Genomic DNA, 55477 nt, shown 5'->3' with positions numbered 1-55477 from the left:
CGTCAACTGGAAGCCCCCCGTCTGCTGGTACGAACCGATGTACACGCCGGACGAATACGAGGACTTCATCAAGTCCTCGTACAAGGGTGCCCAGGAACCGGCCGCGAGCTACGCCAAGAAGCGTGCCGACGAGGATTACCACGAGGGCGACAAGGGCCTGTGGTGGCAGGTGCAGTTCCGCAACGACGACTACGCCGACGCGTGTCCGGTGACCCCCGCCAACTGGGAGATCTGGGTCCCGCCCGCCCAGCCGAAGGCGGATCCCAACCAGCTGACCCCGGAGATCCTCTCCGAACTCGCTTACAACTCGACCAAGTTGCCGAAGCCCCCAGTCGTGCTGAACCCGAGCCCGGACCGCCTCAAGGTGAACCTCGGCACCCGGGTGAAGTTCGAGGGGAACTTCGACCGGGTCTGGACGACCGCCAGCATCGACTACAAGGGCGTGGAGATGGCCGCGACGACCGTCGCGACTCCGGTGGCCCTTCGGGTCGACGCGGGCACCTCGGACGCCGATCCGCAGACCTGCACGTACGACTTGGTGAGGGGCGACAGCGGCTACACGGTCGACAGCAAGGACGCGGCCTGCAACGTCACGTACCTCCGTTCGTCGGGTACCGGCACCTACCCCTTCAAGGCGTCGATCACCTGGAAGGTGACGTGGACGGACTCGGCCGACCCCGACGGACCCGCACGGCAGCCGGGCCTGCCCGACGGCCTGTCCACGTACGAGCAGAACGTGACCGTGAAGGAAATCCAGGCGGTCAACCGCTGATGAGACGCGAGCGGCCCGCCGGGCTTCGGTTCCGGGTCGCCGACCGAAGAGGTACCGCACAGAACTTGTGCTGACCGATCAACGCCTTCTCATCTTGGGAGTGGACGCTGCGGCCGGGCTCGCACCGGCCTACGAACTGTGGCAGATGTCCAGACTCTGCGTGTCCGCGATCGACCAACTGGTCTACCCCCAGGGCGGGTCCGATGTCGGGGTCCGGTTCATCGACGGGTCGTGGACTCGTTGGAAGGTCGGTGACGCCACCAAACTGGCATCCCGTTTTCGCGGGGAACGGAAACCAGTGAGGGAGGACACCCTCACCCCTCAGCAGCAACAACGTGTCGCGGAGTTGGTGGCGAATCCTCCTCTGTCGATCGCCCGTTCGGTCGGCAGGGTCCTACCGGACACCGAGCCACCGACGCTGGAACTGCTTCCCGACGGCATTGTGGCTGTCGAACTGCGTGTCCCCCTGTCCAACGGTACCGATCGGACTCTCACCCGGTACCTCTCTCCGTCCGGTACGGACGTGCTGCCGAAGGACCCCGTGAAGTGACGGAAACGGTCCGGCTGAATGCCACGCGAGACGCCCAGCTCTTCCCGCCGATGACATTCGTCGCCCCAGAGGGCGTCCACGCTCTCCCGGTCGATACGACAGGCGACGAACGGCCTTCCGCCGCTGCGGAGTTGGTGCTGCCGGACCGCACGGAAGATCGAGCCAGCGGGCGTCGTTCATGGGGTCGGAGGAGAGTATTGCGAGGATGCCCTGAGCCGCGATCTCCGGGTTCGTGTGGTCCGAGGCGTATGCGACGACGGTGTTGGCGGGCCGTTCAGCAAGGCATCCGTCTGACCGACGCATGTTGAACCGGGGGCGGGACCACGTCGCCCCTTTCAAGTCGGCATTAGAAAACTGCCCAATGCCTGACTTTCCTGCTCCTCACTCAAGAAACCGCACGGTGGCGAGGATCGCCTGACGCCGAGTCGCCAGGAGGGTGCCCGGAGAGAGGCCAGGCGCCCCTCACACGATCCACCGCAACGACTCCGCGATCGAGTAACAGAGCCTGCCCATAGGACCGGTCATTCCACTGAGCGGCACCGCGAACGCCAGGGCCAGATAGCCGACGCCACCGGGCATCCGGACGTACAGGTCAAGGGTCGTCGGGCCGACGACTCGCACCGTCTCCCCCGCCGGAAGGGTGACGGTCGTGATCTCGACCGCGGCCAGGTTCTGCCGTCGCTTCGCTTCCAGCGAGTCCCGGAGGTCCCTGGGAGTCAGCCCGCTGGGCCGGGGAATCAAGGAGACGATGAGCGAAGCAGGCAGAATGCCGCCGCCTTCCAGCTCCGGCCTCAGGAAGAATTCCAGCGCACCGGTCCTGACCCCGGCCTCAGCGGTGTTCCGCAAGATCGCCCAGGTCTCCTGCTTGATCTCGGCCGGAACGGCCTTACCTGCGGCCTGGTGGTCAACGAACGTCTTCAGTTGCGCCCGCCAGCGTTCCTCGGTGAGGTCGATGCGGAACCAGTCCCGGGGGACCAGCAGCCGGTAGTCCTTGGGGAGTGCCGTGGCATCGGGCTCCGTGGTCATGCAGACATCACCATCGGCTTGCCCGACTCGTTGAACAGACGGACGCTCTTGACGACGCCGGCGAACATGGCGGAGAAGACGTCCCAGGCCTGAGGTGTGGGAGTGCCCATCTCCAGGACCAGGACCGTTCCGTTGTCGAGTGGAATCTGGACCTGGATGAAGGACGTCACCACCGGCTCGTCGGTTCCGGAGGCGGTGAGGCTGCCGGGCAGGCTCCCTTTCCGGGTGCCGATGCAGGACACGGCCGGACCGCAGGGCAACTCGATCTCGCTGACCTGGCCCATGTCGAGGTGACGCATCGTCGAGCCCAGGAACGCGGCGGGGCGACGGCCCGCCCTCTCGTCCAGATCGATCATGCTGACCGTGACAGTCGCCGTGCACCGTGCACCGTCGACCTCCGTCAGAACGAAACCGGAGTACTGGATCCCGGCTTCGGCGAAGGAGTCGTAGTGTGCGGCGACCATGACCGCCCACTCCAGTTGTACCTCGAAGGTGGCCTCCGGCATCACGGCACGTGCCAGTTCGACGAGCTGTTCGGCGGTCTCGTCCAAGGTCTCCGCGTCCATCGGAATCTCGAAGAACCCCTCCGGCATGATCCAGCGAACGTCGATACCCGGGCCGCCGATCGAGCTCCGGACGTTCTCCTCTGCTGTTATGGCGCTCACGACAGTCCTTCTCCCTCGATGGTCTCTGCCCGGTCAGCCTCGGGGCGAAAGGTGGCCGCGAACGGGTAAGGGCCGTAATGCGGGTAGTGAGCGGGAATGTCCGCCCCTTCGCGGCGCGCGAGATGGGCCAGTTCGCGGTATGCCTTGGCCCGGGCCCGCAGGTTCTGGCGTACGGGGTCGCCCCATTGCGCCGCGCCAGCGCGCACGAAGACGGCGAGCAGGGCCATTACGACGGCGACGGCCGCGCCCGAAAAGGCGAGACGCGCCGCCGCCGACTCCCAGAACTGGACCACGCCGCCCCAGTACACCGCGGCGCCGAAGCCGACGATTGCCAGAGGAACCCCGGTTCTGAACCCCGCGTTGAACATCGCGACGTCGTCCTGATGCCGGCGTCGGAGCATCCGGAGAACCGCTCGGTCGTCCAGGAAGTCGAAGCGGAGTTCCTCTCGCAGCCGCTCGGCTTCCGTCCTTGCCCTGGGGACCGCGGAGATCACCTCGGCGGGGACCATGCGTACGGGCTCCGTGCCCCGGCGGCCGACGAATTCCCATTCGCCGAGGTCGGTCGTGTCATCCATCCGACTCGCCCTCCTTTCGCGCGGTGTCAATCGCTGTCACGGCAGCGCGGCTACGCGGCCAGAGCCGCATGGAACGGCGTCGGCGAGGGCTGGGGCGACGGCGAGGGAGTCGGTGCAGGGGCCGGCGTGGACTTGGCGGGCTCCGGCTCCTGATAACCCGTGGTCCCGCCGTTCTCGCCACTGAACATCCGGTGCAGCGCGCTGGCAAGACCGTTGCCCTTGATGACCCCGGTGATCTGCTTGCCGCCTATGGGCACGAACTTCTCCGGGAGGCCGCCGACGTTGAGTCGCTGGCCCAGCTTGAGCCCTTGGGCCAGAACCCTGTTCGTCAATTTCACGCTGACGCCGTTGAGGAAGTTGTGACCGACTCCGGCGAGGGCACCGGAGCCCATCTCGCCCAGAGTGCTGAGCTTGCCGAGAGCCCGGAGTTTGGCGAGTCCTTCGAGTCCGGAGAGCGCCTTGAACCCCTTGAGCGCACCGAGCCCTGGAAGGACACCGAGGAAGTCCGTCCCCAGTTTCAGCCAGTTGACCTTCCCCCCGCGCACCGACATGTCGTAGGCGTGTCCGGCCAGGGCCGCCGCGCTGGAGAGCACCGCGAGCACGGCGAAGACGGGCACCAGAAACTCCAGCGGCGGAATGAATGCGCAGACGACCGCGAGAACGGACAGGATCGCGGAGATGTTGGAGAACATGTCCGCCCAGTCGGCCAGCCAGTCCATGAATCCGCCCGGGTCACGCACGGCGTCATGGTGGACCACGTCCTTGATACGGCGGGCTGCGCGGTCTCCGGCGTCATCGAAGATGTCTCGGGCGTCCTTGACTTCCTTGCGTGCTTGGCCGATACGGTGCAGCGCCTCGTCGCGCTTCCTCTCCCAGCGCTCGTACTCGGGCTTGTCCGCCTCGGGTATCTCACTGACGAGGTACTTGTCCGTGAACTTCTTGACCTCCCGGTCGGCAAGGTCGTGATCGGACTTGGCCTCGTGATAATCCGCCAAGGCCTTGTCGGCCTTCTTCTGGGCTCGGTGCAGCTCACCGGCGAATTCACCTGATTCGCCTTCGGCGACCTTCGTACCCACTGCCTTGGACGCCTCGTCGTACCGCTCGAACGCCTTCTTGAGCCGGTCTCCGGCACCGTCGGCGATCTCGTTGAAGGCACGGCCCGCGTCGCTGTCCCACCCTTCGACCGAGGACAGTGCTTTGATCACTCGAGCCTGCTCGTCGATCGTGTCAGCCATCTGACGCAGCTTCCGCCCGAGAGCGGCGATTTCGTCAGGATCGCCCGGGGTGGGGTCTCCGTCCCACAGCGGCGGCCAGTCACTAGAACGCCTGCTCACTTCTTGCCCTTCCCTGTGTTCTCGGCAATGGCCCTCGCCAGCTCATGGTCGATCTCTTCGTACTTCTGCGCCGCAGCCCCGGTGTAGTCGGCCAGCTTCTTGAGTTCCTTCGACAGTTTCTTCCGCGTCTTCTTCCAAGTGGTACCGAACTCGTCGAAAGCGTCCTTCAGGCCACCGTGCCCCAGTTCGTCCTCATAGCCGTCCGCAGGGTTCCCATGCTGATCAAACTCGTTGTGAAGCTTGCCCAGGGTGCGCGAGCACCCCTTGATCATGTCGAGGTCGTATCTGATTCTGTCAGCCATTGAAAAAATCCCCCATCACGAACATGAGACACTGCCGCGAGACTTCCTTCGGCAAACGACTTGGAAGGTGGGACGGGTTTTGTCCACAAGCACCGACCGCACCATACGGGACCGACTCGGCGTCACACCCGAAGCAGCAGCCTGGTGCACGATCGGCGAGATCCCCCAACCGCCCGCCGAGGTGGACCGGGCAGCAGGATCGGAGGCGTTGCGCCCTGCCTCCATGCCGCCGCTCGGCGTGCTCGGTGTCGTTCTGGGGACTCCCTTGCTGTACGTCGGGAAGTTGCTGGGACTCGTCGGCGCGGCGGATGAGGCCGTGAAGCGCATGCTGTCGACCGACGGGGAGCAGGAACGCCACCGCGCCGTGAAGCTCGACAGGAAGCGGCGGGACGCGGCCATCGTCGAACTCGGCCTGGACGAGACCTTCGACGGCGCCTGGAACGGGGCGGCCGGCCGCTTCCTCCTGCAGTGGTACAGCCGTTCCTCCCACCATCAACGGCTGGTCGCGCTTGCCGGGAACCGTATCCTGCTGGCCGCTCCGCCCAAGCGCGTGTCCATCCGCCGGGACACCCTCATCCAGGTCGTCGCCGAGATTCCGGCCGGGGACGCCGTTCTCACGGACCCGCTCCCCGAGTTCGAGAACAACAGACTGCTCCTGCGGTTCAAGGACGGCTCATGGATCAGGCTGACGACCGAAGAACGGCGCAGCGAACTGCACACGTACCTGGCGCGCCAGCAGCAGCCGGGTGAGTCCACGGCCACCGAGGCCTGACAGCCGGGTGCGACGGAACACAGCACGTGCTCCGTCGCACCGGCGCGACCTGTCACATCCCGAGAAACCGGTCGACTAGCCCTTGGCCTGCTTGGCCAGCTGGTCGTCCAGCTGCTCGTACGCTTCCTTGGCCTTCTTCAGGAAGTCCGACAGACCGTGCAGGCCCTGGATCGTCTTCGTCGCGCCCTTGGTGAAGTCCTTCATGGAGTCGTCGTACGCTCCCGAGGCCTTCTGGGTGGTGAAGCCCTCCTCCACCAGTGCCGAGACACGCTTCTCGATGTTCTTGATCTTGTCCTCGAGCTCGTGCATGTCCTTGATCAGGTCGCCGGCGACCTTCTCCATCTCGGCATAAGTAAGGTCCGTGTCTTTGCCCTTGCCCATGTCGGCATCCCTCCCGTTGTGTTGTGGCCGCCCCAGGGCTCGCCCCCGTGGCTTGCTCCGACGGCTCGGCCGGTCCTGACCCGGCCGTCCCGTGAGCAAAGATCCTACGGGTGGGAGGGACGTTGCCGCAGGGGCCTCGTGCGAGGGAATCGTGAACCGGTGCAATCCCGTTGCGTCCGGGAAAGCCCCTCCGGCTAAGGTCACTCCGAGTGTGCCGGGCCTGCGAGGAGGACGAACGTGCGCCTGAGTCTGACCGTCGTCGACCCGGTCGGTGGTGCCACCGCCGACGTCGTGCTCGACGCCGATCCCGAGTCGACGGTCGGTGACGTGGCCCGGGAACTGGCCCGGCAGGTCGGTCCGGGCTATCCGGACGACGACGAGATCGCCCGGGTCATCCCGATCGGGACGCCGAGGGGTACCTCGGCCGTCCGGTCCGCCGGTCCGCTCGCCTACGTCGACGGCTACGCCCTGGACCCGGCCGCGACCGTCGTCGCCTCGCCGTTGCGCGACGGTGTCGTCGTCAGCCTGCACGACCCGGCCGGGTGCGTGCTCGGCGAGCCCACCGGCATCGTGGAGTTCCGGGTGGCGGGCGGCCCGGCGGCCGGCGCGGTGCACCGGCTGGGAGTCGGCCGGTACGACATCGGCAGCGGCCCGGCCTCCCACCTCCGCGTCGAGGAACCGGAGTTGGCGGCCCGCGCCGCGACCCTCACCATCGCCATCGACGGCACCTGCAAGGTGCGGACGCACGACTCCGGTGCCCGGCTGGACGGCGAGGAGTTCGACGGCGAGGGCGACTGGCCGCTCGGTTCCCAACTCGCGCTCGGCAACAGCCTGTTGGAGATCAACGGGTACGCCCCGCCAAACGCCGCCCTCAAGTGGTCCGACGACGGTGCCGGGCTCGACTACAACCGGCCCCCTCGGCTGCGCCCCGCCGAACGCCAGACGCACTTCTCGCTTCCGAACCCGCCCGGCGACTACGAGGCCCGCCCGCTGCCCTGGCTGATGGCCCTGCTGCCGCTGGTCGGCGCCGTCGTCTCGGTGATGATGTTCGGGCGCTGGTACTACCTGATCATGGCCGTGATGAGCCCGGTCATGCTCTTCGGCAACTACTTCATGGACAAGAAGCACGGGCGCAAGTCCCATGCCAAGCAGCTCAAGGAGTACAAGGAGCACAAGGGGCGGATCGAGGACGACGCGCAGGAGGCCCTGCGGACCGAGCGGAGCGACCGCCGGGCGGCCGTACCCGACCCCGCCGCCGTGCTGACGTACGGCACCGGGCCCCGGACGCGGCTGTGGGAGCGTCGGCGCACCGACGCCGACCATCTGCTGATCCGCTTCGGCACCGGGCGGGTGCCCTCCGAGGTCGAGCTCGACGACCCCGAGCAGGACGAGCACAAGCGCAAGGTCCGCTGGTACATCGAGGACGCCCCGGTCGCCCTGTCGCTGCGGGACCTCGGGGTCATCGGCGTCGCCGGGCCGGGTGACGCGGCGCACGCGCTGGGGCGTTGGGCGGTCGCCCAGACCGCCGTCCTGCACAGCCCGATGGACGTGCAGTTCTACGTCCTCACCGACAACGACGCCGGCACCCGCTGGGACTGGGTGCGCTGGCTGCCGCACTCCCGCCCCGGCGGGGGCCAGGACGTGAACGTCCTGATCGGTACCGACTCCGAGACCGTCGCCGCCCGCGTCGGCGAGCTCACCCAGCTCCTCGACGGCCGGCAGAAGGCCCTCCAGCAGGGCGGGCGCGGCAAGACCGACGGGCCCGCCTTCGCCGATCCGGACATCGTGATCGTGTGGGACGGGTCGCGGCGGCTGCGGTCGATGCCCGGTGTGGTGCGGCTGTTGAAGGAGGGGCCTGGGGTGGGCCTGCGGTCCGTCTGCCTGGACGAGGAGGAACGGTTCCTGCCCGGCGAGTGCCAGGGCGTGGTCGTCGCCGAGCCGGTGGCCGCCGAGAACGCTCCCGCGACGGCCGTGACGCAGCAGGCCGCCGGCGGCTTCCCGTCCTTCCAGGCCTGGCACCCGCAGGCTCAGCAGGCCGCCCAGGGCACCGAACAGGAGGCGCGGGAGCTGGAGTTGAGGCTTCGGGTCGAGCAGAGCGGGGCGCTGCGCAAGCGGGGCGTACGGCCCGACTTCGTCTCCCCCGCCTGGTGCGCCCGGCTCGCCCGTTCCCTCTCCCCGCTGCGTGACATCAGCGGCGAGGCCGAGGACTCGGCGCTGCCCGCCGCCAGCCGGCTGCTGGACGTGCTCCAGCTGGAGCCGCCGAGCCGGGACGCGATCGCGGCGCGCTGGCGGATGGGCGGCCAGTCCACGATGGCGGTCATCGGGGAGTCGTACGACGGCCCGTTCGGCATAGACCTCAGGCGCGACGGGCCGCACGGGCTGATCGCCGGTACCACCGGTTCCGGCAAGTCCGAGCTGCTGCAGACCATCGTGGCCGCGCTGGCGGTGGCGAACACGCCGGAGAACATGACCTTCGTGCTCGTCGACTACAAGGGCGGTTCGGCCTTCAAGGACTGTGTGAAGCTGCCGCACACCGTGGGCATGGTCACCGACCTGGACGCGCACCTCGTGGAGCGGGCGCTGGAGTCGCTGGGCGCCGAGCTCAAGCGCCGTGAGCACATCCTCGCCGCCGCCGACGCCAAGGACATCGAGGACTATCAGGACCTGGTGCGCCGCAACCCGGCGCACCCGCCCGTCCCGCGGCTCCTCATCGTCATCGACGAGTTCGCGTCCATGGTGCGCGACCTGCCGGACTTCGTCACCGGCCTGGTGAACATCGCCCAGCGCGGCCGGTCCCTCGGCATCCACCTGCTGCTGGCCACCCAGCGGCCCTCCGGTGTGGTCTCGCCGGAGATCCGTGCCAACACCAACCTGCGGATCGCGCTGCGGGTGACCGACGCGGGTGAGTCGACCGACGTCATCGACGCGCCGGACGCCGGGCACATCGCCAAGAGCACGCCGGGACGGGCGTACGTGCGGCTCGGGCACGCCTCGTTGATCCCGTTCCAGTCGGGCCGGGTCGGCGGCCGGCGGCCCGGTGCGGCCGACCCCGCGACCCTCGCGCCCTGGGCCGGGGCGCTGTCCTGGCAGGACCTCGGGCGGGTCGCGTTGCGCAAGCCCAGGTCCGAGGCGAAGGAGGACGACGAGATCACGGACCTGAAGGTGCTGGTGGACGCCGTGCGCGAGGCCAACACGGCGCTCGCGATCCCGGCCCAGCACTCGCCGTGGCTGCCGGCCCTCGACGACATGCTGCTGCTGGACGACGTGCCGGAGGTGCGGGCACAGGGCGCGCTGCCCGCCGCCCCCTACGGTGTCGAGGACCTCCCCGGCGACCAGGCGCGACGCGCGGTCGCCGTCGACTTCGCGAGCTTCGGGCACCTGATCGTGGCCGGTGCGCCGCGCACCGGACGCTCCCAGGTGCTGCGGACCATCGCCGGTTCGCTGGCCCGCACCAACTCCTGTGCGGACGTGCACCTGTACGGCATCGACTGCGGCAACGGCGCGCTCAACGCGCTGACCCGGCTGCCGCACTGCGGTGCGGTCGTCGGCCGTAACCAGACGGAGCGCGTCGAGCGGCTCATGTCCCGGCTGTCGGGTGAGTTGAGCCGTCGTCAGGAGCTGCTGGCGGACGGCGGGTTCGCCGACATCGGCGAACAGCGGGCGGCCGTGCCGGAGGCGGAGCGGCTGCCGCACGTCGTGCTGTTCCTGGACCGCTGGGAGGGCTGGCTGCCCACCCTCGGGGAGCTGAACCACGGCGATCTCACCGACCAGATCATGGTGATGATGCGGGAGGGTGCGAGCGTCGGAATCCATCTCGTCCTCACCGGTGACCGGCAGATCCTGGCCGGCCGGATCTCGTCCCTCACCGAGGACAAGTACGGTCTGCGGCTCGCCGACCGCGCCGACTTCTCGATGCTGGACATCAACTCCCGCAAGGTGCCCGAGGAGATCCCGCCCGGCCGGGCCTTCCGCAGCGAGACGGCCGCCGAGACGCAGTTCGCCCTGCTGTCCGAGGACACCACCGGCCAGGGGCAGAACGCGGCGATCGTGGCGATCGGTGAGGCGGCGCGGGCCCGGGACGCCCAGGTGCCCCGCTCGCGGCGGCCGTTCCGGGTGGACGTGCTGCCCGGCCGGATCTCCTTCGAGGACGCCTGGGCGATGCGTGATCCGGCGGCGGCGGCCTCTCCGTTGTGGGCCCTCGTGGGTGTCGGCGGCGACGAACTGACCGCCTTCGGACCGGACCTGGCACAAGGGGTTCCGGCGTTCGTGATCGGCGGCCCCGCCAAGTCGGGCAGATCCACGGCCCTGTTGGGCTTCGCCCGCTCCTACCTGGCCAACGGGGTGCGCATCGTGGTCGCCGCGCCCCGGATGTCCCCGCTCCGGGAACTCGAAGGCCGGGACGGCGTGTTGAAGGTGTTCACCGGACGGGACGTCGACGAGGACGAGCTGACCGAGGCGGTCGCGTCGGCGACGCCGCCCGAGCCGATCGTCGTCCTGGTCGACGACGCCGAGGTGCTGGACGACTGCGACGCCGAGGACGTCTTCAAGCGGATCGTGGAGAGCGGCGTCGAGCAGGGGCTCGCCGTGGTCCTCGCCGGTGACGAGGACGAGATCTGCGACGGCTTCTCCGGCTGGCAGGTCGACGCGAAGAAGGCCCGCCGGGGCATCCTGCTCTCCCCGCAGGAGTCCGGCTCCGGCGAGCTGATCGGCATCCGGACGACCCGCAACATGGTCGGCGGCCCCGTCACCCCGGGCAAGGGCATGCTGCATCTGGGCAGCGGTGAGCACGTCACGGTGACCACCCCGCAGTAGCGGGCGGCCGGGGGCGGGGGCTCAGTCCCCCGCCCGCTCCATCACCGCCACCGGGTTGCCCTCCGCCGAGCTGTCGGACGTGTACGTCAGGTCGCCGTGGCTCGGTGTCAGGTACACCGTGGTGGGGTTCGGGTCGCAGCCGTCGTGGTTGCCCTCGACGCCCTTCGAGGTCGCGACGATCTTCTCGGCGGTGGCCGATCTCAGGGTGAGCACGTCCGTGCAGACCCCGCCCAGCTGGTCGGTCTGGCGCACGCGGCCCAGTTCCTCGCCGGGCCCGGCCTGCCGGACGGTGACCCGGAAGGTGCCGATGGGCAGGCTGCCGTCCAGCGCGGTGCCCGGTCCCTCCCAGGTGCCGAGGTAGGCGGCCGGTATCGGCCCGCCGCGCGTCGGGGACGGCGCGGACGGCGAACCCGACGGGGACGACGACGAGCCCGACGACGGCGTCGAGGACGCCGAGGCCCCCGTGGACGCCGGGGGCTTCGCGGCGGCGCCGGTGTCGCTGTCCGACCCGCCGTCGCCGCCGAGGTACGGCTTCAGAAGGAATCCCGCGCCGACGGTCACCACCGCCAGCGCCCCGGCCACCGCCAGCGCGACCGTGCAGCTGACCCGGCGCCCGCGGCCGCCCTCGCCCGTCGGGACGGCGGTCGCGGAGAGGCTCACCGAGACCTTCCCCGGCGGTACGGCGTCCCGCGGTTCGGGTACGACGGCGGGCGGCACCGCCGGGGGCGGCCCGAACACCCCGGCCGCCACCGGGACAACGGCGGCAGCGGCCCCGCGGACGTCCCCGGGAGCGGCCCCGCGAACAACGTCCCCGGCATCCCCCGGGACAGCCGGATGGCGGTCGGCGTAGGCGCCCGACGGCGTACCGGACCCCGTGGGCCCGGTCTCCCCCGTCACCGCGCCGGCGGTCTCCGCGACCCCCGTGAGTTCCAGGTTCAGCACCTCCACCGCGCCGCGGCTGACCCGCTCCACCAGCGCCGCCGGCAGCCAGCCGCCCGTCATCAGCCGGGCGGCTCCCTCCGGGGCCAGCCGCCGGGCCACCTCGCCGGGGGCCGGTCGTGCCCCTGCCTCCTTGGTCAGGCAGGCCTCGGCGACCTCCCGCAGGTCACCGTCGAGCGAGCCGAGTTCGGGTTCCTCGTGGACGACCTTGTAGAGCAGTGCGGCGGACGAGTCGCCGGGGAAGGGCGGTGCGCCATTCGCCGCGTACGCGAGCACCGCGCCGAAGGAGAAGACGTCCGCCGCACCCGTGACGCCCTTGCCGAGGATCTGCTCGGGCGACATGTAGCCCGGTGAGCCGATGGAGACGCCCGACGAGGTCAGCGAGGCGGTGCCGTCCGTGGCCCGCGCGATGCCGAAGTCGATCAGCAGCGGACCGTCGAGGGTCAGCAGCACGTTGGACGGCTTCACGTCCCGGTGCACCAGCCCCAGTGCGTGCACGGCCGCCAGCGCCTCGGCGAGGCCCGCGCCCAGTGCCCGTACCGTGGGCGCGGGGAGCGGGCCGCCGTCCGTCACGGCGGCCGTGAGCGACAGGCCGGCCACGTAGGCCGTGGCGACCCAGGGCACGGGCGCGTCCGGGTCGGCGTCCAGGACGGGTGCCGTCCAGGCGCCGCCGACCCGCCGGGCGGCCGCCACCTCGCGGCGGAAGCGGGCCCGGAACTCCTCGTCCAGTGCGAAGTGCGGATGGACGATCTTCACCGCGACGGTCCGGCCGCCGGCCGAGCGCCCCAGATAGACACGGCCCATGCCGCCGGAGCCGAGCCGGCCGAGCAGCCGGTACGGCCCGACGGCCGAAGGTTCGTCGCCCGCGAGCGGCTGCATGCCCCCACCCCCCAGTCAGTCCGGGCAGCAGCCTATTGCCTGTCAGTCCTGAAGCAGATCGACCTTCACATCCGCAGCGAAACCGGTCGTCGGGCCGACCCGGCGGGCGAACTCCGCGACGGCCGCGAGCTGCGGTGCGCCGAAGCTGAAGTCGAGGGTGGTGAAGTACTGGGCGAGGGTCGTCTCGTCGAAGGCCTCCCAGCGGGCGGCCTGCTCGGCGACCTTGGAGACCTCTTCCAGGGAGAGGTTGCGGGACTCCAGGAACGCGCCGTGCACCTCGCGGGTGAGGTGCGGCTCGCGCTCCAGGTAGTCCCGGCGCGCCGCCCACACCGCGAAGACGAACGGCAGGCCCGTCCACTCCTTCCACAGCGCGCCGAGGTCGTGCACCTGGAGGCCGTAGCGCGGGGCGTCCAGGAGGTTGGCGCGCAGGGCCGCGTCGCCGATCAGCACCGCCGCGTCCGCCTCCTGCATCATCAGGCTGAGATCGGGCGGGCAGGTGTAGTAGTCGGGCTGGACGCCGTAGCGGTCGGCGAGCAGCAGCTGGGCCAGGCGGACCGAGGTGCGCGAGGTCGACCCGAGGGCGACCCGGCGGCCGTCCAGTTGGTCCAGCGGGACCTGCGAGACGATGACGCAGGACATCACCGGGCCGTCGCAGCCGACGGCGATGTCCGGGAAGGCGACCAGGTCGCCCGCGTTGCGCAGGAACTCCACGAGGGTGATCGGCCCGATGTCGAGGTCGCCGCGCACCAACTGCTCGCTGAGCTTCTCAGGGGTGTCCTTGGTCAGCTCGAAGTCGAGAAGGGTGCCGGTTCTCGCGAGCCCCCAGTAGAGGGGCAGGCAGTTCAGGAACTGGATGTGGCCGACGCGCGGCCGGGTGCGAGAATTGTCCACATCGCGAGGCTAGACCCCATGAGGTACGGTGCTGAGACCGCCCCCTCCGTCGGCACCGAAGCCGCCCCGGGCGTCAACCCACTTTCGAGGCCGTTCAAACGTCCGGGTGACGTGATCTTGGCCTCTGTTGCTTTCGGCTGCCCACATGCTAGGCTCGCCGCAAGTTGCAGTTTGGTTTCCCTTGCAGTACAGAGCCTGCGGAGCATGTAACCGCGGGCTCTCGTCGTTTTCAGACGTATGCAGTTGTGCGGCACTTAGTTTGTTTTCACACTTGCAGGTTCTGGAGCAGGGCGACCCTTTTGAGCCCAAGGAGGGCTTATGGCTACCGGAACCGTTAAGTGGTTCAACGCCGAAAAGGGCTTTGGCTTCATTGCCCAGGAGGGCGGCGGCCCGGACGTCTTCGTTCACTACTCCGCGATCAACGCGAGCGGCTTCCGCTCGCTCGAGGAGAACCAGCAGGTGAGCTTCGACGTCACGCAGGGTCCGAAGGGCCCGCAGGCGGAGAACGTCACCCCCGTCTGATCTCACCGATCCAGACACCCAGAGTCTGATTTCAGACTGAGTGCAGTACCCAAGGAGCCCCGCGCCTTCCGGCGACGGGGCTCCTGCCCTTTTCCCAAGAATCGGACCGGAATCAGACCCGGCGTCCGACCGGTTCCGCGCGGAACCGACGCGCCGGTCACCGCTCCCTGGTGTAGAGGCCGTCGATCTCCGTCGCGAAGTCCTTCATGATCGCGTCCCGGCGGAGCTTCATCGACGGCGTGAGGTGGCCGGCCTCCTCGGTGAAGTCGACGGGGAGCATCGTGAAGCGGCGGATCGACTCGGGGCGGGAGACCAGTTTGTTGGCCTCCTCGACGGCGCGTTGCAGGATCGCCTGCAGTTCCGGGTCGTCCAGGAGGAGTTCCGGCGGGACGGGGTGCTTGCCGTTCATCTGGCGCCAGTGGGTCAGGCCGTCGCGGTCGAGGGTGATCAGCGCGCTGACGTAGGGCAGTCCGTCGCCGACCAGCATCACCTGGGAGATCAGTGGGTGGGAGCGGAGCCAGTTCTCCAGCGGGGCCGGGGCCACCGACTTGCCGCCGGCCGTGATCAGCAGTTCCTTCTTGCGGCCGGTGATGGTGAGGTAGCCCTCGTCGTCCAGTTCGCCGATGTCGCCGGTGGCCAGCCAGCCGTCCCGGGTCGCCGGGACGACTCCGCCGGCCTGCGGGTCCCAGTAGCCGCGCAGCACGTGGTCGCCGGCGAGCAGGATCTCGCCGTCGGCGGCGATACGGACCTTCGTGCCGGGCATCGGCCAGCCGACCGTGCCCAGCCGGGGCTTGAGCGGCGGGGTGACCGTGGAGGCCGCGGTGGTCTCGGTGAGGCCGTAGCCCTCGTAGATCTCGATGCCGGCGCCGGCGTAGAACGCGGCGAGCCGGCGGCCCAGCGGGGAGCCGCCGCAGATGATGTGCCGGACCCGGCCGCCCATGGCGTTGCGGATACGGCGGTAGACCAGCGGGTCGTAGAAGGCGCGGGCGGTCTTCAGGGCACGGCCGGGACCGCTGCCGGTGCCGGTCTGCTTGGCCTCCAGGGCCTCGCCGTACCGTTGGGCGACCCCGGTGGCCCGGTCGAAGACCGATACCCGGCCGCCCGTCTCCGCCTTCGCCCGGGCGGAGTTGAAGACCTTCTCCAGCATGTAGGGAATGGTCAGCAGGCAGGTCGGCCGGAAGGCGGCCAGGTCGGGGAGCAGGTCCTCGGCCTTGAGGCTGGGGGCGTGGCCGAGCCGGACCCGGGCGCGGATGCAGGCGATGGCCACCATCCGGCCGAAGACGTGGGACATGGGCAGGAAGAGGAGGATGGAGACCTCTTCGTCCTTGCGGGCCTTGAAGATGGGGTAGAGGAGCTCGATCGCGTTGTCGACCTCGGCGAAGAAGTTGCCGTGCGAGAGGGCGCAGCCCTTGGGGCGGCCGGTGGTGCCCGAGGTGTAGATGAGGGTGGCGATCGTGTCGGGGCCCAGCATGCCCCGCCGTACGCCCACTTCGGCGTCCTGGATCTGGCCGCCCGCCTCCGCGAGCCGGTCCACGTGCCCCTTCTCCATCACCCACAGGTGCCGCAGGTCGGGCAGCCGGTCCAGTTCGGGGCCGAGCGCGGCGGCCTGGGCGGAGGTCTCGGTGACCAGGGCGACGGCGCCGGAGTCGTGCAGGATCCAGCGGGTCTGGAAGACCGAGGAGGTCGGATAGACCGGGACGGTGACCAGTCCGGCCGCCCAGGCGCCGAAGTCGAGGAGCGTCCACTCGTACGTCGTGCGTGCCATGACGGCTATCCGGTCGCCCGGCATCAGCCCTTCCGCGATCAGGCCCTTGGCGACCGCCTGCACCTGCGCGGCGAACTGGGCGGCCGTCACCTGCTCCCAACGGCCGTCGGCCAGGGCGGGCTTGCGGCTGAGCACGACCGTGCCGGGTTCGGTCTCCGCGTTCTCGAACGGCAGGTCGGCCAGCGAGCCGTGCCGCACCGGCGGCGCGAACGGCGGTACGGAGGCCTCCCGCACCACTCCGTCCAGCCGCTGGACGAGGGGTTCGACCAGGATCGGCTTCCCGTCGTAGTCCGTGGCCTGGATCGCGGCGCCTGGGAACACGGGGGCGGCGCTCTGGAAAGACGAAGTGGACACGGGGCGGCTCCTCGGGCGTGCAGCGGTGAACTGCTTGCTGCATCACGTACGTGCCTCGTGCGGCGAGGCGTTCACCGGGGCCGGGCCTCGAAGACGGGTTACCGGCGGTTAGGTCTGGAGATCGTACGGGGCCGCTGTGGCGGGGGTGTGGGGTTTCCGGGATGGTCCGGAGCCGGGCCTGTGCAATCCCGGCGGTTACGTGAGGGTCTCTCACGTTAGGCCCCACTTCCGGACCTTGCCGACCGCGACGTAGACTTACCTTCGGTAACCTTACTCCAGAGTCAGCGTTTTTGACCGATCCGGGGGACGTACATGAGGCACCGCGGTCGCAGTCCGCGCCGACAGCTCCCGCCGTGGCGGGCCCGGTGACCGTCCTCGGCGGCCCGCCCGCCCTCGGGCCGTCGCTCGCGCGGGGCGCTCTGCGGTCGCCCTTCAAGAGGCCGGCCGCCGACGCCGCCTGCCCCCGCACCCGGCTGGTGCTCCCGGCCGTCCGCGCCGACGCGGGCGGGCTCACCGCCTACGAGCGCGTCTGCGGCTTCGCCACCGGCGACGACGGACTGCCCGTCACCTACCCGCACGTCCTCGGGTTCCCGCTGGCCATGCGGCTCATGAGCGCACGGGACTTCCCGCTGCCGCTGCTGGGGCTGGTCCACACCCACGTCGAGATCTCCCGGTACGCGCGGATGCCGGCCGGGCAGGCGTACGGACTCTCCGTCCACATCGCCGGCCTGCGTGCGCACCGGCGGGGCACCGAGGCGGACGTCGTCACCGAGGCGCGGTGCGGCGAGACCGTCGTATGGGAGTCGCGAAGCAGGTATCTGGCACGGCACCGGACCACGGGGGCGGCGGAGGTCCCCCGGGAGGAACGGGCGCCGTTGCCCGCCGTCGCCGAATGGCGGATCGCCGCCGACGTCGGGCGCCGGTACGGGGCCGCCTCCGGCGACCGCAACCCCATCCACCTGTACCCGATGACCGCGCGGCTCTTCGGGTTCCCCCGTACCGTCGCGCACGGCATGTGGACCGCGGCCCGGTGTCTCGCCGCCCACGGGGTGCCGGAACGCGCGCGCGTGGAAGCGGAGTTCAGGGCACCGGTACTGCTGCCGGCGACGGTCGCCTACGCGGCGGAGGGCGGACGGTTCGAGCTGCGGGTCGGACAGCGGGTGCACGTCGAGGGACGGGTGCTGCCGCTCGGCCGCTGAGGCGGGCGCCGGGCCGGCATCCGCGCGCGGGTGCGAACGGTCCCCCCGCGGATCCTTCAGAAGCCCCTGCCCGGCGGCCCGTCAGGGATTTACGCCGGGCGGCGTCCACGGCCGGCCGTTCATCAGGTTGCCGAGGCCGGCCCACGCGAAGTTCATCAGGGTCGTCGCCGCCTCCCGCGCGGTGACGCCGGGGGTGACGTTCGCCCAGGCGGCGAGGGACTCGGCGGCGCCGACCAGGGCCTCGGCCACCCCCGCCACCTCCCGCTCGGGCAGGTCGGGATCACGGCGCGCCTCACGGGTGGCGACCACGATCAGGTGGGTCACGAACTCCACGATCTCGGCGCGCATCGCGGCGACCTCGGAGGCGAACCGCTCGCCGTGGGTACGTGCCTGCAGGTGCAGCACCGACCAGCCGTCGGGGTGTTCGGCGGTGTGCGTGAAGAACGCCTGGAGCCCGTCCCAGAGCTGGCGGTCGGCGGGCAGGTCCCGGCGGACGCCGTCGCGGACCGCCTGGGTGAGCGCCTTCGCCTCACGGCGGATGCACGCCGTGAACAGGTCGTCCTTGGAGTTGAGGTAGAGATACACCAACGGCTTGGAGACACCCGCGAGTTCGGCGATCTCGTCCATCGACGCGGCCATGTACCCGCGCTGCCCGAAGGTCCGCACGGCGGCGTCCAGCATCTGCTGCTCCCGGACCGCCCGCGGCATGCGCTTGGTCTTCACGGCACCCATGGGGAAAGCGTACGGGGGCCCGGCCGCGAGGGAGTCGCCCGGGGAAGGGTCAGGAAGAGGTCCGGGCCTGTTCCCGCGCCCGTGCCGCCTCGTCGACGACCTCGTCCTCCTGGCTGCGGTTGGCCTCGATGTTGGCCTTCATCCGGTCGACCCGCCGGGAGACCTGGACCGAGGCGCGGTCCCGCTCCTTGCGCAGCACCACGTAGCTGATCGGCGCGGACAGGACCAGGGAGAGCAGCAGCACCCACAGGAGGTTGGAGTCGCCGAAGCCACGCGGGAACACGCCGGCGTACACCAGTCCCCAGACGACCAGGAGGCAGCCCGCGAAGATACCGAGGCGCATCAGCGTGTAGCGGAGCATCTCAATCCAGTCTTCCGATGACGAAAAGGGGCACCGTCCAGTGAAGCACGGGCCGGGACCGATCTTGCAGCGGGGTCAGCCGAGCGGCAGGAGCATCGTGATGTCGTCCCGGTCGTCGCCGGGGGCCACGCGGATCGCGCCGGGGACCCGGCCGACCTCCCGATAACCGCAGGAGCCGTAGAACCGCTCCAGGCCGTGACCGCCGCGGCAGGTGAGCCGTATCGCGGATATGCCGTCGAAGCCGCGGGCCGCGTCGGCGGCGGCCGCGAGGAGGTCCCGGCCGTAGCCCTGCCCCTGGTGCTTGGGGTGCACCATCACCGTGTACAGCCACACCCAGTGCTTCATGAGGCGATGGGTGTTGAAGGAGAAGAAGGCGGTGGCGGCGACGTTGCCGGCCTCGTCGTGGCCGACGAGGAGCCGGTTGCGGCCCTCGGCCATCGCGACGAGGTGCCTGACCAGCTCCGGGCGGATGTCCTCGGGGGTGACCGGGGCGACGAACCCGACCGCGCCGCCGGCGTTGGACACGTCCGTCCACAGGTTGAGGACGCCGTCCCTGAGGTCGGGGGTGACCGCGGGATCCAGGGTGAAGGTAAGGGGCATGAGTTGAGGCTACCTATTACGCAAAGGGGAGTGGGACGACCATTCGCCATGCGGACCGGGGTACGTCGTCGACTACGGGCGCATCGTGGCCTGTCGCGCAGTTCCCCGCGCCCCCAAAAGAAGGCCGGCTGCAGTACGCGCCCTTCAGGGGCGCGGGGAACTGCGCGATCGGCCCCCGCGCACCCGCACCCGAGAACGCACCCCCCGCCCCACTCACACCCGCATCGGCTGCGGGGACTCCCGCCGCGCCGGGTCCGGGCCGTCGTACTCGCGGATGATCTCGTACCGCGTGTTCCGCTCCACCGGCCGGAAGCCCGCGTCGCGGATGAGGTCCAGCAGGTCGTCGCGGGTCAGCTTGTTGGGCGTGCCGTAGTTGTCCGCGTCGTGGGTGATCTTGTACTCGACGACCGAGCCGTCCATGTCGTCGGCCCCGTGCTGGAGCGCCAGCTGCGCCGTCTGGACGCCGTGCATGACCCAGAAGACCTTGACGTGGGGCACGTTGTCGAAGAGGAGCCGGGAGACCGCGAAGGTCTTCAGGGCCTCCGCGCCGGTCGCCATCTGGGTCCGCGCCTGGAGCCGGTTGCGTACCTTGCCGTCCTTCATGTCGACGAAGTCGTGCTGGTAGCGCAGCGGGATGAAGACCTGGAAGCCGTTCGTCTCGTCCTGCAGCTCACGCAGCCGCAGGACGTGGTCGACGCGGTGGCGGGGCTCCTCGATGTGGCCGTACAGCATGGTGCACGGGGTCTTCAGACCCTTCTCGTGCGCCAGGCGGTGGATCCGCGACCAGTCCTCCCAGTGGGTGCGGTGGTCCACGATGTGCTGGCGGACCTCCCAGTCGAAGATCTCGGCGCCGCCGCCGGTCAGGGACTCCAGACCGGCGTCGATCAGCTCGTCGAGGATCTCGGAGGCCGACAGGCCGGAGATCGTCTCGAAGTGGTGGATCTCGGTGGCCGTGAACGCCTTGAGGGAGACGTCCGGCAGGGCCGCCTTCAGCTCCCGCAGCGAGCGCGGGTAGTAGCGCCACGGCAGGTTCGGGTGCAGCCCGTTGACGATGTGCAGCTCGGTGAGGTTCTCGCCCTCCATCGCCTTGGCGAGCTTCACCGCCTCCTCGATGCGCATCGTGTACGCGTCCTTCTCGCCCGGCTTGCGCTGGAACGAGCAGTACGCGCAGGACGCGGTGCACACGTTGGTCATGTTGAGATGACGGTTGACGTTGAAGTGGACGACGTCGCCGTTCTTGCGCGTCCGCACCTCGTGGGCGAGACCGCCCAGCCAGGCCAGGTCGTCCGACTCGTACAGCGCGATGCCGTCCTCACGGGTCAGCCGCTCACCGGCCCTGACCTTCTCCTCCAGCTCACGCTTGAGCCCGACGTCCATGCCCCAACCTTTCTACGACAGCCTGACCGAGAGTACGCCTAGACCTCCTCGGGCAGTTCTCCCACCCGGTTCTCCCACTTCGTGGACAGCACGATGGTGGTACGGGTCCGGGAGACGCCCTTGGTCCCGGACAGCCGCCGGATGGTCTTCTCCAGGCCGTCGACGTTGGTGGAGCGCACCTTGAGCATGAAGGAGTCGTCGCCGGCGATGAACCAGCAGTCCTCGATCTCCGGCAGGTCCCGCAGCCGCTGCGCCACGTCCTCGTGGTCGGCCGCGTCGGACAGGGAGATGCCGATCAGTGCGATGACGCCGAGGCCGAGCGAGGCCGCGTTCACGGTGGCGCGGTAGCCGGTGATGACACCGGCCGCCTCCAGCCGGTTGATGCGGTCGGTGACGCTGGGTCCCGACAGGCCGACGAGGCGCCCCAGCTCCGCGTACGAGGCCCGGCCGTTCTCCCTCAGTGCCTGGATGAGCTGCCTGTCCACGGCATCCATGCGATCGAAGCCTTCCGCTGAGAGTTCCCGAAGTAGATGAGAGGTGGTGCAGGGGTACCGCTACTTGCTCGCGCCGCCGAGGTCACCCTCCCAGCGGCGGTACAGCCGGTGCCCCACACCGGCCGCGTCCAGCACCCGCCCGGCGACGAAGTCCACCAGGTCCTGGATGTGCGTCGCGCCCGCGTAGAACGCCGGGGAGGTCGGTACGACGACGGCCCCCAGGTCGTCCAGGGTGACGAGGTGACGCAGGGTCTGGCCGTTCAGCGGGGTCTCGCGCACGGCGACGACGAGCGGGCGGCGCTCCTTGAGGTTGACGCTGGCCGCCCGCTGGAGCAGGTCCTTGGAGAGCCCGAGGGCGACCCCGGCGACGGCCGCGGTGGACGCGGGCACGATCAGCATGCCCTTGGTCCGGTACGACCCCGAGGACGGGCCGGCGGCCAGGTCACCGGCGTTCCAGTACCGCACCCGCGCCAGGTCCGTGCCGAAGGTGTCCGGCTTGCCGTCGGCTCCCCGGGCCAGCCATTCCCGCAGGTCCTCCTGCCAGTGCGCGTCCCGGAAGGAGATTCCGGTCTCGTCCAGCAGGGTGAGCCGCGAGGCCCGGCTGACCACCAGGTCGACGCTCTCGCCCGCGTCCAGCAGCGCTCGCAGCACCGCGGCCGCATAGGGCGTTCCGGACGCCCCGGACACCCCCACGATCCAAGGCACGCGCTGCGTTTGTCCTGCGTTCACACCTTGAGCGTACCGGCGCGCCCGACCGAGTTCAGGACGGGGCCGCGGTGGCCGACGGCACTCAGACCGTCAGCCCCCGGACCAGCAGGTCCAGCAGGGCGCACACGAACAGGGCGATGCCGATGAATCCGTTGACGCTGAAGAAGGCGCGGTTGAGGCGGGAGAGGTCGTGGGGGCGGACGATGGAGTGCTCGTAGGCGAAGGCTCCGGCGACGATCACCAGGCCCAGCCAGAAGAAGCCGCCCGCGTGCGTCGCCACGGCGTACCAGACGAACAGGGCCGTGGTGACCGTGTGGCAGGCGCGGGCGCCCCAGATCGCGGCCGGGATACCGAAGCGGGCGGGGACCGACATGACGCCGATCTCACGGTCGGTGGTCACGTCCTGGCAGGCGTAGATGAGGTCGAAGCCGCCGATCCAGATGCCCACGGCGAGGCCGAGGATCACCGCGTCCCAGGACCACTCGCCGGTGATCGCCAGCCAGCCGCCGATCGGGCCCATGGCCTGGGCGAGGCCGAGGATGGCCTGTGGGAAGTTCGTGAACCGCTTGCCGTAGGGGTAGACCACCATCGGGATCACCGCGACGGGGGCGAGGGCCAGGCAGAGCGGGTTGAGCAGGGCCGCGGCACCGAGGAAGACGACCACCGCGATCAGCGCGCCGGTCCAGGCGTGCTTCACGCTCATCGCGCCGGTGACCAGCTCGCGGTGGGCCGTGCGCGGGTTCCGGGCGTCGATCTCGCGGTCGATGATCCGGTTCACGGCCATCGCGAAGGTGCGCAGGCCGACCATGCAGATCGTGACCAGGAGCAGCCGGCCCCAGTGGATGTTCCTGTCCCACTCGTACATCGCGGTCAGCGCGGCGATGTAGGCGAAGGGCAGGGCGAAGACCGAGTGCTCGATCATCACCAGCCGCAGGAAGGCTTTCGTGCGTCCCGGCCGCGGGAGCGCTGCGGAAGCGGAGCTCACAGTCCGTACTCCTTCCAGCGGCGGTCGACCGTCGCCGCCGTCTCGGGGTCGGACAGGACCATGTCCGGCCAGCCCCCGTCCCTGGTGTACCCCTCCTCGGGCCACTTCTTCGTCGCGTCGATGCCCGCCTTGCCGCCCCAGAACTGCTGGTAGGAGGCGTGGTCGAGGTGGTCGACGGGGCCTTCCACGACCGTGAGGTCACGGGCGTAGTCGGTGTTGCCGAGGGCCCGCCAGGCGACCTCGTGCAGGTCGTGCACGTCGCAGTCGGAGTCGACGACCACGATGAGCTTGGTGAGGGACATCATGTGCGCCCCCCAGACCGCGTGCATGACCTTCTGCGCGTGCTTCGGGTACTTCTTGTCGATCGAGACGATCGCACAGTTGTGGAAACCGCCGGCCTCGGGGAGGTGGTAGTCCACGATGTCCGGGACGATGATCTTCAGGAGCGGGAGGAAGAAGCGCTCGGTGGCACGGCCGAGGGGTCCGTCCTCCGTCGGGGGGCGGCCGACGACGATCGACTGGAGGAGCGGACGCTTCCGCATCGTCACGCAGTCGATCTTCAGCGCGGGGAACGGCTCCTGCGGGGTGTAGAAGCCGGTGTGGTCGCCGAAGGGGCCCTCGGGCAGCATCTCGCCCGGCTCCAGCCAGCCCTCCAGGACCACCTCGGCGTTGGCCGGGACCTGGAGCGGGACGGTCTTGCAGTCGACCATCTCGATCCGCTTGCCCGCGATGAACCCGGCGAACATGTACTCGTCGATGTCACCGGGGAGCGGGGCGGTGGAGGCGTAGGTCACGGCCGGCGGGCAGCCGAAGGCGATCGCGACGGGCAGCCGCTCGCCCTTGCGCGCCGCCACCTGGTAGTGGTTGCGGCTGTCCTTGTGGATCTGCCAGTGCATGCCGATGGTGTTCCGGTCGTGCCGCTGGAGGCGGTACAGACCGAGGTTGCGGATGCCGGTCTCGGGGTCCTTGGTGTGGGTCAGGCCCAGGTTGAAGAAGGAGCCGCCGTCCTGCGGCCAGGTGAACAGGGCCGGCAGCATGCCGAGGTCGACGTCGTCGCCGTGCAGGACGACCTCCTGGACCGGCGCGTTGTCGGACTTCACCTTCTTCGGCGGGACGTGCGCCATGGCGCCGAGCTTCCCGAACGCCTCGCGCACGCCGACGAAGCCGTGCGGGAGTTCCGGGCGCAGCAGCCCGCCGATCCTCTCGGAGATCTCGGCGTACGACTTGAGTCCGAGGGCCTTGAGCAGGCGCCGGTCGGTGCCGAAGACGTTCATGGCCAGCGGCATGGCGGAGCCGCGCACGTTCTCGAAGAGCAGCGCCGGTCCGCCCGCCTTCTGGACCCGGTCGACGATCTCCCCGACCTCCAGGTACGGGTCGACCTCGGCCTTGACACGCTTGAGGTCTCCCTCGCGCTCCAGTGCCCGGAGCAGGGAGCGAAGATCGTCGTAAGCCATGCCTCCCAGTATCGGCCACCCGGAGCCGGGGCCCGGTCACCGCCCCCTGCGATACCCCTTGGGATACTCGTCGGCCGTGACAGTCCGCCGCCGGATCAGCCGGTCACCGCTGCTCGTGCTGCCGCTCGTCCTGCCGCTGGTGCTCGCCGCCTGCGCACCCCGCCAGGACACCGGCGGCTCACCGGTCTCCGCGCTGACCCGCGTCGCGGCCGCCGACCGCCAGGCGGCCCCCGACCTGTCGGGCGACGGTCTGGACGGCAGGGCCCTACGGCTCGCCGACTACCGGGACCGGGTCGTCGTCCTGAACGTGTGGGCGTCCTGGTGTGGGCCCTGCCGGGCCGAGGCGCCCGAACTGTCCAAGTCCCAGAAGGAGTTGGGCACCAAGGGGGTCCAGGTGCTCGGGGTGGACACGGACGCCGAGCGGGGCAGCGGACGGTCCTTCGAGCGGGCGCACGGCCTGGTCTACCCGAGCCTGCACGACCCCGGCTCCCGCAAGCTGCTCCGGCTGCCCCGGGGCTACGCGCCACGGGCGCTGCCGTACACGCTCTTCATCGACCGGGCCGGGCGGATCGCCGCGAAGTACCTGAGCCCGCTCACGGCCGCGGACGTGCGCACGATCGTCGGGCCGCTGCTGGCCGAGAAGGCCTGATCAGCCGTCCCCCTCCGAACGGCACCCGGCGCCCGCCGGCAGCGGCGCCACCAGGTGGCTGAGGTCCAGCAGCACGGCGTCCGGGCGGGACACCGAGCGCGCGATCGAGACCTCCACGGCGGGACTGCGACCGTAGGTGACCAGGTGCCCGCGCTCCCCCGCCCGCTCCCGCCACACCCAGTCCACGCCGTCCACGCTCACGCACGCGTCCGTCGTGGGGGCGGGCGGGGTGACGCCGCAGCGCAGTTCGACCGCGCCGCGGCCCCAGACCGCCAGGCCCTCGAAGGTGACCGGGTCACGCGTGGCTCCGCCCAGACGGCCGGGATAGCGGTCGGCGATCCCCGCGCACGCCGGGTCCCGCGCCAGCGGCCCCTGCGCCAGGCCGAACACCGGCGAGCGCAGTTCGTACGCCACCAGCGCGGCCGCGGCCGCCAGACCTGCCGCGGCGACTCCGGCCGCCGCCCGTCCCCTGCGGGACCACCCAGGCGTCCTCACGGCTCCCCCTCCGTATCGAGGGACCCATCATGCCCGCGGTCCCGTCCCCGCGTGACGGCCACCCGCTACCCTGGCCGCCATGCTCAGGTATCTGCCTTTTCTGCTGGTCCTCGCGCTGTGGATCTACGCCTTCGTGGACTGCCTGAACACCCCCGAGGACGAGGTCCGCGCGCTGCCGAAACTGGTGTGGGTGCTGATCATCCTGCTCTTCGGCGAGGTGCTGGTCGGTCCGGTGGCCTGGCTGGCCGCGGGCAGGTCCCGGCAGCCGCGGGAGCGGTGGGTCGCACCGGACGACAACCCGGAGTTCCTGAAGTCACTGAAACCGGACGACCGGACCGACTGACCGCCCGCCGCTACAACAGCGCCTTGACCTGCGTCGCCGTCAAAGCCCTCTGGAACACCTGGACCTGTCTGATCGAGCCGGGGAACCAGTCGGCGGGAACCCCGTTCGCGGTGGCGCGGCCGATCACCAGGGGGCCCTGGGCGTCGACGGGGTTGGCGTCGGCGACTCCGCCCTCCTGGACGCCGTCGACGTACAGAAGGAGCCGGTCGCGGCCGCCCTCGTAGACACCGACCAGGTGGGTCCAGACGTCCGGCCTCGGGGTGGAGAACGACAGGGCGCGCAGGTCGGGGCGGGCGAACGCCCACCGCTTCTCGGCACCCGCGTACTGGAGGTAGAAACCGCTGACGGCGCCGGCGTCCTGGCTGACGGCGGTGGCGAAGACCGGTGGCAGACCGCTCAGCGCCACCCACGCCGAGACGGTGAAGCCCCGGCCCCTGCCGGTGCGCAGCACCGGCCCCGCGGTCACTATCTGGCTGGTGCCGCCGTCGAACAGCGGGGCCCCGTCCTTGCCGCGCCCCCAGCCGACCCCGGTGGCCGTCCCGTCGTACCGGCCGGTGTCGTCGGCGGCGACCGTCCCCGAGATCTCGTCCAGCGGCCAGGCGTCGAGCGGCGCGGGGACGGAGACGGGGACGCCACCGCCGGAGCGCGGTGGGGACTTGCCGGCGCCGCCCCGGTCGACGAGGCGCGCGACCGGCAGGGCCGCGAGCGCGGCGACCGCGAGGGCTCCCCCGGAGAGGAGCAGGGTACGACGGCTCGCGCCGGGATCCCGCCCGTACGGCACCGGGTCGAGCCGGGTGAACGACCGGGTCGTGACAGGCCGCGGGACCACACGCGTGACGTCGTCGGCCCCGGGCGGGGCGGCGGGAGCGGACTCGGGTTCGGCGGCGAGGGCGGTGACGTCGGCCGTCAGTCCGATCCGGGCCAGGATCTCGCGCGGAGTGGGCCGTGCGGCCGGGTCCTTCGCCAGGCAGGCGGCGATGAGAGAGGCGAGGTCCGGGTCGGTGACGGCGGTGATGTCGGGTCCGTCGTGCACGACCCGGTACAGCAGGGAAGGAGTGGGCCCCTCACCGAAGGGGTTGCCGCCGGTGGCCGCGAACGTCAGGACCGCACCGAGCGAGAACACGTCGCTCGCGCCGGTCACCTCACCGCCCTCGACCTGCTCCGGCGACATGAAACCGGGCGAGCCGACCATGAGCCCGGCCCCGGTGATGGTGTCGGACTCCACGCTGCGGGCGATGCCGAAGTCGATGACCCGCGGCCCGTCCTCGGCCAGCAGCACGTTCGACGGCTTGAGGTCACGGTGCACGAGCTGGGCGGCGTGGACGGAGGTGAGCGCCTCGGCGAGTCCGGCGGCGAGGCGGAGCACGTCGGCGGCGGGCAGCGGCCCCTGTCCCGCGACCGCGTCCTGCAGGGAGGGACCGGGGATGTAGCTGGTGACCAGCCAGGGCAGCGGGGCGTCCGGGTCGGCGTCCACGACGGGAGCGGTGAAGGCGCCGCTGACCTTGCGGGCGGCCTCCACCTCACGCCGGAACCGCGACCTGAACTCGGGTTTTCCCGCGACCAGTTCGGCGTGGACCACTTTCACGGCGACGGCCCGGCCGCCCGGCGAGCGGCCGAGGAAGACCCGGCCCATGCCGCCCTCACCGAGCCGCCGCAGCAGTTGGTACTCCCCGACGGAACGCGGATCGCCGGGCTCCAGAGCTGCCACGATTACTCCCGCCCCGCCGACTCCCGAAGACTCGGTCAGCATAGGACCGTCGGTACGGGCGACTGGCCAATTCCGGTCCCCCCAGGGCACGTTGCCCGCGGGTCTGCCCTCGCGGACAGGGCGCTACACGGAGGCGACGAAGGCGTCCCAGGCGGCCCGGCCGAGGATCAGGACCGGTCCTTCGGGATTCTTGCTGTCACGGACGGGGACGACGGAGGTGAACTCGGGGGCGAGTTCGAGGCAGTTGCCGCCGTCCCCGTCGCTGTAGCTGCTCTTGATCCAAGTCGCCGCGCTCAGCCGGTTCCGGTTCATCGTCGCCGTACTCCTCCATCAACTTGGTGATCAAGGCCGCGGATTCGCGAGCCGACAGCGTGTCCGCCCTCAACACATCATAGATTCGGCTCATCGCGGCGTACGCATCCGGATCATTGTTGAAGTAGCCCTGACTCAGCGATTCCGTGTAGATCCAGGGTTCGCCGTCTGGCGTGCTGATCAGCGACACCGGGCGGTCGGGACGGGTGAGGTCGAAGCGGTTGGCCGGAGCCATCTGGACGCGGATGTTGGGCCGTTGCCCCACGCTCAAAAGGTGCGCACACTGCTCCCGCATCACAGTCGGGCTGCCAACCCAGTGGCGCAGACAGCTCTCGTCCAGTACCGCGATGTAGGTGGGACCGCCATCTGCGAGAAAGCGCTGCTGCCTGCTCAGGCGGGCCCTGACCCGATTCTCGAGCACATCCCCGGTGGCTCCCCTCCTGGAAACCAGCGCTCGCGCGTAGTCCGCGGTCTGCAGCAGGCCCGGCACGACCATGGACTGGTACTCGTACAGCGCGACCGCCTGCGCCTCCATCTCCACCCTGCGCGCGAACCAATCCGGATGCTCCACCCGCGGGTACCAGTCCACCCGCCCCCACAACCGCATCAGCACCCCACCCGTGTCCAGCACCTCGTCGCACTTCTTCGCGAACGAGTCCGACGGCACCCGGGTGCCCGCCTCCACCCGTGCCACCAGGGACCGGTCGCACGGGATCTGCCGGGCCAGCACCTCCTGGGTGAGGAGCGCCTCCTCGCGGTAGTGCCGTAACAGCTCGCCGAAGAACTCCGCGTTGGTGGTCACCGTGACCGGCCCCCCTCTGTGACAGGTGCCGGTGGCACGCACCCGGCATTGATACCGACCGTGCCCGTCCGCGACGCTCTGTACACCCAGAGTTACGAAGTGGTGTCGGAGCGCACATGACTGAGCACATCGAAAACGGGATCGGCGCGGGATCGGTCGTCTACGACACCCGCACGGACAGGGTCGGCGAGTACCGGGGAGAGTCGGGCCCGCACGTCCTGCTGCGGCCCCTAGGCGGCGGCCGGGAGTGGGAGGCCCGCCCGGAGTCGGTGCGGCCCGCGACGGCCGAGGAGCGGCTCGGCGCGGAGGTGCGGGCGGCCAACCACCGGTCCCGCGCGCTGAGTCAGCCGGTCGCGGACTCCCCTGCACCGGAACCGGTCGCCGGCTGCGCGGCCTGCGCCGAGTTCGCCGGGAGACGGCGGCAGGCGGCGGCACGGCCGGACGCGAGCGCGGTCACCGACGCCGACGTGCTGCTCCGGCGGCACCTGCGCCGGGACCACCGGGGCACCCGCCCCCGGCGCTTCTTCCGCTTCGCGCCCTACCTGATCGCGCAGGACGACACCGCCGAACCGGAGTACGCGGCGTACTGCGTCTCCGGGGACGAGGCGGACTGCGGGGCGGGGTCCGGGCCGTGCGGGTCGCCGGAGGCGGTGGAGGAGTGGCAGCGCCGGCACACCCGGGACACCCGGCACCTGCGCTACCGGCGCAGCTTCACGGACTACGCGGTGCTGGAGCCGCAGGGCGGGCGGCCCTGACGCGGGTCAGCAGGGCGAGTCGTCGGGCAGGTGCTGCCGGGCCCACTCGCCGAGCTCCTTCAGCGAGGGTCCCAGCGCGGCGCCCGACGCGGTGAGGCGGTAGGAGACCCGCAGCGGCGGGCCCTCGTCGACCTCGCGGACGACCAGTCCAGCGGCGCCGAGTTCGGTGAGCCGGTCGGAGAGCATGCGTTCGCTGATGCCGGGGATGGCGCGGCGCAGGTTGGCGAAGTGCGTCGGCTGGCCCATGAGGACGGACAGGATCGGGCCGTTCCAGCGCTTGCCCAGCACCTGGAAGACGCGCGTGATGCCGCCGTCCACGGCTTTGCACTGCTCCGGGTCGTGCGTCTGGTCCACCGCCATGCCTTCAGGGTACAGGCTCATGACAGAGGGGGGTGAAAAAAAGTAAGCACCTGTGTTATCTATAGCTGAGTACGAATTCTCAGCCCGCGTCCCGCACCGGGCTCGCTATCCCCGTGTCTGGAGACACCCATGGCCACCCTTCTGCACATCGACTCGTCCCTCCTCCCCGGCGGAGCGTCCGCCTCCCGCGCCGTCACGGAGGCCTTCCGCGCGGCATGGCAGGAGCAGCACCCCGACGGCACGGTGATCTACCGCGACCTGGCGGCGGACCCGGTGCCGCACATCACCGCGGCCGGCCACACCGCCGGGTTCGCCGACCCCGCCTCCCACACCCCCGAGCAGGCCGCGGCCTTCGCGGAGCGGGTGCGGCTGATCGAGGAGCTGGAGCAGGCGGACGCGATCCTCATAGGCGCCCCGATGTACAACTTCACGATCCCGTCGACGCTCAAGGCGTGGCTGGACAACGTGATCCTGATGGGCCGCACCGGGGGCGACGACCCGTCCGCCAAGGGCACCCCGGTCACCGTCGTGGCCAGCCGCGGCGGTTCGTACGCGCCGGGCACCCCGCGGGAGCCGTTCGAGTACGTGCAGAACTACCTGTCCGCGGTCCTCTCCGGCGGCCTCGGCCTCGAAGTCGACTTCATCGTCCCGGAACTGACGATGGCTCCGCACGTGCCGGCCATGGCCGAGCTCGTGCCGCTGTACGAGGCCTCCCGTGACCGCTCCCTCCAGGACGCGGCCGACAGGGCCAAGGACATCGCGGGCCGTCTCGCCGCGTAGCCGGCCCGGCTGAGCGGATTGCGCCGATCGGCCCAGCCGCGCGTGCGGTTCCGGTGGCGGGCGGTTGTGATGGACGCGTTGTCACCCCCCTACCAGGAGGCCTTCATGCGCATCCGCGCTCTCGCCGTCACCGGCGCCATCGCCGCCACCCTCGCTCTGGGCACCACCGCCGCCTACGCCGACAACGGCGCCGACGCCACCGGTACCGCGTCCAACAGCCCGGGCGTGCTGTCGGGCAACGTCATCGAGGTGCCGGTCGACGTCCCGGTCAACGTGTGCGGCGACAGCATCGACGTGATCGGCCTGCTCAACCCGGCCGCCGGCAACGCCTGCACCAACGGCTGACCCGACCGGACCACCACGCGCGGAGCCCGCCGGAGGACATTCGTCCTGCGGCGGGCTCCGCGGTCGTGTGCGGCCCGGCGGACCGGGAGGCCCTAGTCCTCCCCGGAGGCGATGAACTTCTCGTACTTGTCGGCGCTCATCAGCCCGTCGAGCTGCTTCTTGTCGGAGACCTGGACCTTGATGATCCACGTGTCGTGCGGCTCCATGTTGAGCAGTTCGGGTTCGGACTCCAGGTCCCCGTTCACCTCGGTCACCTTGCCGCCGACCGGCATGAAGAGGTCGCTCACCGACTTCACGGACTCGACGTTGCCGAACTCCTGCCCCTCTTCGACCGTCCGGCCGACGGTCGGCACTTCCACGAACACGATGTCACCGAGCTGCTTCTGGGCGTACTCGGTGATCCCGATCTCGGCGGTCGCGCCGTTCATCCGGATCCATTCGTGGTCCTTCGTGTACTTGCAGTCGGTCGGGTACATGGCGCGACTCCTTCGAGGTCGGTAGGCGCAGTCAGCCTGCCACCTCCGTCGCTCTGCGTAACGAACCGGATACGCCTTCCGGGCTAGTCGTCGTCCCGCAGCCGCCGCCAGACGCGCGTGCGGTGCAGGACGTAGACGGCGGCTGCCAGGGCCACGATCTGGAGACCGACGGCCAGGAGCCAGAACTCGTCACGGGTCTCCAGCTTGTCCGTCAGGAAGGTGAAGTTCATGCCGAAGAACCCGGTCAGGAACGACAGCGGCAGGAAGATCACGGACACGATGGCCAGCCGGTTGATCACACCGTTCTGCTCGCCCGCGATCAGGGACGAGTAACTGGCCAGGGCGCGGCGCGCGGCATCCTGGAGGGACTCGACGTCCGTGCGGACCAGCCGGGCCGCGCGGACGAACTCCTGGGCCAGCCGCTGCCGTTCGGCCGGGAAGTCGCTGCTCGTCATCCGGCGGGAGACCACGTCGTCGACCGCCTGGAGGTAGGGCAGCAGTGTGTGGTGCAGCAGCGCGGCCCGGCGGCGCAGCTGGGACAGCTGGTAGATCTGCTCGGGGCGCCGGTTCTCGAACATGTCGTCCTCCAGCTCCTCCACCTGGAGCAGCGCCCGTACCGTGGCCCGGCGGAAGGTGGCCAGCGCCTCCTGGAGCAGCAGGAACAGCGTGGCCACGGCGTCTCGCGGCCGTTCCCGGCACAGCTGCGTCGTGAAACCCGACACCAGGACGTCCTGGCCCCAGTGCGCGGCCACCACGAAACGCTCGCCGGCCAGCACGTGCACGTGGGCGATCAGGTCGTCCACGACCACGGGGACGACGAAGCCGGCGAGGTCCCCGAGGAACTCGGCCCGCGACACCTCGTCCGCCCTGCCGAACCACGCCAGGTCGTCATCGTCCAGACCGAGCCGGCGGGCCGCCGGCTCGTCCGCCGGATCCGCCTCGTCGAGCAACCGGACCCCGAGCAGCAGGAACGGGTCCTCGGCGATGAGCCGCCGCGCCTCGGCCAGGGACACCCCCGTCCGGCCGCCGTCCGGCACCGACACCCTCGTCACGATCATCGCCCTCACCGCCCTCGGCCACCGTCCCAGCCTCCGCACGGCCCGCGCCCCGCGCACGCCGGGACGCCCGTCTGCCGGGCCGGACGGCCACCTACGGGTGAGGGCGCGGCCCGTTGCCCCGCCGCCGCGGGCACAGGAGAGTGAGGGCATGGATCAGCAGCAGGCACGCACCTGGCTCGACACCGCCGTCGCCGAGGCCCGCGCCGGGCTCGCCGAGGGCGGCATCCCGATCGGGGCCGCGCTCTACGGCGCCGACGGCGCGCTGCTCGGCCGCGGGCACAACCGGCGGGTGCAGGACGGCGACCCGTCCCTGCACGCCGAGACCGTCGCCTTCCGCGCGGCGGGACGGCAGCGGTCGTACCGGGGCACCACCATGGTGACGACCCTGTCGCCGTGCTGGTACTGCTCGGGCCTGGTCCGCCAGTTCGGGATCTCCCGGGTGGTGATCGGCGAGGCGGTCACCTTCCACGGCGGCCACGACTGGCTCGCCGGACACGGCGTGGAGATCGTCCTGCTGGACGACCCCGAGTGCGTGGGCCTGATGAGCGCCTTCACCACGACCCACCCGGCCCTGTGGAACGAGGACATCGGTGATGAGTGACACGACCGGCACCGGCCCCCGTATCCCCACCATCGACTTGCGGCCCTGGCTCGACGGCGAGGCGGAGACCCGGCGCGGGATCGCCCGGACGGTCGACGAGGCCCTGCAGACCGCCGGCTTCCTGCTCGTGACCGGGCACGGCGTCGACGGCGAACTCCGCGACGACCTGCGGAAGGCCGCGCGGGCCTTCTTCACGCTGCCGGAGGAGGCGAAGGCTGCCTACGCGGCGAAGGTCGGCGGACGCGGCTGGCTGGGACCGGGGGCCGAGGCCAACGGCTACTCGGAGGGCACCGCGACCCCGCCCGACCTGAAGGAGTCGCTGACCTTCGCGACCCATGAGCCCTTCGAGGACCCGGCGACCAACGCGGAGTGGTACGCGCCGAACGTGTGGCCGGTCGAGGTTCCGCAGCTGCGGGCTCTCTGCGCGGTGTACCTGGCAAGAATGGGCGAGCTGGAGAAGACGCTGCTCGAGCTGCTGGGGTACGCGCTCGGAGTGGAACGGAACTTCTTCGCCCGGCACATGAGCCACCCGACGTACGGCTTCAACATCAACTGGTATCCGGGGACCGCGGTCGTCGGCGATCCGGAACCGGGACAGTTCCGGATCGGGCCGCACACCGACTTCGGGACCGTGACCGTTCTGGACCGGCAGGCGGGCCGGGGCGGGCTCCAGGTGTACACCGACGAGGGCGGCTGGGAGGACGCGCCTTACGACCCTGCCGCGTTCACCATCAACATCGGTGACCTGATGGCCCGTTGGACCGGCGACCGGTGGCGGTCCGGGCGGCACCGGGTACTGCCGCCGCCGGCGGACGCGCCGGACGAGGAACTGCTGTCACTCGTCTACTTCGGCGAGTGCACCCCTGGCACGGTCGTCGAGTCGGTCCCGGCACCGCTCGGCCGGGTCGCGTACCCACCGGTCGACTCGCACGCGTACCTGCGGGAGAAACTGAACTCCATCACCGTCGACTGACACCACCCGGACGAACGTGTCGCAGATCACAGCTCGATTCGGTTTGCGTTCATGACCGGATCGGTCTGCGGTCATGCACTCCTCCCTCAGCGGTTGACTCCTGAGTAACCGGCTCCCAGCAGGCGCTTTGACGTCGCCTCAGACGGTCATCAGATAAGCGGAGTTGAGGTTCCGATTGCCCGGGACCGTTCGCGCCGGTTTTTGTGCACTGTCTGTTCGAGAAGCGTCACAGCAAGCCACAGGGAACTCGGTAGTGTGGTCGCACTCCCCTCTCGGAGGCAGGCCAGCAGGCAGATCCAGCCTGCTGTCGTGTCACCGAGGGAAAGGAGAAACGATCCATGGCCAACGCCGAGGAGACCGAGTCGGAGGAGCCGGGAGAACCTCCCGATCACCCGTCCCGCCCCGAGGAGCCGGATCACCCTGACGGAACACGCCTGCGCTGGGAACACGTGCAGCTGATCGTCGACGCCGTGGGCGTCGCGATCGGGTTGATCGGAATCTGGCGCGGCTGCGGCGGATGAGGTAGCCCCCTCACCCGCCGCTCACCACAGGGTCGGCCAACAGGGTCCGCGCCCCTGGACCGGTGCCAGAAAACATCGCCAGGGCGCGGGCCCTCCTACTTCCAGACCCCTACAGACGCACTCACGCATGGAACACCGCGAGAGTTCGACGGGGATCCCACGTCACGTGCTCCGCGTTTCTCGATACTGCCGTGCGGCGCGGCGCTTGGAGAACCCTCTCGGACCCTAGACGGTACCAGCAGACCACTCTGCCTGCGGTGTGATCGGTGTGCTGAACACCCCGGCCGGGTGTGCAACCACCGGGAACAGCGCCGAAACGGTACCGCTCCGCGCGCGTGTCCGGCATTGCGTGCGCGGGAAGGCGTTCTCATGGCCCGTGGCACGGCACCCTTCAGCTCCGCGGCTCTGCGCGACGCGCGACGGCGACGACGGGTCGACGGCCGACTGCTGAGCGCGGCCGAACTCGCCCGTCGCGTCGGCACCTCGAAGTCCCGGATCCTCGCCTACGAGAAAGGCACCTCGGTGCCCGAACCGCAGCGGATCGAGCAGCTCGCCCGCGTCTTCGGCATCCCGCCGCGTCGGCTCTGCCCGCCGGCGTCCGACACGGCGAACGGTATTCGCCGGCTCCGGGTCGCGGCGGGCCTCACCAGCGCGGAAGCGGCCGAACAGCTCGGCATCAGCCGGAACACCTACCGAGACCTGGAACTGCACGCCAAACTCCCGGCCCGTCAGCACGGCACCCTTCCGCAACGGCTTGCGGAGGTGTTCGCGGTCAGCACCCGCGCCGTCCACCGCTCCCTGGACTCGCATCCACAGACGACGGAGCGGCGCGAGGAGATCGCCAGGCTGCTGGCCGCCCTGTTCCTCCGCGCCCACGAGACCGGCAGGCCCGCCACCGTCGGCGCCGACGAACCCGACCTGCAATCCCTGGCCGCGCTGCTGAGACGGTCCACGGGAATCACCTGCCGCCTGGTCGACCACGAACTGGGACGGCTGCGCGACGACCTCCGGGAACGCGCCGCGGAAGAGGCGACGGCCGCCTACGGGCAGCACGAGGACGACATCCGCCGCGCCCGGGACCGGATAGTGACGCTGACCGAACGGATAGACCGCGCGGCGGTCCAGGCCGCCGGCTCATGGACCCGGTTCCTGGCGGAGGCGATGACCGGCCGGCAGTGGCGCCTGGTGGTGCGGCTGCTGAACGCGGAGCCGGTACCGGACGGGCGGCTGCTCGAATTCGGCGACCTGGAGGCCTGGCAGGGGCTGGCCGCGCGCGGGCTGATCACGCGCGAGCGCATCCCGGAAGGCGGCGCCGGAGGTTTCGTGCTCACCCCCACGGGGCTGGCCCGGGCGTTGCACGAGGCCCGGCTGTACACCTGCCTGTACCCCAGGGTGTCGGCACCCTCCCGTACGGCACGGGTGATCGCCCGGAGGAAGTTCCTCGACGCCCGCAGACGATGGACACCGGCCGCGCCCGTTCACAACAGGCCCACGACAGGTCCGCTTTCGTAATCATACGGACACCGCCTGCTATGGCCCGGAGCAACTCCCCCTTTCTACACTTGCGTTGAGGGGGGACTGCCTTGCACAGACGGTTGCACGGGCGTGGGGCGCTGTTCGACGCGGAGCCGGCCGGGCTCATACCGAGGATCGTCGGGTTACGGCCGTACCAGCACCGTACCCATCCCCTCGAACACCCCGGCGAGCTGCCGTTCCTGGTGCTGACCGGCGCCCGTGGGCTCGGCAAGAGCGCGGTGCTCGGCGAGTTGCGGGACGCCTACCAGGGGCACACCCCGGTCGCGCTCGCCGACTGCGCGGAGGCCCAGTTCGCGGCGCCGCCCACCGAACGGCCCGCCGAGTCCTGGTCGCCGCTCGGGCAGCTCCTGCTGGTCGTCGCCGAACAGCTCGCGGAACCGGTGACCGGCGCCGGGCGGATCACCTTCCCGCGTCTCATGTCCGGACTGGTCGCGGTGGCCGCCGGCGGCTGGAGCGACGCCGACTCGGAGCGGATCCGGCGCGAGGTGGAGCGGATCCTGCTGCTGAACGAGAGCGGCTCCTGGATCAGCGGGCTGGCGGGACGCTGGGCCGGGAAGGTGGCCGCGAAGGTGGTGGCGGCCGCGACCGGCACCGGACCGCTGGTCTCCGGAGCCATCGAGGCCACCCTGGAGTCGGTCGCCGAGGGGTTCGCCAGCCGCCGGCACCAGAAGGCGTCGGTCTGGTACCGCACGTACCCCAACGCGGGCGGCCACGCGCAGCGCGGACTGATCCTGCTGTCCGGGCACTTCCGGGCCGGCGGCACCTCGCGGGAGCACGCCGAGCGCTATCTCGTACGGGCCCTGCTCGCCGACCTGACGGAGGCGTACGCGGGCGTGCTGCCCCGCATGCAGCGGCTCGGCCGTCCGCTGGTGCTGGTCGACAACGCGCAGACCGGGCCGGGTCCCGGCCTGCTCGACGCCGTGCTGAAGGACCGCGCCGACGGGGTCGCCGACCAGGTGGCGTTCGTCGCCGGACTGCGCGGCGACGGCCGGGAGCTGCTGCGCAACGGCGTACGGCGGGAGCTGGCCGGGGTGGCGCGGCACACCGAGTGGGCGCCGGACGCGGCCGCGCCGTCCTCCCGGGCCCTGCTGGTGGCGTTGCCGCTGCTCTCCCCCGACGACACCCTGCACCTCGTCGCCGCCCCGGCCGTGCCCCAGCTCCCGCACGCCGTCCACCGGCTGACCGGGGGCAACCCGCTGGGCACCACCGTGCTCGCGGAGGCCGCGGCCCAGCACCCGGACCGGGCCGGCACCCTCGCCGACCTGCTGACGGCCGGGGTACGGCTGACCGAGGACGGCCCCGCGGCCCCCGCGTACGCCCAGCTCCTGGCCCGGCTGGTGCCCGGGGACCGGCTGGACGAACTGACCGTCCTGGCCGCCGCCCACGACTACGGGTCGGCGTGCGCCCTGGCCGAGGCACTGCTCCCGGACGACTTCGGGCCGTCGGGCGTACGGGCGTTGCAGGACCTGCTGGCCCAGGAGGGCATGCCGGTCAGGTACGGGCAGTTCGTCGGCGACCGCTTCGTCCGCACCCTGCTGCTGCTCCGGCTGCACCTGCGCGACGGCGACCACGGCGACTGGCGCACCGTCCACGAGACCCTGACCGGCTTCTACACCGGTGACTGGCCGGCCGGCTTCCGGCTGCACCTGCGGCTGGCGCTCGGCGAGACCGACCAGGCCGTCGCCCACCTCCGCGACACCTTCCAGACCGTGGAGACCCCCGTCTGGCTGCGCACCCTGCGTTTCCTCGCCTCCGCGCCCTACTTCCACGCCCACGACACCGAGGGCCGCGACTCCGCCGGAGACGGCGACCGGCGGGCGGCGGTGGCGCTGGGCCGCACCGACGCGCGCCACCCGGTGCCCGAGGGCACGGACCCCGTACTGCACCTGCGGGTAAGGCGGTTGCTGCACGCGCTGTGGTACCTCACCGACCCGCTCGTGGTGCCCGACCCGAGGGTGGGCGACCGGCTGCGCTTCGAACTGGAGCAGCTGTCCGACCTGCGCCCTGCCGACAACGCCCTGCTGTGGCAGGCCTCCCGGGCCTGGCCGGCGGCGGCCCTGGCCGGAAGGCCGCCCGAGGCGGACGACGAGGGCGACGACGAGCGGAACGGGGTGGTCTGATGGCACGGCGGCACGTGGGCACGTGGTTGCGCGAGGGCGTCTGGGAGATCCCGCTGCGCCGCTACCTCGCCCTGCTGGTCACGGCCGCGCTGATCGCCGGTGCGGTGATCGGGATACGGACGGCCGTGCACGAGGACCGGTCCTGCGCACCGGGAGTGGCCCGGCCCGAGGGCAGCGACGAGTGCGTGGGCGTGGCGACGACGGCCTTCGACTTCGGGCATCCGCAACTGCGCGCCACGGTGGACGCGATCGCCCGGGAGAACACCCGCCTCGCGCCCGGGCGTTACGTGACGGTGGCGGTGATGCTGCCGTACACCGCGACGGCGGCGGCGAGCCTCGCCGACATCCAGCACGAGCTGCAGGGCGCCTACCTGGCCCAGTACCAGGCCAACCACGACTCCAACGGGCAGTCGCCGGCGATCCGGCTGGCGCTGGCCAACCCCGGTGCGACCAGCCGGTACTGGAAGGAGATGGTGGACCGGCTGGCCGCCATGACCGGCGGTCCGGACCGGCTGCGGGCGGTGGCCGGGGTCGGGCAGAGCACCGACGACAACAAGAAGGCCGTCAAGGAGCTGACCCGGCTGGGGATCCCGGTGGTCGGTTCCTCGATCACCGCCGACGACCTCGCCAACGGACAGGGCGGCAAGGACCCCTACCCGGGGCTGGCCCGGGTCTCCCCGACCAACACCGACGAGGCCCGCGCGCTGGCCTCCTTCGCCGAGGTCGGCGCGGGCCGGGCGCTGCTGGTCTACGACAAGCCGGGCGACCCGTACACGCGGACGCTCCAGACGTCGTTCGCGGCGCTGATCAAGGGCTCGCCCTACGAACCGCAGCCGTTCACGCCGCCGGCCGACCGCAGCCAGGAGGGGACGACCGCGAACACGTTCCGGCAGATCACCAACCTGGTCTGCGACACCTCGCGGTCGACCGACACGATCCTGTTCGCCGGCCGGCACACGCAGCTGCGCCAGTTCGTCAACGCGCTCGGCGGACGGGGCTGCCAGGACCGGAGGTTCACGGTGCTGACCGGGGACGAGGGGTCGTACCTCACCGGTGAGAAACACCTGGACCGGGACGCCCTGCGGCACCGGCTGTCGGTCCGGTACACCGCCCTCGCCCATCCGGACGCGTGGCTCGGGAAGACCCCGCGGACCGGGGGTTCCGCGGCGGCGACCGGGACGCTGACGCGGCTGCTGAAGAGCGCCGGGAGGTCACCGGTGGGGCCCGTCGGACCGGTGGCCCTGGAGGACGGGCAGCTGATCATCGCCTACGACGCGATGCGGCTCGCGGTGCACGGGATCCGCGAGGCGGTGCCGCAGGGAAGGTCGGTGCCCACGCTCGCCGACGTGGGGCTGCAGTGGCCGCAGGTGAAGGGGTCGCTGCGGGTGGACGGGGCGAGCGGCTGGATCTGCCTGGACGCGCACGGTAATCCGTACGACAAGGCGGTGCCGATCGTGGAACTGCGGCCGGAGGGCGGGTCCCGGTTCGTGACGATCGCCTGGCCGGAAGGGAAGCCGCCCAACAAGGAGTGTCTGCCGCCTTCTTAGGCGGGTGCGGCTGGGTGGGGGCTGGTCGCGCCCGCGCGGCGGAGCCGCACATCGGCTGGGGCCCCGCGCCCCTGAGGACCCGGGCGCCGCGCGCCCTGGTCCTCATGCCGCCAACAGCTCGGCCAGACGTTCGAAACGAGTTGTCCACTGCTGCTCCGACACCGTCCCGCCCGCGGGCTCGTGGGTGAAGCGCAGGACCGTGGCGGACTCGCCGTCGTGTTCCAGGTGGAACCGGATCCGGCCGCCGGGGGCCACCGTGTACTCGGCGATCCGGTCGACGTCCCAGGCCGTGACCGTGCCCGTGCCCAGCTCGCCGAGGGTCACCGTGCCGCCGAGCCGCGGTTGCAGGACGTCGACCGGGGTCAGCCAGGCGGCCAGCCCCTCCGCGGTGGAGAGGCTCGGCCACACCTGGCCCATCGGCCCCGGCAGTCGGATCAGCAGCTGGAGGACGGCCATGTCACCAGTGTCGCTCCTCGGCGGTTCACACGCCCGCGTACGAGTGCTTGCCGGTGACGAAGATGTTGACGCCGTAGTAGTTGAACAGCCAGCAGCCGAAGGCGAGCATCGCCAGGTAGGCGGCCTTGCGGCCCTTCCATCCGGCGGTGGCGCGGGCGTGCAGGTAGCAGGCGTAGGCGACCCAGGTGATGAAGGACCAGGTCTCCTTCGGGTCCCAGTTCCAGTACCGGCCCCAGGCGCTGCCCGCCCAGATCGCGCCGGCGATGATCGTGAACGTCCACAGCGGGAAGACCGCCGCGTTGACCCGGTAGGCGAACTTGTCCAGCGAGGCCGACGCCGGCAGCCGCTCCAGGACCGAGGCGGCGAAACGGCCGGGGGTGCCGCCCGTCTCCAGCTTGTTCTCGTAGGAGTCCTTGAAGAGGTAGAGGATCGTGGCGACCGCGCCGACGTAGAAGACCGCGCCGCAGAAGATGGCGGTGGAGACGTGGATGTACAGCCAGTACGAGTGCAGGGCCGGGACCAGCGGCTCGCTCGCCGTGTAGAGGACCGTGACCGCGAGACCGAGGTCGAGCAGGACCGTGGTGATCAGGAACAGGCCCAGCCAGCGGACGTTCTTCTTCAGGGCCAGCAGCGCCAGGTAGACGGCGACGGCGACCGTGGAGAACGTGATGTTGAACTCGTACATGTTGCCCCACGGCGCCCGCTGCACGGAGGCCGCCCGGGCGATCACGCCGGCCAGCTCCACGAGGAAGGCGAGGACCGTGAGGGAGATCGCGATCCGGCCGTAGAGGTCGCCCTGCTCGTCGCCGCCGTGGGCGCCGGGACCGTCCGGCACGTCGCGCGAGCCCGCCGCGGACCGCACGACGATCTTCGGGCGTTCGAGCACGGCGGTGCCGCCGGCCTTCCTGACCGTGACCGCCGGCGCCTTCTTCGCCGCGCCCTCGGAGGTGAGCGCGTTGGCGGTCCTGGCGACACGGCTGCGGCTGCCCAGCAGCCACTCGAAGATGTAGGCGAAGAAGGCCAGCGTGTAGACGGCCATCGAGGAGTAGACGAGCGTGTTGCTCATACTCGCGAGATGCTCGTTGGTCGCGGCGAGCGTGGTCGGGTCGAGCGCGGTTGCGGCGGCGGAAGTCATCGCTTCTCAGCCCCTTCGGCAGGTACGGGGGATGCTGCTGACTGGTCGTCTTCGTCGGGGTCGGGGGCCCCCGGCGCCTGGTCGTAGAGGATTCCCGCGAGGTCGCCCAGTTCCTCGGGCACCTTCGCGGACTCGCTGCGGCCGAGCCCCGCCATCTCGACCACCGTCACACCGTCGGCGCCCGGCACGGCCCGCACCCAGACGCGGCGGCGCTGGATGAACAGCGAGGCGGCGAGGCCGAAGATCGCGGCGAGCGCGCCGCCCAGCGCCCAGCCGCTGCCGGGTTCCTGGACGATCTCGAAGCCGGCCCATTCCTCGACGCCCTTCTCGAACGTCACGGAACCGGCGCCGTCCGGCAGCCGCATGGTCTGCCCGGGCTTCAGGTTGTCCCGGAACTGCGCCCCCTTGGAGTCCTTGAACTCCTTCATGTGGGACTTGTCCAGCTGGTACACGCTCTGCGGGATGCCCGCGTTGACACCGAGATCGCCGTGGTAGGGCGCCAGGTTCAGCACCGGGTTGTCGAGCGCCGGGAAGGTGGACAGGACCGAGGAGCCGCCGCCGTAGGTCGGCAGGAAGAACAGCTGGATGCCGAGCTGCTCGCTGACCCCCTGGGCGCTCTTGTAGCCGTCCATCACCTTCACCACGCCCTGGGAGCTGATGTTCGCGTCCAGCGGGAGCAGCGGGACCGCGTCGTGGTAGACGACCTCGCCCTTGCTGTCGCGGACGGTGATGACCGGGGCGTAGCCGTGGCTGACGAGGTAGACCTTGGCGTCGTCGATGTGCAGCGGCTCGTTCACCTTGATGGTGGTCCGCCGGGGCTTGCCGTAGGCGCCCTCGCTGTAGTCGACGTCCGCGGTGAAGGTGACCGGGGTGCCCTTGCTCGGTCCGCTGGTCTGGTAGTTCGCGTGGAAGTTCTTCAGGTCGAAGCTGAACGGCACCAGGTCGTCGGTGCCGAACAGCGAGCCGGACTTGAAGTCGTCGTACTGGAGGATCGAGTTGGCGAAACCGTCGCCCTCGACGACCAGCTTGGTGCCGTCCGACTTGTACATCTGGCCGGAGGCGAAAGCGATCAGCATCACGATCAGCGCGACGTGGAAGACCAGGTTGCCGAACTCGCGGACGTAGCCCTTCTCGGCGGCGACCGCGTCCCGCACGAGGTGCGACCGGAAGTGCCGCTTCCTGAGCAGCTTCAGCGCCGCCTCACGGACCTCCTCGGGCTCGGCCGTGGTCCGCCAGGTCGTGTACGCCGGGAGCCGGTCGAGCCGCTTCGGCGCGCCCGGCGGACGGCCGCGCAGCTGGCCCACGAACTGCCAGGCGCGCGGGATGATGCAGCCGACCAGGGAGACGAACAGCAGGATGTAGATCGCCGAGAACCACACCGAGCTGTAGACGTGGAACAGGCCGAGCTTGTCGTAGAGGGGCGACAGCGTCGTGTGGGCCTTGCGGAAGTCGTCGACCTTGGAGATGTCGGCGCCGGACTGCGGGATCAGCGAGCCCGGGATCGCACCCAGCGACAGCAGCAGGAGCAGCAGCAGCGCGACCCGCATGGAGGTCAGCTGCCGCCAGAACCAGCGGGCCCAGCCGACCGGCCCGAGGCCGGGGGCGACGGGTGGCTCGACCGGGGCGGTGGAGAGCTGGGAGCCCGCCTCGCCGAGGTCCGGCTCGGTGTTCCCGGTTTCGGTCTTGCTCATCGATCAGATCCCCACAGAGAAGCCGTCGGACCAGCCCTGCATCTCCTGCACGAGGCTGTCCCAGGCCCCGGTCAGCAGCAGCACACCGGTCACGATCATCATCGTGCCGCCGATGCGCATCACCCAGACATAGTGGCGCTTGACCCAGCCGAAGGCGCCGAGCGCCTTGCGGAAGGCGACCGCGGTGAGCACGAAGGGCACGCCCAGGCCCAGGCAGTAGGCGACGGTAAGTATGGCGCCCCGGCCGGCGCTGCCCTGCTGGGAGGAGAGGACGATCACCGAGGAGAGCGTCGGGCCGATGCACGGGGTCCAGCCGATCCCGAAGAGCGCGCCGAGTACGGGTGCCCCTATCAGACCGGCCACCGGCCGCTTGTGGAAGCGGAACTCGCGCTGGGTGAACCAGGGCATCAGGCCCATGAAGAACACGCCCATGGCGATCATCAGGACGCCGAGCACCTTGCCGAGGGTGCCGGAGTGCTCCAGGAGCGTCGAGCCGAAGTAGCCGAAGAGCGCGCCGCCGGACACGAACACGGCGGTGAAGCCGAGCACGAACAGCGCGGCGCCGGTGGCCATCCGGCCGCGCCGGGCGTCGGCCAGATCGGTGCCGGCGACCCCGGTGACGTACGAGAGGTAGCCGGGGACGAGGGGCAGCACGCACGGGGAGAAGAAGGAGACCAGTCCGCCGAGCAGGGCGATCGGCAGGGCGAGCACCAGGGCGCCGTTGAGGACGGTCGTGTTGTTGGGGCCGGCCGCGAGGGTGACGAGTGCGCTCACGTCACTTCTCCGCGACGACCGGCTTGATCATCTTCAGCAGGTTCTCCTCGCTGAGCGCCGCCAGCGAGCGCGCCGCGACGTTGCCCTGCCGGTCGAGGACCAGGGTGGAGGGGATCGCCTGCGGGTTGAGCGTGCCCTTCTTGAAGCGGAGCATCAGCTTGCCCGTCGGGTCGTACAGACTCGGGTAGCCGATGCCGTTCTGCTTCTCGAAGGCGACCGCGGAACCGGTGCTGGTGTCGCGGGTGTTGATGCCGACGAACTGGACGCCCTGGTCCGCGTACCGCTTGGAGACGGCGGCGAAGTAGGGCGCCTCGGCGCGGCACGGGCTGCACCAGGAGCCCCAGACGTTGAGGACCACGACCTTGCCCTTGTAGTCCGCCACGTCCAGCGTGCCGCCGTCGATGGTCCTGCCCGACAGGTCGGGGGCCGCCGCGCGGTGGCCCTTCGCGGCCGTGTCGATGCCGTCCTTGCCGGTGACGAAGTTGGTGTTGCCGCCTCCGCCGGAGGTTCCGCCGTTGCCGCACGCGGACAGGGTCAGGGCCGCCGCGGCGGCCATGGCGCCGAGCAGGACGGCGCGGCTACGGGTACTCATGTGAAAAGTTTCGCATGCCCGTTCTGGGGATCTTGCGCACCCCCCTCGGTCCGGGACGCGTCCCTTCTCAGGCCGCCGTCCCCTGCTTCAGGAGTCCCTTCCAGCCGCCCGCCGGCCGCTGGCCCACGTCCAGCGTGCGCAGCTTCGCGAGGACCTCGGGCTTCTGGACGTCCATCCAGTCCACGAACTGGCGGAAGGAGACCATGCGCACGTCGGCGCCCTTCTCCTTCTCACGGGCGATGTGCTTGAAGGCCTCCTCGACGGAGTCCATGTAGATGCCGCCGTTCCACTGCTCGAAGTGGTTGCCTATGAAGAACGGCGCCCGGTTTGTCGTGTACGCCCGCTCGAATCCCGCTATGTACGACTGCGCGGACTGGCGCCGCCAGTTCGGGTAGTTGTAGGCCGGGGCCTTCGTCGAGTTCACCGACTGGTTGGCGAGCATGTTGTAGTCCATGGACAGCACCTCGAAGGAGTGTCCGGGGAAAGGTATCTGCTGCAACGGCAGGTCCCAGATGCCCAGCTTCTTCTCCGGCCAGACCTGGCGGCCGCCGGGCGAGGAGGCGTCGTAACGCCAGCCGAGCTCGCGGGCGGTGGGCAGCAGGTTGTTCTGGCCGAGCAGGCACGGCGTGCGGCCGCCGACCAGTTCCTTGTCGTAGTCGAAGGGCAGGGACGGCAGGTCGGTCCAGCCGCTGTTGGTCCGCCACTCCTTCACGAACGCCTTGGCCTGGTCTATCTCGCTGCGCCACTGCTTGGGGGTCCAGTTGCCGACCGTGCCGTAGCCGCCGCAGAAGTGCCCGTTGAAGTGGGTGCCTATCTCGTGCCCTTCGAGCCAGGCGCGGTGGACGTTGGTGAGCGTCGCCTTGATGTGCTCGTCGGTGAGGTAGCCGATGTCGGAGGCGCCGCGCGGGTTGTTCGGCGGGTTGTACAGCCGCTTCTTGGACTCGGGGAGGAGATAGAGCCCCGAGAGGAAGAAGGTCATCGAGGCGCCGTGCTCCTTGGCCAGGTCCAGGAAGCGCGGGAAGAGGCCGTTGCCGACCTCGCCGGCCCCGTCCCAGGAGAAGATCACGAACTGCGGCGGGGTCTGGCCGGGCTCCAGCGGCTCGGGGGCGGCGGGCTGGTGGGGCTGCTTGCCGGTGTTCGAGGTGGAGCCGTCGCCGATGGGGCGGGCGGTGGGCCTGGGCTTGGGCGTCCGCGAGGGGGTACCGCCGGAACCGCCGGCGTGGGTCGCCCCGTCCGACGATGTGTGAGTCCCACAGCCGGCGAGGCCGAGTCCGGCCGCGGCGCCCGCGCCGACGCCGAGTAGTCCCCTTCGGGTGAAGGTCCGCATGGTTCCCCGATTCGTCACGTCCTCTGGATGTCACCCATTCAGAGGCCGGGACGAACCGGGAGGTTCCATGCGGAACCACATATTTTCAGATTAATTTAAGGAAACCGGTTTCGGAGCCGCGGAGTTCACGCGTTCGCGCCCGAAGGCCCTCACGCGCCGCGGGCCTTCCCGCCCGCCGGCCGTCACGCCCCGAAGGCCTTGCCCTTCCCCTTCACCGGCTTGGCGCCTGCGCGCAGGTGGACCGGGACGAGGTCGATGGCCGGTTCGCTGTAGCCGACGGAGACGATCCTGTCACCCTGGTATGTGAAAGTCGTCAGGGAGGCGAGGGTGCACTGCCGCTTGCGCGGGTCGTGCCAGAGCCGGCGCCTCTCGACGTAGGACCGCAGGATCCAGATCGGCAGCTGGTGACTGACCAGCACCGCCTCGTGACCGCGCGCCCGGTCCCTGGCCGCGTCCAGCGCCCCCCGCATCCGGACGACCTGGTCGACGTAGGGCTCGCCCCAGGACGGCCGGAACGGGTTGACGAGGTACTTCCAGTTGGCGGGCTTCTTCAGCGCACCGTCGCCGACCCCGAAGGTCTTGCCCTGGAAGATGTTCTCCGCCTCGATGAGCCGCTCGTCGGTGGCGAGGTCCAGCCCGTGCGCCTTGGCGATCGGGGTGGCGGTCTCCTGCGCCCGCTCCAGCGGCGAGGCGACGACGTACGTCACGTCCCGCGAGGCGAGGTGCTCGGCGACCCGGTCGGCCATCTGCCGGCCGAGCTCGGAGAGGTGGTAGCCGGGGAGTCTGCCGTAGAGCACCCCGTCGGGGTTGTCGACCTCGCCGTGCCGCATCACGTGGACGACGGTGATGTCCTGCTGCTCGCTCATGCTGCCGTGGCCTCCGCGGCCGCTCGGGCCGCCGCCGGGAGGGCGTCGGCGATCTTCTGGATGGCCCGCTCGTCGTGGGCCGTGGAGACGAACCAGGACTCGAAGGACGACGGCGGCAGGTAGACGCCGTCGGAGAGGAGGGAGTGGAAGAACGCGGTGAACCGGAACGACTCCTGGGCCCGCGCGTCCTCGTAGTTGCGCACCGGCCGGTTGGTGAAGAAGACCGAGAACATGTTGGAAGCCGTCTGCACCTGGTGCGCGACACCCTCCTTGTTCAGCGCCTCGGAGACCAGCGCCTGGATCTGCGCGGACACGGCGTCGACCTTCTCGTACGCCGCGTCGTCGAGCAGCCGCAGCTGGGCCAGCCCGGCGGCGGTGGCGACCGGGTTACCGGAGAGGGTGCCGGCCTGGTAGACGGGACCGGCCGGGGCGAGGTGCGCCATGACGTCCTCCCGTCCGCCGAAGGCGGCGGCCGGGAAGCCGCCCCCCATCACCTTCCCGAAGGTCATCAGGTCGGGCACCACCCCGTCGATCCCGAACCAACCGGCCCGGCTGGTCCGGAACCCGGTCATGACCTCGTCGGAGATGTAGAGGGCGCCGTTCTTGTGGCAGGTGTCCCTGACCCCCTGGTTGAACCCGGGCGCCGGCGGCACCACGCCCATGTTGCCCGGCGAGGCCTCGGTGATCACACAGGCGATCTCCCCGGGGTGCCGGTGGAAGGCCTCCTGCACGGCCTCAAGGTCGTTGTACGGCAGCACGATGGTGTCGCCGGCCTGGGCGCCGGTGACACCGGGGGTGTCGGGCAGCGCGAAGGTGGCGACCCCGCTGCCGGCCGCCGCGAGCAGCGAGTCGACGTGACCGTGGTAACACCCGGCGAACTTGATCACCTTGGTGCGCCGGGTGAATCCGCGGGCCAGCCGGATGGCGGACATGGTGGCCTCGGTGCCGCTGCTGACGAGCCGCACCTGCTCCAGGGGGTCGATCCGGGCGACCATCTCCTCGGCGAGGGCGACCTCGCCCTCGCCGGGGGTGCCGAAGGAGGTGCCGCGGGAGACAGCGTCCTGGACGGCGGCGATGACCTCCGGGTGGGAGTGCCCGAGGATCATCGGGCCCCAGGAACAGACCAGGTCGACGTACTCCCGGCCGTCGGCGTCGGTGAGGTAGGCCCCCTTGCCGGAGACCATGAAGCGGGGGGTGCCGCCGACGGCACGGAAGGCGCGCACCGGGGAGTTCACGCCGCCTGGCGTGACCGCGGAGGCGCGGTCGAAGAGCGCCTGTGAGGCGGGCGCGTCGTAGGGATAGGGCGTTTCGCTCTGGGCACTCATGGTGTGCGGCTTCTCCGGCTTCTCGGACTCCGGTTGCTGGGTGACCTCCTCAGGGTAGGCGGAGCAGCCTGCTCTGCTCGCAGCGACGGTGGCCACAGCGGTCTTCCACCGGGCCGCCGGGCTCTTCCCGCCCCGTCGGACGGCGGGCCCCGCGCGGCGCCCGGGGCATCTGCGAGACTGTGACCCGATACACCCAGCTCATCCGGTACATAGCCGGCCGGAGGCTGTAAAGATCCTGCGGACTGATGTTTCGACGCACGTTTCGGCGGGCGGCCGTGGGGGAGGTCACTGACACGATGATCGGGTTGCGCGGCGGGGGCCACGCGTCCTAGAAAAGCAGTCGGGTGGAGATATGCATCGCGGTGGCGGACTGGGCGAGGGGACTGACGACCTGGGTCCTCGACGTGCCCGGCGGGGAAGGCACCGACGCGAGGCGGAGGAAGCGGCCGAGGCAGCGCGCCAGGAACAGGGCGCGCCGAGTGAGTCCGAACGACGTGACCGACGTATCGATCAGTGGGACCAGAGGGGCCAGCGGATCGATCGCCGGATCGACCGTCTTCAGACCGGGAGCAGGAATGGTGGTCGGGTGGGGGTGACGTACAAATACTTCGGCGCTCCGGACGGCGCTACCGCGGCCCGGGTCCCGATCTCGATGCGCCCCGAGGAACTCGGCGGCGACGAGCTCGGTATGAACGGCATGTTCACCAAGATCAAGCCGGAGACCATGGCCGCGATGGTGCTGACGGGCATCGAAGGCGTGCCGCTGAACAAGGTGCCACCCCTGGAGCTGGTCGTCCTGCACCCGGACTACGCGGTGGTCAGGCTGCCCATGACGGTGGTGGACCCGCTGCGCGGCATAGGCGAGGAGGCGGTCGGCGCCGCGGCCTTCATCTGGTCGACGGTCCCGGACCGGGGCGGCCCGAGGGACGCGTTCAACGTCTACCAGCTGCTGCACGAGTGGCAGGACTTCTCGCACCGGCTGCACGAGGCGGGGCATCAGCCTTATTGCCTGGTGTGGCCCTGAGCCGGGGTTTCGCTGGTAGCGGGCGGGGTCTTCGGGCCTCGCCCTTTTTTGACGCCGGGGAGGCCCCGGGCGTTTGACGCCAGGGAGGCCCCGGAGGGTCCAGGGCCTCTCGCGTCCCGGCGACGTGGGCCGGCGGGGTCGCCGGTCTGCCGAAGCCGGCGCCGCCGGGGATCCGGCCGGCCCGCCCCGCCGCTCAGGCGTTGGGGCGCTTGCCGTGGTTGGCCTTCTTCTTCTTGCGGGCGCGCTTCTTGTTCCCTCGCTTGGCCATGGCGCATACCTCCCCGGTACGGGATTTTCCAGGCCTCGCCAGTCTAGGTTCGACCGGAGACGCCCGCATCGGAGGCGCGGCGCGCGGGCGGGACCGCGGGACCGCCCGCCCCGGCGGCTCTCAGCGGATGCGGGCCACGCCCGCGTAGATGCCGCTGCCCTCGGGGGTCGCGACCGGGGCGGTGGGGAACCACTCCGTCGCCGTGACCAGGCCCGGGGAGACAAGGTCCATGTCGTCGAAGAACCGTTCCACCTCCGGACGGGTGCGGAAGGCGAGACGGATGCCGCCCCTGGCGTACTCGGCGACGACCTGCTCGACCAGGTCCGGGTACAGGTCGGACGCGGCGTGCGAGAGGATCAGGTGGCTGCCCGACGGCAGCGTCTCGGCCAGGGCCCGGACTATGTCGTGGGCGCCCTGCTCGTCGCTGATGAAGTGCATCAGGGCGATGAGCGACAGCGCGACCGGGCGGTCGAAGTCCAGGATGTGCCGGGCGTGCCGGACGATCGCCTCCGGGTCGCGCACGTCCGCCTGGATGTAGTCGGTCGCCCCCTCGGGACGGCTGATCAGCAGCGCCTCCGCGTGCCGCAGGACGATCGGGTCGTTGTCGGTGTAGACGACCTTCGCCGAAGGCACCACGTTCTGCACGATCTGGTGGAGGTTCGGCTCGGTGGGTATCCCGGTGCCGATGTCCAGGAACTGGTCGACGCCCTGGGTAGCCAGCCACGCGGCGGCGCGGTGCATGAACTGGCGGTTCTGCCGGGCCGCGTCCCTCGCCTCGGGCGGCAGCTTCTCACCGACGGCCTCGTCGACCGGGTAGTTGTCCTTGCCGCCGAGCAGCCAGTCGTACACCCGCGCGGGGTGCGCCCTGCTGGTGTCGATCGACCCGGACGGCTGAGGATTGGTCGTCATGGCAACTCCATCGCGCCGGTGAGAGGTACAGAGCGAGTTCGCGGTGATCGTACTCGTCGTCTCATCTGCCGTGGACAGTGGGCGACTTGAGCACAACTGGAGGTTCCGATGCGCAAGGTGACCTATTCGATGGGCGTTTCGCTCGACGGCTACATCGTCGGTCCGGACGGCGGCTTCGACTGGACGGACCCCGACCCGGAGGTCTTCCGCTACTGGATCGACGAGATCCGGGAGGTCGGCGTCCACCTGCTGGGCCGGCGGCTGTACGAGACGATGCTGTACTGGGAGACCGCCGACCAGGACCCCTCGCTCGGCGAAGCGGACCGCGAGTGGACCGCGCTGTGGAAGCCGCTCCCCAAGGTGGTGTTCTCCACCACGCTGACGGAGGTGCGGGGCAACGCCCGTCTGGCGTCCGGCACTCCGGCGCAGGAGATCGCGCGGCTGCGGGCCGAGCCGGGGACGGGTGAGATCGCCATCGGTGGTGCGGCGCTCGCCGTCGAGGTGGCCGCGTCGGGTCTGATCGACGAGTACCGGACCATCGTCCATCCGGTGCTGGTCGGCGGTGGCGTTCCGTACTTCCCCCGGCAGGAGCGCCGGGTGGATCTCGAACTCGTCGAGACCCGTACGTTCGCGTCGGGAGTCGTCCTCCTCCGTCACGTGGCGCGCCGGCCCGCGGGGACGTCCGCCCCCGCGCAGTGATCTCCGCGCTCACATCCAGGTGTCGAGCCACATCCTGGCCTGCCAGCCGGAGTACGGGATGGTCTGGCCGGTGTAGATCGGGAAGAAGTAGACGAAGTTCCAGACGATGAGCAGGACCAGGACACCCGCCGCCACCGCGCCGGTCTGCCGCCGTCGCTCCGTCGCGCCCGGCGGACCCAGCACGGCTCCGATCAGCATCGCCACGGCCAGGCACAGGTAGGGCACGAAGACGACCGCGTAGAAGAAGAAGATCGTACGGTCCTGGTACAGGAACCAGGGCAGGTAGCCGCCGCCGACCGCGCACAGGACGGCACCGGCCCGCCAGTCGCGGCGCAGCGCCCAGCGGTAGAGGAGGTAGACCAGGGCGAAGCACGCGGCCCACCACAGGACCGGGGTGCCCAGGGCGAGGACCGTCCGGGTACAGGGGGACGCCGAGTGGCAGCCGTCCTCGCCGGGCTGCGGCGAGGTGTAGGAGAACAGCACCGGGCGGCCGAGGACCAGCCAACTCCACGGGTTCGACTGGTACTTGTGGGGCGCGTGCAGCCCCACGTTGAACTGGTACACGAGGTACTCGTAGTGCCACAGGCTGCGCAGCGGGGCCGGGATCCACGACCAGGTCCCGCCGCGGCCGTCCGCCCAGTGGCGCCCCCAGCCGTCGTCGGACAGGAACCAGCCGGTCCACGTCACCAGGTAGGTCGCGACGGCGACCGGCGCGAGGGAGAGCACGGAGGGGACGAGGTCCCTGCGCAGCACCGCCCGGCAGGGGTGACGGGCACCGGCCACCCGGCGCGCGCCCACGTCCCACAGCACGGTCAGGGCCATGAAGAAGACCAGGAAGTAGAGGCCGTTCCACTTGGTCGACGCCGCCAGGCCCAGGAGGAGGCCGGCCGCGAGCCGCCAGGGCCGCAGTCCCGTTCCCGCCCGGTCGCCCGTGTCGGCGTCCGGCCGTGTCCGGCCGTCCGCGCCGGTGGGCAGCGCCGCCGCGAGCCGGGCCCGCGCCCGGTCCCGGTCGACCAGCAGGCACCCGAAGGCCGCGAGCGCGAAGAACATCACGACGAGGTCCAGCAGCGCCGTGCGGCTCATCACGACGTGCAGCCCGTCCACCGCCAGCAGCAGTCCGGCCAGGCAGCCCAGGAAGGTCGACCGGAACAGGCGGCGTCCGATCCGGCACAGCATCAGGACCGACACCGTGCCGAGCAGCGCGGTCGCGAACCGCCAGCCGAACGGCGTCAGGCCGAACAGCTGCTCGCCCACGGCGATCACCCACTTGCCGGTCGGGGGGTGCGCGACGAAGGAGCCGGTGTCGGAGAGGGAGACCACCTGGGGGTGGGCGAGGATCCGCGGGTCCGCGATCTTGCGGTCGGGCCAGGTGCCCTCGTAGCCGAGGCGCAGCAGTGACCAGGCGTCCTTGGCGTAGTAGGTCTCGTCGAAGACGACCTCGTCCGGCCGGCCGAGCCGCCAGAACCGGATCGCCCCCGCCAGCACGGCGACCAGTACCGGCCCCAGCCACTCCATCGCCCTCGCGACCCGGTACGCGGCCGCCGGCGGGAGACCGGCGAGCGCCCACAGGCGGGTGGACGGCTCCGGGAACGGCGGGACGAGTCGCTCCCGGACGTCGGCGGCGCCGGGAGCCGGCTCGGTGGTCCGCCGGAGCGGGGGACGCACCCTGCCCCCGGTCCCGTCCGTCCCGTCTGTTCCGTCTGTTCCGTCTGTTCCGTCTGTTCCGTCTGTTCCGTCTGTTCCGTCTGTTCCATCGAGCAACTGGGCCACGTCAGTTGGACGTGTTTTCACTCGCCGGGGTTGCAGTTCCGGGCGCCCTGCTGCGTCACACTCAGCGCTCGCCGTGCTGGCGGCGGATCCGGTCGGCCACCTCGTTCTTCTCCGTCTCCCACCAGGGGCGCATCCGCCCGTCGGACGGAACGGACGGAACGGACGGACCCGACGGACCGGACTGGGCGAGCCCCGCGACGGGTACGGCGGAGACGGGGGCCGCGGCGGCCTGCTGCCGGTCCAGGTGACGGTCCAGCTCCGCCGTCTGCACCCGCTCCGCCCGCGCCCACTGGAAGAGGATCACCAGCAGGAACGGCAGCGCGACCAGCTCGGCGATGCCCAGCATCGCGCCGCCGCCGATCTGCTGGTCCTGCCGGACATCCGGCGACCAGGACGGATGGTGGTGCAGGTACCAGGCGCCGGCGATCAGCGTGCCGTGCGTCATGACGACCACCCCCGGGACCGCGTCGATCACACCGTCCAGGAAGACCAGAGCGGCCCGGACCGGGTGGGTGCACCAGGCGGGGAGGGCCTCCTCCCCGGTCAGCACCGGTACGACGAACAGGCAGCCCGCCGCCAGCAGGTGCAGGTACATCAGCTCGTGCAGCCAGCCCACGCGCAGCGCGGTGCCGAAGTAGGGGGTGAAGTAGACGGTCAGTTCGGTGCCGAGCACCAGTGCCGTGCTGACCAGGGGGAAGGTCAGGAGACGGACCACCCGGCCGGTCATGGCGCGGCGCAGCCGGGCCGCCCCGGCCCCCGGAAGGGCGCGCGCCGCGAGACGGAGCGGGTCGCCGAGCGCCAGGCCCAGCGGCGCGACGAGGTCCAGCAGGATGTTCTGGACGGCGGCCGGCCAGAACAGCGCGTGGTCGTAGACGGCGAGGGCGGACATCGTGGCCACCACCAGCGCGCCCAGACCCAGGCCAGCGAAGGCGGCGGTACGGACCGGCGACCAGGACCCACCCCGGGCGCGCACCCGCAGCACACCCCAGCCGTACAGCCCGGCCAGCACCAGGACCAGCAGCAGCGCCGGCACGTCGAGCTGCCACGACGTCAGCAACCGACCGGCGGTCAGCTCGGCCATCCCGCTCACGCTCCTCGGGTCCTCGGTTCGGGGACGAAACGGGTCAGGTCAGACCCACTGCGCGACGGTATACCCGAGCCGTCCGCCGTCCGCACCGGGGTCGCCCGGGGTCACGACCCCCAGGGAACCGTGAGGAAGCCCTCCGCGCGGGCGCTGGCCAGACCGATGCGGGGGATGTCGCTGCTGCGGGCGAAGAGCAGGTAGCGCGGTTCCCATATGGGGCGGTACTTCGCGTTCGCGCGGTACAGCGACTCGATCTGCCACCAGCGTGAGAAGAAGGTGAGAGTGGCGTGCCACAGGCGCAGGACCGGGCCGGCGCCGAGGCGGGAGCCGCGTTCGAAGACCGAGCGGAACATCGCGAAGTTCAGCGAGACCCGGTCCACCTTCAGGTCGGAGGCCCGCAGGAGGAGTTCCACCACCATGAACTCCATCAGGCCGTTCTCCGCGTCGCGGTCGCGGCGCATCAGGTCCAGGGACAGGCCCTGCTCACCCCAGGGCACGAAGCTGAGCAGAGCGCGGGGCACGTCGTCGGCGTCCCGGCACTCCAGCATCACGCAGCGGCCGTCCGCCGGGTCGCCGAGGCGGCCGAGCGCCATCGAGAAGCCGCGTTCCGTGGTGCCGTCGCGCCAGTGGTCGGCCCGGTCGATCAGCAGGGCCATCTCGTCCGCCGGGATGTCCTCGTGGCGGCGGACCCGCACCGTGTAGCCGGCCCGCCGGACGCGGTTGTGGGCCTGGCGGACCACCCGCATCGCGCGGCCCTCGAGGGTGAAGTCGGCGATGTCGACGATCGCCTCGTCGCCCAGTTCCAGGGCGTCCAGGCCGTGGCGGGCGTAGACGGTGCCGGCCTCCTCGCTCGCGCCCATGACGGCGGGCGTCCACGCGTGCTGCCGCGCCTCCGTCAGCCACGCGTCGATCGCGCCGGGCCACGCCTCCGGGTCGCCGATGGGGTCGCCGGAGGCCAGGCTGACGCCGCCGACGACGCGGTAGGTGACCGCCGCCTTGCCGGTGGGCGAGAAGATCGCCATCTTGTCGCGGCGCAGGGAGAAGTAGCCGAGGGAGTCGCGGGCGCCGTGCCGGTCCAGCAGCCCCCGCAGTCTCGACTCGTCCTCCGCGCTCAGCAGGCGGCGCCCGCGCGGCGAGCGGAAACCGGCGTACAGGACCAGGCAGAAGGCGGCGGCCAGGAGGACGTTGATCACGATGTCGGTCCAGCGGGAGGCGTGGACCGCGGTGACCTGGTCGGCGAGCGGTCCGACGCTGATGCCCCGCAGGAGCGTGTAGGCCATCTCGTCGGCGAGGGTGGCGCCGGGGAGCTTGTTCGTGACGTGGACCAGGAGCGTGCCGAGGGCGCCGGTGACCGCGACGCCGCCCACCCCCACCGCGAGTGCCAGCCTCGGGTTCGACGGGTCGCCGATCGCGTCGAACTCCCGGCGGCTGATCAGCAGCGCGGCCACGAAGAGGCCGGTGAGGGCGGCGGAGACCCAGTTGAAGGCGTGGGCGCGGTACTCGTGCTGGGTCAGGGCGAGGACGTAGAGGGCGAAGAGGGGGGTGGACAGGACGACGTTGACCACCCACGCGGCGCGTTTGCGGCGGCGCATCACCAGCACGAAGAAGATGGCGAGGGCGGCCGAGACCAGGCCGGCCGTGGCCAGGTACGGCGTGAAGAACTCACCGGAGTGGTGGGCGTGCTGCCGGTGCAGGTGCAGGGTGAGGCGGCCGTTGTTGTGCTCGTC

Annotated in this window: 55 protein-coding genes and 1 pseudogene (2 of these 56 cut by a window edge); 19 read left to right on the top strand and 37 right to left on the bottom strand. The window is 70.7% G+C overall.

Annotated features, from left to right (window positions below; genetic code table 11):
* Together ACFY3I_RS27265 and ACFY3I_RS27260 are read left to right on the top strand one after the other, a co-directional pair.
* Positions 1–772, top strand: the 3' portion of a protein-coding gene (locus ACFY3I_RS27265; RefSeq protein ID WP_390863482.1) for a hypothetical protein. 215 nt of this gene lie to the left of the window's left edge; 772 of the gene's 987 nt are visible here — the last part of the coding sequence; the start codon falls outside the window, past its left edge; it ends in the stop codon at positions 770–772.
* Positions 773–872: 100 nt separating this feature from the next.
* Positions 873–1322, top strand: a complete 450-nt coding sequence (locus tag ACFY3I_RS27260; protein WP_390863481.1) for a hypothetical protein — start codon at positions 873–875, stop codon at positions 1320–1322.
* Between the two features lie 462 nt (positions 1323–1784).
* Here the strand turns inward: ACFY3I_RS27260 and ACFY3I_RS27255 are convergent, their stop codons facing one another.
* From ACFY3I_RS27255 to ACFY3I_RS27235, 5 genes are read right to left on the bottom strand one after another with little or no spacing between them, the layout of a single operon-like run.
* Entirely contained in the window at positions 1785–2348 is a 564-nt protein-coding gene (locus tag ACFY3I_RS27255) for a hypothetical protein (protein WP_390863479.1), read from the bottom strand.
* Positions 2345–3013: a hypothetical protein gene (locus ACFY3I_RS27250; protein ID WP_390863477.1), complete on the bottom strand. Its 669-nt coding sequence runs from the start codon at positions 3011–3013 to the stop codon at positions 2345–2347. The genes ACFY3I_RS27255 and ACFY3I_RS27250 overlap by 4 nt, the downstream gene beginning before the upstream one ends.
* On the bottom strand, positions 3010–3588 hold the full coding sequence (locus tag ACFY3I_RS27245; RefSeq protein ID WP_390863476.1) for a hypothetical protein: 579 nt from the start codon (positions 3586–3588) through the stop codon (positions 3010–3012). Before ACFY3I_RS27245 ends, ACFY3I_RS27250 begins: the two co-directional genes overlap by 4 nt.
* A 50-nt stretch (positions 3589–3638) precedes the next feature.
* Positions 3639–4922: a putative T7SS-secreted protein gene (locus ACFY3I_RS27240; protein ID WP_390863474.1), complete on the bottom strand. Its 1284-nt coding sequence runs from the start codon at positions 4920–4922 to the stop codon at positions 3639–3641.
* Positions 4919–5224: a hypothetical protein gene (locus ACFY3I_RS27235; RefSeq protein ID WP_390863472.1), complete on the bottom strand. Its 306-nt coding sequence runs from the start codon at positions 5222–5224 to the stop codon at positions 4919–4921. Before ACFY3I_RS27235 ends, ACFY3I_RS27240 begins: the two co-directional genes overlap by 4 nt.
* A 79-nt stretch (positions 5225–5303) precedes the next feature.
* Between ACFY3I_RS27235 and ACFY3I_RS27230 the strand changes: the two genes are divergently transcribed.
* Entirely contained in the window at positions 5304–5996 is a 693-nt protein-coding gene (locus tag ACFY3I_RS27230) for a hypothetical protein (RefSeq protein ID WP_390863470.1), read from the top strand.
* A 75-nt stretch (positions 5997–6071) separates the two neighbouring features.
* Here ACFY3I_RS27230 and ACFY3I_RS27225 read toward each other — a convergent pair whose 3' ends face one another.
* Positions 6072–6377 carry a WXG100 family type VII secretion target gene (locus tag ACFY3I_RS27225; protein WP_351317920.1) on the bottom strand — a complete coding sequence of 102 codons (306 nt, stop codon included), beginning with the start codon at positions 6375–6377 and terminating at the stop codon, positions 6072–6074.
* A gap of 237 nt (positions 6378–6614) precedes the next feature.
* On the opposite strand from ACFY3I_RS27225, the gene ACFY3I_RS27220 reads away from it, so the two are divergent.
* On the top strand, positions 6615–11189 hold the full coding sequence (locus ACFY3I_RS27220) for an FtsK/SpoIIIE domain-containing protein (RefSeq protein WP_390863468.1): 4575 nt from the start codon (positions 6615–6617) through the stop codon (positions 11187–11189).
* 21 nt (positions 11190–11210) lie between these two features.
* Here the strand turns inward: ACFY3I_RS27220 and ACFY3I_RS27215 are convergent, their stop codons facing one another.
* Positions 11211–13007, bottom strand: coding sequence for a serine/threonine-protein kinase (locus ACFY3I_RS27215; protein WP_390863466.1), 1797 nt, complete (start codon positions 13005–13007; stop codon positions 11211–11213).
* Between the two features lie 42 nt (positions 13008–13049).
* Positions 13050–13898: a menaquinone biosynthetic enzyme MqnA/MqnD family protein gene (locus ACFY3I_RS27210; protein ID WP_390863464.1), complete on the bottom strand. Its 849-nt coding sequence runs from the start codon at positions 13896–13898 to the stop codon at positions 13050–13052.
* A 318-nt stretch (positions 13899–14216) separates the two neighbouring features.
* Between ACFY3I_RS27210 and ACFY3I_RS27205 the strand changes: the two genes are divergently transcribed.
* Entirely contained in the window at positions 14217–14420 is a 204-nt protein-coding gene (locus ACFY3I_RS27205; RefSeq protein ID WP_003992177.1) for a cold-shock protein, read from the top strand.
* A 157-nt stretch (positions 14421–14577) separates the two neighbouring features.
* Here the strand turns inward: ACFY3I_RS27205 and ACFY3I_RS27200 are convergent, their stop codons facing one another.
* Positions 14578–16488 (bottom strand): AMP-dependent synthetase/ligase, encoded by a 1911-nt coding sequence (locus ACFY3I_RS27200; RefSeq protein ID WP_390863836.1) that lies wholly within the window; start codon positions 16486–16488, stop codon positions 14578–14580.
* Between the two features lie 404 nt (positions 16489–16892).
* Here ACFY3I_RS27200 and ACFY3I_RS27195 point away from each other — a divergent pair, with 404 nt between their 5' ends.
* A complete protein-coding gene (locus ACFY3I_RS27195; RefSeq protein WP_390863462.1) occupies positions 16893–17738 on the top strand; it encodes a MaoC family dehydratase in 846 nt (281 codons plus the stop codon).
* Between the two features lie 81 nt (positions 17739–17819).
* On the opposite strand, the gene ACFY3I_RS27190 is transcribed toward ACFY3I_RS27195, so the two are convergent.
* The 8 genes from ACFY3I_RS27190 to ACFY3I_RS27155 all read right to left on the bottom strand — a co-directional run bounded on the left by ACFY3I_RS27190 (position 17820) and on the right by ACFY3I_RS27155 (position 24449).
* Positions 17820–18470 carry a TetR/AcrR family transcriptional regulator gene (locus tag ACFY3I_RS27190; RefSeq protein WP_390863460.1) on the bottom strand — a complete coding sequence of 217 codons (651 nt, stop codon included), beginning with the start codon at positions 18468–18470 and terminating at the stop codon, positions 17820–17822.
* 49 nt (positions 18471–18519) lie between these two features.
* Complete coding sequence (locus ACFY3I_RS27185) at positions 18520–18831, bottom strand: DUF4229 domain-containing protein (protein WP_365289048.1); 312 nt, start codon at positions 18829–18831, stop codon at positions 18520–18522.
* A 75-nt stretch (positions 18832–18906) separates the two neighbouring features.
* Complete coding sequence (locus tag ACFY3I_RS27180) at positions 18907–19431, bottom strand: GNAT family N-acetyltransferase (protein ID WP_390863458.1); 525 nt, start codon at positions 19429–19431, stop codon at positions 18907–18909.
* 213 nt (positions 19432–19644) lie between these two features.
* Positions 19645–20808, bottom strand: coding sequence for an aminofutalosine synthase MqnE (gene mqnE, locus ACFY3I_RS27175; protein WP_366886538.1), 1164 nt, complete (start codon positions 20806–20808; stop codon positions 19645–19647).
* Between the two features lie 38 nt (positions 20809–20846).
* Complete coding sequence (locus ACFY3I_RS27170; RefSeq protein WP_351694208.1) at positions 20847–21302, bottom strand: Lrp/AsnC family transcriptional regulator; 456 nt, start codon at positions 21300–21302, stop codon at positions 20847–20849.
* A 60-nt stretch (positions 21303–21362) separates the two neighbouring features.
* Positions 21363–22007: a UbiX family flavin prenyltransferase gene (locus tag ACFY3I_RS27165; protein WP_365289142.1), complete on the bottom strand. Its 645-nt coding sequence runs from the start codon at positions 22005–22007 to the stop codon at positions 21363–21365.
* An 85-nt stretch (positions 22008–22092) separates the two neighbouring features.
* Positions 22093–22995 carry a menaquinone biosynthesis prenyltransferase MqnP gene (gene mqnP, locus ACFY3I_RS27160; protein ID WP_390863455.1) on the bottom strand — a complete coding sequence of 301 codons (903 nt, stop codon included), beginning with the start codon at positions 22993–22995 and terminating at the stop codon, positions 22093–22095.
* Entirely contained in the window at positions 22992–24449 is a 1458-nt protein-coding gene (locus ACFY3I_RS27155) for a menaquinone biosynthesis decarboxylase (protein WP_365289043.1), read from the bottom strand. The genes mqnP and ACFY3I_RS27155 overlap by 4 nt, the downstream gene beginning before the upstream one ends.
* 76 nt (positions 24450–24525) lie before the next feature.
* Between ACFY3I_RS27155 and ACFY3I_RS27150 the strand changes: the two genes are divergently transcribed.
* Positions 24526–25098: a TlpA family protein disulfide reductase gene (locus ACFY3I_RS27150; RefSeq protein WP_390863453.1), complete on the top strand. Its 573-nt coding sequence runs from the start codon at positions 24526–24528 to the stop codon at positions 25096–25098.
* On the opposite strand, the gene ACFY3I_RS27145 is transcribed toward ACFY3I_RS27150, so the two are convergent.
* A complete protein-coding gene (locus ACFY3I_RS27145; RefSeq protein ID WP_390863451.1) occupies positions 25099–25593 on the bottom strand; it encodes a DUF3515 family protein in 495 nt (164 codons plus the stop codon). It abuts the gene before it with no gap.
* Positions 25594–25672: 79 nt separating this feature from the next.
* On the opposite strand from ACFY3I_RS27145, the gene ACFY3I_RS27140 reads away from it, so the two are divergent.
* Positions 25673–25936 carry a PLD nuclease N-terminal domain-containing protein gene (locus ACFY3I_RS27140; protein WP_365289040.1) on the top strand — a complete coding sequence of 88 codons (264 nt, stop codon included), beginning with the start codon at positions 25673–25675 and terminating at the stop codon, positions 25934–25936.
* 10 nt (positions 25937–25946) lie between these two features.
* Here ACFY3I_RS27140 and ACFY3I_RS27135 read toward each other — a convergent pair whose 3' ends face one another.
* The 3 genes and pseudogenes from ACFY3I_RS27135 to ACFY3I_RS27125 all read right to left on the bottom strand — a co-directional run bounded on the left by ACFY3I_RS27135 (position 25947) and on the right by ACFY3I_RS27125 (position 28758).
* Positions 25947–27644, bottom strand: a complete 1698-nt coding sequence (locus ACFY3I_RS27135; RefSeq protein WP_390863449.1) for a protein kinase — start codon at positions 27642–27644, stop codon at positions 25947–25949.
* A 123-nt stretch (positions 27645–27767) separates the two neighbouring features.
* Positions 27768–27872 (bottom strand): annotated as a pseudogene (locus ACFY3I_RS27130) (DUF397 domain-containing protein); the annotation flags it as partial.
* On the bottom strand, positions 27841–28758 hold the full coding sequence (locus ACFY3I_RS27125) for a Scr1 family TA system antitoxin-like transcriptional regulator (protein ID WP_390863448.1): 918 nt from the start codon (positions 28756–28758) through the stop codon (positions 27841–27843). The pseudogene ACFY3I_RS27130 and the gene ACFY3I_RS27125, both read right to left, overlap by 32 nt.
* Positions 28759–28874: 116 nt before the next feature.
* Between ACFY3I_RS27125 and ACFY3I_RS27120 the strand changes: the two genes are divergently transcribed.
* On the top strand, positions 28875–29513 hold the full coding sequence (locus ACFY3I_RS27120) for a hypothetical protein (protein WP_390863446.1): 639 nt from the start codon (positions 28875–28877) through the stop codon (positions 29511–29513).
* A gap of 6 nt (positions 29514–29519) precedes the next feature.
* Here the strand turns inward: ACFY3I_RS27120 and ACFY3I_RS27115 are convergent, their stop codons facing one another.
* Positions 29520–29873 carry a winged helix-turn-helix transcriptional regulator gene (locus ACFY3I_RS27115; protein WP_390863444.1) on the bottom strand — a complete coding sequence of 118 codons (354 nt, stop codon included), beginning with the start codon at positions 29871–29873 and terminating at the stop codon, positions 29520–29522.
* A 129-nt stretch (positions 29874–30002) separates the two neighbouring features.
* Here ACFY3I_RS27115 and ACFY3I_RS27110 point away from each other — a divergent pair, with 129 nt between their 5' ends.
* Together ACFY3I_RS27110 and ACFY3I_RS27105 are read left to right on the top strand one after the other, a co-directional pair.
* Positions 30003–30653, top strand: a complete 651-nt coding sequence (locus tag ACFY3I_RS27110) for an FMN-dependent NADH-azoreductase (protein WP_390863442.1) — start codon at positions 30003–30005, stop codon at positions 30651–30653.
* A gap of 105 nt (positions 30654–30758) precedes the next feature.
* Complete coding sequence (locus tag ACFY3I_RS27105) at positions 30759–30998, top strand: chaplin (RefSeq protein ID WP_390863440.1); 240 nt, start codon at positions 30759–30761, stop codon at positions 30996–30998.
* Positions 30999–31090: 92 nt separating this feature from the next.
* On the opposite strand, the gene gcvH is transcribed toward ACFY3I_RS27105, so the two are convergent.
* Positions 31091–31474: a glycine cleavage system protein GcvH gene (gene gcvH, locus ACFY3I_RS27100; RefSeq protein WP_390863438.1), complete on the bottom strand. Its 384-nt coding sequence runs from the start codon at positions 31472–31474 to the stop codon at positions 31091–31093.
* 83 nt (positions 31475–31557) lie between these two features.
* Entirely contained in the window at positions 31558–32532 is a 975-nt protein-coding gene (locus ACFY3I_RS27095) for a CorA family divalent cation transporter (protein WP_390863436.1), read from the bottom strand.
* A 148-nt stretch (positions 32533–32680) separates the two neighbouring features.
* On the opposite strand from ACFY3I_RS27095, the gene ACFY3I_RS27090 reads away from it, so the two are divergent.
* The 6 genes from ACFY3I_RS27090 to ACFY3I_RS27065 all read left to right on the top strand — a co-directional run bounded on the left by ACFY3I_RS27090 (position 32681) and on the right by ACFY3I_RS27065 (position 39830).
* Positions 32681–33133 carry a nucleoside deaminase gene (locus tag ACFY3I_RS27090; RefSeq protein ID WP_390863435.1) on the top strand — a complete coding sequence of 151 codons (453 nt, stop codon included), beginning with the start codon at positions 32681–32683 and terminating at the stop codon, positions 33131–33133.
* Positions 33126–34106 (top strand): isopenicillin N synthase family dioxygenase, encoded by a 981-nt coding sequence (locus ACFY3I_RS27085; protein ID WP_390863433.1) that lies wholly within the window; start codon positions 33126–33128, stop codon positions 34104–34106. Before ACFY3I_RS27090 ends, ACFY3I_RS27085 begins: the two co-directional genes overlap by 8 nt.
* Before the next feature lie 338 nt (positions 34107–34444).
* Positions 34445–34627: a hypothetical protein gene (locus ACFY3I_RS27080; RefSeq protein WP_365289028.1), complete on the top strand. Its 183-nt coding sequence runs from the start codon at positions 34445–34447 to the stop codon at positions 34625–34627.
* Between the two features lie 369 nt (positions 34628–34996).
* A complete protein-coding gene (locus ACFY3I_RS27075) occupies positions 34997–36139 on the top strand; it encodes a helix-turn-helix domain-containing protein (RefSeq protein WP_390863431.1) in 1143 nt (380 codons plus the stop codon).
* Positions 36140–36210: 71 nt separating this feature from the next.
* Entirely contained in the window at positions 36211–38283 is a 2073-nt protein-coding gene (locus ACFY3I_RS27070; RefSeq protein ID WP_390863430.1) for a hypothetical protein, read from the top strand.
* The gene (locus ACFY3I_RS27065) at positions 38283–39830 is read left to right on the top strand and encodes a hypothetical protein (RefSeq protein WP_390863428.1); all 1548 of its coding nucleotides are present in this window, start codon (positions 38283–38285) and stop codon (positions 39828–39830) included. The genes ACFY3I_RS27070 and ACFY3I_RS27065 overlap by 1 nt, the downstream gene beginning before the upstream one ends.
* Positions 39831–39932: 102 nt before the next feature.
* Here ACFY3I_RS27065 and ACFY3I_RS27060 read toward each other — a convergent pair whose 3' ends face one another.
* The 8 genes from ACFY3I_RS27060 to hemL all read right to left on the bottom strand — a co-directional run bounded on the left by ACFY3I_RS27060 (position 39933) and on the right by hemL (position 47996).
* The gene (locus tag ACFY3I_RS27060; protein WP_390863426.1) at positions 39933–40286 is read right to left on the bottom strand and encodes a hypothetical protein; all 354 of its coding nucleotides are present in this window, start codon (positions 40284–40286) and stop codon (positions 39933–39935) included.
* Between the two features lie 25 nt (positions 40287–40311).
* Entirely contained in the window at positions 40312–41421 is a 1110-nt protein-coding gene (ccsB, locus tag ACFY3I_RS27055) for a c-type cytochrome biogenesis protein CcsB (protein WP_390863424.1), read from the bottom strand.
* The gene (locus tag ACFY3I_RS27050; RefSeq protein WP_390863422.1) at positions 41418–43112 is read right to left on the bottom strand and encodes a cytochrome c biogenesis protein ResB; all 1695 of its coding nucleotides are present in this window, start codon (positions 43110–43112) and stop codon (positions 41418–41420) included. The genes ccsB and ACFY3I_RS27050 overlap by 4 nt, the downstream gene beginning before the upstream one ends.
* A gap of 3 nt (positions 43113–43115) precedes the next feature.
* Positions 43116–43886: a cytochrome c biogenesis protein CcdA gene (locus ACFY3I_RS27045; RefSeq protein WP_365289021.1), complete on the bottom strand. Its 771-nt coding sequence runs from the start codon at positions 43884–43886 to the stop codon at positions 43116–43118.
* A 1-nt stretch (position 43887) separates the two neighbouring features.
* Positions 43888–44478: a TlpA family protein disulfide reductase gene (locus tag ACFY3I_RS27040; protein WP_390863420.1), complete on the bottom strand. Its 591-nt coding sequence runs from the start codon at positions 44476–44478 to the stop codon at positions 43888–43890.
* Between the two features lie 67 nt (positions 44479–44545).
* Positions 44546–45805 carry a hypothetical protein gene (locus ACFY3I_RS27035; RefSeq protein ID WP_390863834.1) on the bottom strand — a complete coding sequence of 420 codons (1260 nt, stop codon included), beginning with the start codon at positions 45803–45805 and terminating at the stop codon, positions 44546–44548.
* 182 nt (positions 45806–45987) lie between these two features.
* Positions 45988–46671: a histidine phosphatase family protein gene (locus ACFY3I_RS27030; protein WP_365289019.1), complete on the bottom strand. Its 684-nt coding sequence runs from the start codon at positions 46669–46671 to the stop codon at positions 45988–45990.
* Positions 46668–47996, bottom strand: a complete 1329-nt coding sequence (gene hemL, locus ACFY3I_RS27025) for a glutamate-1-semialdehyde 2,1-aminomutase (protein WP_365289140.1) — start codon at positions 47994–47996, stop codon at positions 46668–46670. Before hemL ends, ACFY3I_RS27030 begins: the two co-directional genes overlap by 4 nt.
* A gap of 352 nt (positions 47997–48348) precedes the next feature.
* Here hemL and ACFY3I_RS27020 point away from each other — a divergent pair, with 352 nt between their 5' ends.
* Positions 48349–49020, top strand: coding sequence for a hypothetical protein (locus ACFY3I_RS27020; protein ID WP_365289018.1), 672 nt, complete (start codon positions 48349–48351; stop codon positions 49018–49020).
* A 193-nt stretch (positions 49021–49213) separates the two neighbouring features.
* Here the strand turns inward: ACFY3I_RS27020 and ACFY3I_RS27015 are convergent, their stop codons facing one another.
* The gene (locus ACFY3I_RS27015; RefSeq protein ID WP_099895366.1) at positions 49214–49288 is read right to left on the bottom strand and encodes a 50S ribosomal protein bL37; all 75 of its coding nucleotides are present in this window, start codon (positions 49286–49288) and stop codon (positions 49214–49216) included.
* 120 nt (positions 49289–49408) lie between these two features.
* Entirely contained in the window at positions 49409–50197 is a 789-nt protein-coding gene (locus ACFY3I_RS27010) for an SAM-dependent methyltransferase (protein WP_365289017.1), read from the bottom strand.
* A gap of 108 nt (positions 50198–50305) precedes the next feature.
* On the opposite strand from ACFY3I_RS27010, the gene ACFY3I_RS27005 reads away from it, so the two are divergent.
* Positions 50306–50896 (top strand): dihydrofolate reductase family protein, encoded by a 591-nt coding sequence (locus tag ACFY3I_RS27005; protein WP_390863417.1) that lies wholly within the window; start codon positions 50306–50308, stop codon positions 50894–50896.
* 9 nt (positions 50897–50905) lie between these two features.
* Here ACFY3I_RS27005 and ACFY3I_RS27000 read toward each other — a convergent pair whose 3' ends face one another.
* From ACFY3I_RS27000 to ACFY3I_RS26990, 3 genes are all read right to left on the bottom strand, one after another.
* Positions 50906–52411: a dolichyl-phosphate-mannose--protein mannosyltransferase gene (locus ACFY3I_RS27000; protein ID WP_390863832.1), complete on the bottom strand. Its 1506-nt coding sequence runs from the start codon at positions 52409–52411 to the stop codon at positions 50906–50908.
* 316 nt (positions 52412–52727) lie between these two features.
* Positions 52728–53747 carry a cytochrome c oxidase assembly protein gene (locus tag ACFY3I_RS26995; RefSeq protein WP_390863415.1) on the bottom strand — a complete coding sequence of 340 codons (1020 nt, stop codon included), beginning with the start codon at positions 53745–53747 and terminating at the stop codon, positions 52728–52730.
* A gap of 110 nt (positions 53748–53857) precedes the next feature.
* Positions 53858–55477 carry the 3' portion of a phosphatidylglycerol lysyltransferase domain-containing protein gene (locus ACFY3I_RS26990; protein ID WP_390863413.1) on the bottom strand. Its footprint extends 180 nt past the window's final position, so 1620 of the gene's 1800 nt are visible here — the last part of the coding sequence; its start codon lies off the right edge, out of view; it ends in the stop codon at positions 53858–53860.

The organism is Streptomyces sp. NPDC001068 (genome assembly GCF_042897315.1).
Lineage (GTDB): Bacteria > Actinomycetota > Actinomycetes > Streptomycetales > Streptomycetaceae > Streptomyces.
The sequence above is the reverse complement of the archived record's forward strand: the minus strand, read 5'-3'. Positions and strand labels throughout refer to the sequence as shown.

Excerpts from the sequence above, each read along its gene's own strand:
- ACFY3I_RS27255 (WP_390863479.1), bottom strand. The coding sequence starts at position 2,348 with ATGACCACGGAGCCCGATGCCACGGCACTCCCCAAGGACTACCGGCTG.
- ACFY3I_RS27245 (WP_390863476.1), bottom strand. The coding sequence starts at position 3,588 with ATGGATGACACGACCGACCTCGGCGAATGGGAATTCGTCGGCCGCCGG.
- ACFY3I_RS27235 (WP_390863472.1), bottom strand. The coding sequence starts at position 5,224 with ATGGCTGACAGAATCAGATACGACCTCGACATGATCAAGGGGTGCTCG.
- ACFY3I_RS27225 (WP_351317920.1), bottom strand. The coding sequence starts at position 6,377 with ATGGGCAAGGGCAAAGACACGGACCTTACTTATGCCGAGATGGAGAAG.
- ACFY3I_RS27215 (WP_390863466.1), bottom strand. The coding sequence starts at position 13,007 with ATGCAGCCGCTCGCGGGCGACGAACCTTCGGCCGTCGGGCCGTACCGG.
- ACFY3I_RS27205 (WP_003992177.1), top strand. The coding sequence starts at position 14,217 with ATGGCTACCGGAACCGTTAAGTGGTTCAACGCCGAAAAGGGCTTTGGC.
- ACFY3I_RS27190 (WP_390863460.1), bottom strand. The coding sequence starts at position 18,470 with ATGGGTGCCGTGAAGACCAAGCGCATGCCGCGGGCGGTCCGGGAGCAG.
- ACFY3I_RS27185 (WP_365289048.1), bottom strand. The coding sequence starts at position 18,831 with ATGCTCCGCTACACGCTGATGCGCCTCGGTATCTTCGCGGGCTGCCTC.
- ACFY3I_RS27180 (WP_390863458.1), bottom strand. The coding sequence starts at position 19,431 with ATGCCCCTTACCTTCACCCTGGATCCCGCGGTCACCCCCGACCTCAGG.
- mqnE (WP_366886538.1), bottom strand. The coding sequence starts at position 20,808 with ATGGACGTCGGGCTCAAGCGTGAGCTGGAGGAGAAGGTCAGGGCCGGT.
- ACFY3I_RS27170 (WP_351694208.1), bottom strand. The coding sequence starts at position 21,302 with ATGGATGCCGTGGACAGGCAGCTCATCCAGGCACTGAGGGAGAACGGC.
- ACFY3I_RS27155 (WP_365289043.1), bottom strand. The coding sequence starts at position 24,449 with ATGGCTTACGACGATCTTCGCTCCCTGCTCCGGGCACTGGAGCGCGAG.
- ACFY3I_RS27140 (WP_365289040.1), top strand. The coding sequence starts at position 25,673 with ATGCTCAGGTATCTGCCTTTTCTGCTGGTCCTCGCGCTGTGGATCTAC.
- ACFY3I_RS27120 (WP_390863446.1), top strand. The coding sequence starts at position 28,875 with ATGACTGAGCACATCGAAAACGGGATCGGCGCGGGATCGGTCGTCTAC.
- ACFY3I_RS27115 (WP_390863444.1), bottom strand. The coding sequence starts at position 29,873 with ATGGCGGTGGACCAGACGCACGACCCGGAGCAGTGCAAAGCCGTGGAC.
- ACFY3I_RS27110 (WP_390863442.1), top strand. The coding sequence starts at position 30,003 with ATGGCCACCCTTCTGCACATCGACTCGTCCCTCCTCCCCGGCGGAGCG.
- ACFY3I_RS27105 (WP_390863440.1), top strand. The coding sequence starts at position 30,759 with ATGCGCATCCGCGCTCTCGCCGTCACCGGCGCCATCGCCGCCACCCTC.
- gcvH (WP_390863438.1), bottom strand. The coding sequence starts at position 31,474 with ATGTACCCGACCGACTGCAAGTACACGAAGGACCACGAATGGATCCGG.
- ACFY3I_RS27095 (WP_390863436.1), bottom strand. The coding sequence starts at position 32,532 with ATGATCGTGACGAGGGTGTCGGTGCCGGACGGCGGCCGGACGGGGGTG.
- ACFY3I_RS27090 (WP_390863435.1), top strand. The coding sequence starts at position 32,681 with ATGGATCAGCAGCAGGCACGCACCTGGCTCGACACCGCCGTCGCCGAG.
- ACFY3I_RS27085 (WP_390863433.1), top strand. The coding sequence starts at position 33,126 with ATGAGTGACACGACCGGCACCGGCCCCCGTATCCCCACCATCGACTTG.
- ACFY3I_RS27080 (WP_365289028.1), top strand. The coding sequence starts at position 34,445 with ATGGCCAACGCCGAGGAGACCGAGTCGGAGGAGCCGGGAGAACCTCCC.
- ACFY3I_RS27075 (WP_390863431.1), top strand. The coding sequence starts at position 34,997 with ATGGCCCGTGGCACGGCACCCTTCAGCTCCGCGGCTCTGCGCGACGCG.
- ACFY3I_RS27065 (WP_390863428.1), top strand. The coding sequence starts at position 38,283 with ATGGCACGGCGGCACGTGGGCACGTGGTTGCGCGAGGGCGTCTGGGAG.
- ACFY3I_RS27060 (WP_390863426.1), bottom strand. The coding sequence starts at position 40,286 with ATGGCCGTCCTCCAGCTGCTGATCCGACTGCCGGGGCCGATGGGCCAG.
- ccsB (WP_390863424.1), bottom strand. The coding sequence starts at position 41,421 with ATGACTTCCGCCGCCGCAACCGCGCTCGACCCGACCACGCTCGCCGCG.
- ACFY3I_RS27050 (WP_390863422.1), bottom strand. The coding sequence starts at position 43,112 with ATGAGCAAGACCGAAACCGGGAACACCGAGCCGGACCTCGGCGAGGCG.
- ACFY3I_RS27040 (WP_390863420.1), bottom strand. The coding sequence starts at position 44,478 with ATGAGTACCCGTAGCCGCGCCGTCCTGCTCGGCGCCATGGCCGCCGCG.
- ACFY3I_RS27035 (WP_390863834.1), bottom strand. The coding sequence starts at position 45,805 with ATGCGGACCTTCACCCGAAGGGGACTACTCGGCGTCGGCGCGGGCGCC.
- ACFY3I_RS27030 (WP_365289019.1), bottom strand. The coding sequence starts at position 46,671 with ATGAGCGAGCAGCAGGACATCACCGTCGTCCACGTGATGCGGCACGGC.
- hemL (WP_365289140.1), bottom strand. The coding sequence starts at position 47,996 with ATGAGTGCCCAGAGCGAAACGCCCTATCCCTACGACGCGCCCGCCTCA.
- ACFY3I_RS27020 (WP_365289018.1), top strand. The coding sequence starts at position 48,349 with ATGCATCGCGGTGGCGGACTGGGCGAGGGGACTGACGACCTGGGTCCT.
- ACFY3I_RS27010 (WP_365289017.1), bottom strand. The coding sequence starts at position 50,197 with ATGACGACCAATCCTCAGCCGTCCGGGTCGATCGACACCAGCAGGGCG.
- ACFY3I_RS27005 (WP_390863417.1), top strand. The coding sequence starts at position 50,306 with ATGCGCAAGGTGACCTATTCGATGGGCGTTTCGCTCGACGGCTACATC.
- ACFY3I_RS27000 (WP_390863832.1), bottom strand. The coding sequence starts at position 52,411 with ATGGAGTGGCTGGGGCCGGTACTGGTCGCCGTGCTGGCGGGGGCGATC.
- ACFY3I_RS26995 (WP_390863415.1), bottom strand. The coding sequence starts at position 53,747 with ATGGCCGAGCTGACCGCCGGTCGGTTGCTGACGTCGTGGCAGCTCGAC.